Genomic DNA, 56,509 nt, shown 5'->3' on the forward strand with positions numbered 1-56,509 from the left:
GCGTGTAGATGCGCCCGGCGGAAACCGAAGGCAGCCGCCGCCAGGCGGCAACGAGGTTGAGCCCGGGGAAGTCCGGAGCGAACGCTCCGGACCGCAATCGTAGCCCCGCCATCCCCCACCGACCCCGCCACGCGCGCCTTAAGAACCTACCCCCGCGAAAAGAGCAAACCACTCACCCCCTAGCCCGCAACCACTCCTCGAGATCCCCCGCCGGCAACGGCGGCGAAAACAGGAACCCCTGCCCCGCCGCGCACCCCTGCTCGATCAGGAAGCGCCGCTGCTCTTCATTCTCGATCCCTTCGGCCACCACCGGCAGGCTGAGACTCTCGCCGATCCGGATCACCGCGCTGGTCAGCGCCCGGGCCGCGTCATCGCTCTCCAGCCCCTGGACGAAACTGCGATCCAGCTTCAGCTCGTCCACGATCAGGCGCCGCAAGTGCCCCAGGCTGGAATAGCCCGTGCCGAAATCGTCCATCGACAGCCGCACTCCCAGGCGATGCAGCTCGGCGATGGTGCGCAAGGTGCCCGCCGTCGCATCCAGCACAACGCCCTCCGTGATCTCCAGCATCAGATCGGCCGCCGCCAGCCCGAACTCGGCCAGCGTCGCCGCGATCATGCGCGGCAGATTCAGATTGTGGAAATTGGTCGCCGACAGATTCACCGACACCGAGGGCACCCTCAGGCCGTTGTGGCGCCAGATCGACAACTGCGAGCACGCCTCGCGCACCGCCCAATCGCCCAGGTCGCCGATCAACCCGCACTCCTCGGCCAGCGGCACGAAACGCGCCGGCGAGATATCCCCCAGCGTCGGGTGGCGCCAGCGGGCCAGCGCCTCCACCCCATACAGCGTGCCGCTCTTCAGGCCCACCTGCGGCTGGTAATGCAGCCGCAGCGCGCGGCCCTCCAGCGCATCGCGCAGCGCCGCCTCCAGCGCCAGGCGTTCCTGGGCCTGGCGGTTCATCTCGGCGCTGAAGAACGAAATGCGATTGCGCCCGGCGGTCTTGGCCTGGTACATCGCCATGTCGGCGTGGCGCAACAGCGTATCCATGTCACGGCCGTTTTCCGGAAACACGCTGATGCCGATGCTCACCGACGGATTGAGCGTAATGCCCCCCACCGCGAACGGATGCGACAGCGCCACCAGGATGTGCTCGGCCGCGGCCGTCAGCCGGCCATGTTCGAAATCCGGCATCAGCACCACGAACTCGTCGCCCGACAGGCGGCCGACGATATCCGTGGCGCGCGCCAACCGCCGCAGGCGTTGGGCGATATCGCGCAGCAGCGCATCGCCGATGGGGTGTCCCAATGTGTCATTGACCTGCTTGAAACGGTCCAGGTCCAGAAACAGCACCGCCACGCGCTTGCGCTCCGGCTCGGCGCGGGCGATGGCCTGCTCGGCCTGCGCCAGCAACAGGTTGCGATTGGGCAGGCCGGTCAGCTCATCGTAGAACGCCAGTTGGCGGATACGGGCGCGGGCCTCCTCGCGTTCCAGCGCCAGCGCGCACAGATACACGCACACGTCCACCAGCCGGTGGTGGAAATCGTCCGGCAGCCGGCGCTTGCGGAAATAGAAGCCGAACGTGCCGATCACGCGGCCGTCGCTCGACTTGATGGGCGAAGACCAGCAGGCCTTGATGTCCTCCGGCAGCGGCAGGTGGCGATAGTTCTCCCATAGCGGATCGGTGGCGATATCCGGCACGATCACCGGCCGTCCCAGGAAGGCGGCCGTGCCACAGGCGCCGACTTGCGGACCGATGGCCTCGCCATCCAGCGCATCGCTGTAGGCCGAGGGCATGCTAGGCGCCGCCAGGGGGCGCAGCTTGCCATCCTCGTCCACCCGCAACACTGTCGCCGCCACTTCCGGCGCCAGGCGTTCGACCTCGCGGCAGACCATGTTCATCACCTCGACCACCGAGGCCTCGTTCACCATCGCCTGCAGCACGCGGCGCTGCAGCACCTCGTGCACCTTGGTGGGCGTGATGTCGGTGAGCACATCGACGATGTTGACCAGCGAGCCGCGCTCGTCGAACACCGAATTGGCCATGACCGACACCCACAGGGGCTTGCCGCCCCGGTCATAGACCAGCACGTCCTTGTGGTATCCCTCGCGGCAGGCGATGCGGCGGTCCAGTTCCTCGCGCGTGCCGCCGTCGGGACGGCCGCCGGCCAGCAGCTCGCCCAGTTCCCGGTCGCGGGCGTCGGCACGCGAAAAGCCCAGCATGCGCTGGAACCCCTCGTTGACATAGACGATGCGGCCATCGCGGCCGGACACCGCCACGGCGTTGCCGGTCTCGTTGATGCCCAGCAACAGCAGGCGGACTTCCTCCTGGCGCTCGGCGTCGGCGATGGACTTGCGCGAAATGACCGCGATGCGACGCACCTCGCCGCTCGCATCGCGCATCGGCAGGTAGGTGGCCTCGATCCAGAGCGAGGCGCCGCTGCGCTTGCGATAGCGGCAGGTACCCGAGAAGAACTCGCCGCGGCGCAAGCGCGCCCAGATCTGTTCGGCGCTGGCAATGCCCTTGCCTTCGTCCATGCTGTCGCACAGCAGGTCGTGGCGCAAGCCGGCGATATCGGCGCGCAGATAGTCCAGCGTGGCCAGGAAGTTTTCGTTGGCGTTCAGGAGGGAGCCGGCGGTGTCGAAGTCGAACAGCAGCAGTGCCCGGTCCATCGTCGCCAGATAGTTGCTCGCCTGCCACGCGACACCCTGCGGGGCAACGCTCGAACCGCCTGGATGAGAATCAAGCATAAGGGGCTCCATACCGGAAGACAGCGGTTCCGGGTTCATTCAGCGCCGGGGAAATCCAAGTGCGACGCGATCGCGTCCATCCTGCTTGGCCAGGTACAAGGCCTGGTCCGCCCGGCTGAGCGTTTCTGAAAAAGACTCTCCGAGTTGATGGCAGGCCATGCCGATGCTGACGGTCAGGCGCAACACATCCGGGCCGACGTCGATGGCCAGGCCGCGCACCGCGCCCACCAGCCGGTCCATCACCCCCTGGGCGGTCTCGGGCGGGGTCGCGGGCAGCAGCACCAGGAATTCCTCGCCACCCCAGCGGCCGCACAGGTCGTACTCGCGCAAACTGCTGCGCATGGCGCCGGCCAGTTCCACCAGGGCGCGATCGCCGATCTCATGGCCATAGCGGTCATTGACCGACTTGAAATGGTCGACATCGAGCATGGCGACCACGAAGGCCTGGCCGCCTCGGGTGGCGCGCTGCACTTCCTGCTTGATCATCTCCATCAGGGCGCGGCGGTTCAGCAACCCGGTCAGCGGATCACGGCGCGACGTCTCTTCCAGCGTCCTGTTCAGGTCGCGCATCATGTTCTGGTAGTGATCGGAGATGCGCGCAATGCGCGCCAGACGCCGCAACTGCCGGTCGAACTGTTCGCACAGGCCCATCTCGCGCTGGTGCGCCATGGACTGGTAGGCATCCGACAGGTGGGTGACGCGCTCGATACGCGCCATCTGTTCGGCGGTGTGGCGCCACAAGTCCTGCAGGGCCTCGCGCAGCGGGTGTCCGGCGTAGGCCGGGTCGGCCAACAGCGCGGCGATACGTTCGTCCAGCTCGGCGTTGCCGTGCTTCATTGCCGGCCAACGACCGAGAACGGGAAGGTGCAGTCTTCCTTGAATTCCTCGGCCAACTCGCCGACACGTTCGTTGCGCATGTCGTAGAACCAGGTCACGCCGACCTCGCGGCCCTTGGCATGGGCGGCTTCCAGCAGATCGAAGATGTCCATGACCGACTTGATGCTGCTGGTGTTCAGGTAGAGCAGTTCCAGTTCGAGCTTGAGCGGCGCGGCCGAACCGAGCAGATAGGTTTCGACCCATTCGATGACGGGACCGAACAGTTCGAAGGAGTTCTCGGGATACGAGTCGCCGCGCATCGCCAGCACGCCGGCGGCGGCATCGGCGGTGATGGCGGGCGTGGACTGGGTCCCGGGAATATCTAGGTCTTTCATCAATGACTCCGAAAAAGGTCTAAGGCTCGGGCGCGCCGGTCAGATCACGACGCTCAGGCTGAAGAAGGCCCGGTCCTCGCCCGCCGCGGGCGTCAGGCTGGCTTCCAGCGGCGCGCCGGCTCGGCGCGCGATATCGATCAGGCCCAGGCCGGCGCCCGAGGCGGTGCCCGGCGTGCGCGGCTTGTGCAACTGCGTCTTGTATTCCGCCTTCAGGGCGGCCTTGTCCAGCGCCGCCAGTTGCTGGATGCGCGCCACCAGGTTGCGGCCGTCCTCGGCCTTGACCAGATTGCCGGCCGACACCACATAGCGGCTTTCGTCGCGGCGCCCGATCACCACCGTGGCGCTGGCATCGGCGTCGCCGTTCTGCGCGGCATATTGGCGGATGTTCTGGATCATCTCGATGTAGACCGAGAACACGTCCATCGCTTCCGCCGGACGCGCGTGCTCGGCATTCAGGTAGTTCTTCAGCGCATTGCCGATTTCCTCGATCAGGCTGCGCGAAATCGGCCCGTTGAAGCACAACAACGTGCGGTTCTGGTCGAAACGCTCGCCCAGTGCGTAGAGATCCGAGGCATTCATGGGAGTTACCACCCTGATAACGATTATTCGAAACGGAAAGACAGCATGGTAATGTCGTCGCGCTGGGGCTGGCCGCCCTGGTACCGGGCCAGGGCGTCGGTAAAGGCGGCCGCCTGCTCGGTTAACGGCTGGCGCGCGTGTCTCTTGAGCATTTCGGCGAAACGCGTGTTGCCAAAGCCGAAACCGTGCTCGCCACCGGCCTGGTCCAGAAAGCCGTCGGTCGCCAGGTAGTACGTCCAGCCCGGCTCCATGCGCAATTCGATATTCTGGTAAGCACCGGCCCGCTTGTCGCCCAGCGCGCGCTTGCCTCCGGGCACTTCGCGCAGGGTGGCGCCATCGCTGGCGTACAGGCTGATCTTGGCGCCGGCGTAACGCAGGCTGCCGGCCTGGCGGTCAATATATACCAGCCCCGCGTCGGTATTGGTGGCCAGCGCCCGCGGCAGTTGCGCGTCCGCAAGCATGGCGCGGATGGCGCCGTCGGTGCGCGCCAGGATGCCGGCAGGGTCGGACGGCCCGGCCTCGGTGATCGCCAGGTCGATGGCGGCGCGCGCCAGCATGGTCATCAGCGCGCCCGGCACGCCATGGCCGGCGCAGTCCATGATGCCCAGCAGGCAATTGGCGCCATCGGAACGGAACACGTAGAAATCGCCGCCCACCACGTCGCGCGGCTTCCACAACACGAAGTGGTGGGCGCCGAGCGATTGGGTCAACTGGCGGTCGGGCAGGATGGCGCGCTGGATCAGGCTGGCGTAGTCGATGGAATCGCCGATCTTCTTGTGCGCGGCCGCCATGGCGCGGTTGGCGTCCTCCAGCTCGGAGGTGCGCTCGCGCACCTTGCTCTCGAGTTCGGCGGTGTGCTGGCGCACCTTGTCGGCCATCACGCCGAAGGCGCGGCTCAGGTCGCCGATTTCGTCCTGGCCACCGGGCGGCAGGCGCACGTCGTAGCTGCCGTTGGCGATGGCGCGGGCCGACTGCTGCAGGCGGCGCAAGGGCCGCAGCATCAGGCGCTCGATGGCATAGCCGAAGCACAGCAGCAGGGCCGCGAACAGCAGCACCAGGCCGATCGCCGCCGGCCACAGCCAGTCGGTGTCCAGCACCCGGGCCGCGCCCAGGTCGACCAAGGTCAGCACATGCCAGTGCAATTCGGGCATGTAGGCCACCGACACCAACTGGCGCACGCCGTCGATGGTGACCCAGGCCGTCTGCACCGATTGCGGGTCGGCCTGGGCCGCGTGCAGCGCCGAACGCAGCTCGTCGCGGCCGTTGCCGGGATCGAGCAGGTTGAACACCATGCCGCGGCCGTTGGCGCCGCCGGCGCCCGAGTTGTAGGCGATCAGTTCCGGGTCCATGTGGGCCTGGATCGCGCCTTCTTCGTCGACGATGATGGGCGTGACGCCCGGCTGGCCGCTGTTGACGAAGTCACGCAGGAACCCGCCCACGTCCAGTCCGGCGCCGGTCAGGCCGATGACCTTGTCGCCATCGCGCACCTGCACATTGATCCAGACCCGCGTGGTCTTGAGCTTGAGGTCGGGATTGACGTTGATGTTGTAGCGCGCGGGCGCCTTGAGCGAATTGTAGAACCAGCCGTCGTCGGCCGCTTCGCGGCTCAGCGTGTAGCGCGGCGCTTCCGACAGCGGCTGGTCATCGTTGAAGTAGTAGTGGCCGGTGGCGGCGCTGGCGATGAAATAGGCGCGGCCCAGCAGGTCGCGGCGGTAGCCGTCGGCCTCGCGGAAGAACAGTTCGCGCGCGGCCGGATCGCTTTCGTTGCGCAGCCAGCGCCGCGTCACCTCGCTGTCGGCAAGGCGCAGCGACAGCGCCAGCTCGCGCGACACCGGCGCCAGGATGCGCTGGCGGTTCAATTGCGTGAAGTTGTCGGCGAAGGCGCGGCCGAAGTGGTCACGCACGCCATCCAGCACCTGCCAGCCGATCAGCGCGGCCGGCGCCAGCGCGACCAGGCACGCCAGCAACAACGCCATCAATGATTTTTTGCGCAAACCCCATTTCGCCATGCGAAGTCTTCCCTGACAGCTTGATAAGACGTGACGCATCCACGCGGTACGCACGGCGCGCTAAGTGTAGAGAACCACGGGATGAATGAAAACAGGCGTAAACGCGCGAATTTGCCAAAGGTCAGCCTATTCCGGGCCGATTTGGACAAACCGCGCATTTATTGCGTTTTATATCGAAAGAAATTCCGCCCGCCGCATCGGAACTGCGGCTTTCACGCTACACACCCAGGTAGCGTTCCCACAAACCGCGATCGGCATCCAGGGCCGCGGAGTCGCCGCTCCAGACCACCTTGCCACGTTCGAGGATGACATGGCGATCGGCCAGGCTCAGCAGGCGTTCGACGTACTTGTCGATCACCAGGATGGTCTGCCCGGCCTGCCGCAGACGCGCAAGACAGTGCCAGATTTCCTCGCGGATCTTGGGCGCCAGGCCCTCGGTGGCCTCGTCCAGGATCAAGAGGCGCGGGTTGGTCACCAGCGCGCGGCCGATGGCCAGCATCTGCTGCTCGCCGCCCGACAACTGGTTGCCCATGTTGCGGGCGCGTTCCCCCAGGCGCGGGAACAGTTCGAACACGCGCTCGGGCGTCCAGGGCTCGCCGATGGCGGGATTGCGCGCCGCCACGAAAGCGGTCAGGTGTTCGCGCACCGTCAGATTGGGAAAGCACTGGCGCCCTTCCGGCACGATGGCCATGCCGGCGCGGGCAATGCGGTCGGGGCTCCAGCCGCTGATGTCCTGGTCGGCGAAGCGGATCTTGCCGCCCCGCAGCGGCAACTGGCCGAACAGCGTGCGCAGCAGCGTGGTCTTGCCCATGCCGTTGCGCCCCAGCAGCGTCACCACCTGGCCGGCGCCGATTTCCAGGTCCACGCCGAACAGCACCTGGCTGGCGCCATAGCCGCTCTGGACCGATTCAATGCTGAGCATCAGGCAGTCTCCTGGCGCGCGGGCGCCGTCTCATCGTCGCCGAGGTAAGCCTGGCGCACGTCCGGGTTGGCGCGGATCTCGTCCGGCGTGCCGGTGGCGATCACGCGGCCATAGACCAGCACCGAGATGCGGTCGGCCAGCCGGAACACCGCCTGCATGTCGTGCTCGACCAGCAGCATGGCGGCGCGGCCGCGCAGGGACTCGATCAGTTCGGTCAGGCGCAGGGTCTCGTCGGGCCCCATGCCCGCCATGGGCTCGTCCAGCAGCAGCACGCGCGGCCGCGCGGCCAGCGCCAGCGCGAATTCCACCTTGCGCTGCTCGCCATGCGGCAGCGTGCCGGCGGCGCGGTCCAGCAGGCTGGCGTCGATGGCGCATTCGCGCGCCAGTTCGCGGGCCTGCTCGTACAGGGCGGACTCGGCGGCGCGCGGCGTCCAGAAGCGGAAGCTGCTGCCGGCATGGGCCTGCACCGCCAGCACCAGGTTGTCCAGCACGCTGGACTGCTTGAAGATATTGGTGATCTGGTACGAGCGCGACAGGCCCGCCGCCACGCGCTGGTGGGCGTTCATGGCGGTGACGTCGCGGCCGTCCACGGCCAGGCTGCCGGAATCGGCCGCCAGGGTGCCCGACAGCAGATGGATCAGGGTCGACTTGCCGGCGCCGTTGGGGCCGATCAGGGCATGAATCTCGCCCGGGTCCAGCGCGATCGACACATTGTCGGTGGCCACCAGCGCGCCGAAGCGGCGCACCAGGTTGCAGGCCCGCAGCGCCGGGGCCTGCGTGGAGGTATGGGTCTGGTTCATGATCCCGCCTTGCCGGTTTGCGCCGCGGCGCGGCCGCCGAACAGCGGGCCGAGCAGCCCCACCAGGCCGCGCGGCGCGCCGAACACCACGCCCAGCAGCAGCACGCCCAGGGGCAGGTGCCAATATTCGGTCCACTGGCGCAGCACTTCTTCCAGCACCAGCATCACCACCGCGCCGGCCACGCCGCCGTAGCGCAGGCCGATGCCGCCCACCAGCACCATGATCAGCAGGTTGGCAGACTGGGTCCAGTGCATCAGGCTGGGCGAGATGAACAGGTTATGGTTGGCCAGCAGCGCTCCGGCCAGCCCGGCGGCGGCGCCGCTGAGCGTAAAGGCGGTCAATTTGATGCGGTAGACCGGATACCCCATCGACTCCATGCGCGACTCGTTCTCGCGGATACCCTGCAGCGCAGTGCCGAAGCGCGACTGCGTCACGCGCCCGAACAGCCACATCATGACAACGAAGATCACCAGTACCAGATAGTAGAACGAGCGGTCGTCGGCCAGGTCGATGCCCGGCAGCGTCGAGTAGCCCGGCAGGTTCAGCCCGTCCTCGCCGCCGTACTGGCGCAGCGAGATGAAGATGTAGAACAGCATCTGCGCGAACGCCAGCGTGATCATGATGAAGTACACGCCGCGGGTGCGCAGCGACACCGCGCCCGTGAGGCAGGCCAGCAGCGCCGCCAGCAACATCGCCACCGGCCACGACACCAGCGCCGAGGTCACCCCCGACATCGCCAGGATGCCGACCGCGTAGGCGCCGGCGCCGAAGAAGGCCGCGTGGCCCAGCGCCACCATGCCGCCGTAGCCCAGGATCAGGTTCAGGCTGGTGGCGGCCAGCGCATATATCAGCACGCGGCGCACGAAGGAAATGTAGAAATCCAGGCCCAGCGCCGGCGCCACCAGCGGAAACGCCGCCAGCGCGGCCAGCAGGGCCAGGGTCCAGAGCATCGAAGAAGTCCGCATCATCAGCCTCGCGCCGGAAACAGGCCGGAAGGCCGGAACACCAGGACTGCCGCCATCAGCACGTAGATGGCGATGGCCGCCAGCGTCGGGCCGACGCTGGAGGCGACCGCAGGCGAAAACACCTGACGCAGCAGCATCGGCAGGAAGGCGCGGCCGGCCGTATCGACCATGCCCACCAGCAACGCGCCGACGAAGGCGCCGCGGATCGAGCCGATGCCGCCAATGACGATGCACACCAGCACCAGGATCAGGATTTCCTCGCCCATGCCGACCTGCACCGAAGTGATCGGGCCGAGCAGCGCGCCGGCCACGGCGGCCAGCATCGCGCCCAGCACGAACACGCCCAGGAACAGCAGCGGCACGCGCACCCCCATCAGGGTGGCCATCTGCCGGTTCGAGGCGCCGGCCCGCACCAGCACGCCGGCGCGGGTGCGCGTCACGAACCAGTACAGCCCCACGGCCGAGGCCACGCCGAACACGATGATCATCAGGCGGTAGGCGGGATAGAGCAGATCGGGCAGCAGGCGCACCGGCCCCGACAGCAGCGCCGGCATGTTCAGCATGACCGGGGCCGGGCCCCATATCATCTTGACCAGGTCATTGGCGATGAGGATGACGGCGTAGGTGCCCAGCACCTGCGCCAGGTGGTCGCGCAGCGCCAGGCGGCGGATCAGCGTCAGTTCCAGCGCCACTCCGACCAGCCCGGTGGCGACGGCGGCCACCAGGACGGCGGCGGTGAAGGACCCCGTGCGCTGCATGGTTTCGGCGGCGACATAGGCGCCTGCCATATAGAGCGAGCCGTGCGCCAGATTCATGATGTCCATGATGCCGAACACCAGGGTCAGCCCGGCCGCGATCAGAAACAACATCAACCCAAACTGCAGACCGTTCAGCAATTGCTCGATGATGAGCGTGAACGTCATGAATAAATCCCCTGGTGGGCCCACCCCCGGAGCGCTGCGCGCTTCCCCCCCGAAGGGGGGCGTCGCGACGGACCGGCGGAGCCGGAGCCGTGCGACCCCGCGGGGCCAGGCTGCATCGTGTAGCCGCGGCCGCTATACGCGTCCCGCCGCCTTTTTATAGCTTGCAGTCGCCGACGTAGACGTCCTGGTATTTGTCGAAAACCTTGCCGACCAGCTTGTTGGTGATGCGGCCGCTGGCGTCCTTGTCGACCACGCGCAGGTAGTAGGCCTGGATCGGGTAGTGGTTCTTGCCGTAGGTGAAGTTGCCGCGCACCGAGGGGTAGTCGGCCTTGGCCAGCGCCTTGATGACGGCCTCGCGATCGCTGGCCTTGCCGCCAGCCTGCTTGACGGCGGCGTCCATGGCCATGATGACGTCGTAGGCCTGGGCGGCATACACCGATGGGTAGCGGCCGTTGTATTCCTTGCGGAAGGCCTCGACGAAGGCCTTGTTCTGCGGCACGTCCAGGTCATGCGCCCACTGCGCCGTGTTGTACATGCCCAGCATGGGCTCGCCCACGGCCTGGATCACGTCCTCGTCGGCCGAGAACCCGGGGCCGATCAGCTTGACGCTTTGCGACAGGCCGGCCGACACGAACTGCTTGACGAAGTTGATGCCCATGCCGCCCGGCAGGAAGATGTAGACCGCGTCCGGCTTGGCGGCGCGGATCTGGGCGATCTCGGCGGCATAGTCGATCTGGCCCAGCTTGGTGTAGACCTCGTCGCCCGGGGCGATCTTGTAGCCGCGCTTGAAGCCGGTCAGCGCGTCCTTGCCGGCGGGGTAGTCCGGCGCCATGATGAACATCTTCTTGAAACCGCGGTCGGCCGCCACCTTGCCGGCGGCTTCATGGAAGGCGTCGTTCTGGTACGAAGTGCCGAACCAATAGTGATTGCACTGCGCGCCGGCGAACTGGCTGGGGCCGGGGTTGTTCGACAGGTACGGCACTTTGGCGGCGAACAAGGCGGGGCCGACGGCCAGGGCCACGTTCGAACCGATCGGGCCCGTGAAGAAATCGACCTTGTCGCGCTGGATGTAGCGCGTCACCAGTTGGCGGGCCTGGTCGGGGTTGCCGCCCATGTCGGTCTGCAGGAATTCGGCGGGCTGGCCCCCCAGCTTGCTGCCCAGTTGCTTGATGGCCAGGTTGAAGCCGTCGCGCGCCTCGGCGCCCAGGGCCGAGAACGGACCGGAAATGTCATTGGCGATACCGACCTTGACCGGATCGGCATGTGCCAGTGCCGGAACCAGGGCGGCAGCGGCGATAAGGGAAGTGATGAAACGCATGGTGGTGTGCTCCGTGCGCGAGCCGCGCAGAGGGTGTTGTTCTGGGATTGCGATTCGAAGGACTTCTATGGCCGGCCCGCCGGCCAGGTCAGGCTGCCGTCAGACCGGTGCCCGCAGCAGCCGATTCCGTGATGCGGCATGGGGGGAACTGGCGTGGTTCATAGTTTAGGTTTAAAGTATTCGGCAAAACAAGTCTAGGGTTTTTACCAATGATCCACGGCGCGTCCACCCGCGCGGACATTACCCGACATCGGCCCGATACTCAAGAATACAAACCCATCCACGCATTCCCGGTAATCTTCCCCACCATGACAGACGCCCCCGACCTGGAATCCCGCGCCGCTCCCGATGACCATCACGCGCTGCGCCTGTGGCTGCGCATGCTGACCTGCGCCAATCTCATCGAAGGCGAGATCCGCAGCCGGTTGCGCAACGAATTCGACACCACCCTGCCGCGCTTCGATCTGATGGCGCAATTGCAGCGCGCGCCCAAGGGCATGAAGATGGGCGAATTGTCGCGCCACATGATGGTGACCAACGGCAATATCACCGGCATCACCGACCAGCTCGAAAAGGAAGGCCTGGTGGTGCGCACCAAGGTCGAGTCCGACCGCCGCAGCTCGCTCATCAAGCTGACGCCGCAGGGCCGCAAGAGCTTCGCCAAAATGGCGCGGGCCCACGAGTCATGGGTCAAGTCGATGTTCGGCGAACTGCCGGAAGGCAGCCGCAACGCGCTGTTCCAGGCGCTGGGCGAGCTGAAGCTGCAGGTGGTGGCGACCCGCTCGGCCAACCCCAAGGACTGACGCGGTCCGGCCCTGGCGGCCATCGCCGGCGCGCCGCGCGCCCGGCCTGACCGCCGCCGCCCAAAAGCGCCAACAGTTTGGCGCATAATTGCCGGCATGATTCCGGTATCTCTTCCTGGCGGTAATTACTACGTACTGATGGCCATCTCGCTGGCCTGCCTGTCGACGCTGCTGACCTGGCTGGCCGTCCTGGCCACCAGCCAGGGGGCCCGGCAGTGGCTGGGCGGCCATCGCCGTGGCGGCACGATCCTGATGGCGCTGCTGGCCCTGGTCGGCGGCCTCTTTCCCTACCAGCAACTGAGCCTGTGGCTGGCGGCCCAGCGCGATGCCCGCCTCGGCACCGACTTCAACATGGTGCTGGCCCAGCCGGCAAGGCTGGCCGGCGTCGACATGCCGGCCGGCACGGCGCTGCGCCTGACCCGCCCAGGCGATCCCGCTTCGTTCGACCGTGCCACCTTCCCCGACGGCCACCCTGCCAGTGTCCACGGCGTGAGCGCCACCCGGCTGTTCCATTACTCGGCCAGCGCCCGCCAGGCCGAGACCCTGTCGGCAGAGATCGCCCGCGACCAGGCCCAGGACGGCTGGCTCTGCGCCCACGGCCATCGGGTTGAATTCGTCCTGCTGGGCGGCCAGCCGCGGTTCTCCAGTTGCCACCTGGCCATCGGCAATACCCTGGACCAGCAGCCGGTGCCTGCCGGCACCTGGCTCAAGGTCGACGCGGCGGCGCGCGGCAATGCGCCCGACCCCGCCAGCCCGGCGCCGCGCTGGCTGCTGCGCGCCGAAGGCAGCGAGCCCCTGACCGTGGCCGGCATGCCGCTGCTGAAGGTGGACATGACCCTGGACGCGCAGCGCCGCCTGCTGTCGTTCGAGGGCCTGCTGGGGCGCGAAAGCACGCTGGGCGGCATCACCTACCCCACCGGCACCCGTCTGCTGACCGCCGGCCCGCGCGTGCCCGGCGTGCAGCCCGGCGACCTGCTGTTCTCGCCCTCGCGCGGCCGCTCGGCGCGCCAGGCCGACGGCAAGGAAATCGCGGCCGGCATGTCGGTGCTGCAGGCGCCCGACGGCACCGTGCGCGCCATCCTCTCCAACCGCGACGCCGGCGTGCTGGACGTGGCCGCCATGCGCACCGCGCCGTGACGGCCGGCGTTCCGGCATCCGCCGCCGCCTGTCGCAAAGCAGTGGGATAATACGAAGCTTTCCCCCGCGCGCCGCCTTGCCCTGGCGGCGATTCCGTCCTGCTCATTCATGAGACGAAGTCATGGCCGTTAACCTGCAGATCCCCTCCGAGTCCGAAATTTTCCCTGTTGCCGGCGTTGAAATCGGCGTCACCGAGGCCGGCATCCGCAAAGCCAACCGACGCGACCTGACCGTATTCCGCCTGGCCGAAGGCAGCAGCGTGGCCGGCGTGTTCACCCGCAACCGCTTCTGCGCCGCGCCGGTGCAGGTGTGCCAGGCCCATCTGGCCGACGGCGGCCCGATCCGCGCGCTGGTCATCAACACCGGCAACGCCAACGCCGGCACCGGCGCCGAAGGCCTGAAGAAGGCCCAGGACACCTGCGCCGAACTCGGCCGCCTGCTCGGCGTGCCCGCCGCCCAGGTGCTGCCGTTCTCGACCGGCGTGATCCTGGAGCCGCTGCCGCTGGACCGCCTGTTCGCCGGCCTGCCGGGCGCCATCGCCAACCTGGGCGCCGACCACTGGTTCAGCGCCGCGCACGGCATCATGACCACCGACACGCTGCCCAAGATCGCGTCGCGCCGCGTCCAGATCGGCGGCAAGACCGTCACCTTCACCGGCATCAGCAAGGGCGCCGGCATGATCCGCCCCAACATGGCGACCATGCTGAGCTTCCTGGCCACCGACGCCGGCATCGCCCAGCCGCTCTTGCGCAAGCTGGCGGTCGAGATCGCCGACGCCTCGTTCAACCGCATCACGGTTGACGGCGACACCTCCACCAATGACTCGTTCATCATCGTCGCCACCGGCAAGTCGGGCGTCGAAGTCAACGCCGAGTCCGACGCCGCCTACGCCGCCGTGCGCGAGGCCCTGACCGCCGCCGCGCTGGAACTGGCGCAGAAGATCGTGCGCGACGCCGAAGGCGCCACCAAGTTCATGACCATCCGCGTCGAGGAAGCCGGCACCACCGAGGAAGCCCTCAAGGTGGCCTACGCCGTGGCCCACTCGCCGCTGGTCAAGACCGCCTTCTTCGCCTCGGACCCCAACCTGGGCCGCATCCTGGCCGCCGTCGGCTACGCCGGCATCGACGACCTGGACGTGTCGAACATCCGCCTGTGGCTCGACGACGTGCTGGTGGCCAAGGACGGCGGCCGCAACCCGGCCTACCAGGAAGCCGATGGCCAGCGCGTGATGAAGCAGGCCGAGATCGCCGTGCGCATCGCGCTGGGCCGCGGCCAGGTCAGCGACACCGTCTACACCTGCGATTTCTCGCACGAGTACGTGTCGATCAACGCCGACTACCGTTCCTGATCAAGACCCGCCATCCGCCCGGCTGACCCCGGGCGCGGTGCGCCGGCGCGGCATTGCACGCCGGGCGCCGCGGGATGGCGACAGCAATGAAATCCAGTGGCTGCGACTTACCCATCGCCGGTCACTGCCCCCGGGAATCCGTGGCATCACCGCGGTCCCCGGCAGGTGACAGCCGTTGAGCGGCGCGCGCCCCCACGACGCCTTTGCAGCGGGATACGCGCCCTCTTCTTCCGACGATGCCCGCGAACGCGACGCGGGCCCGGTGCCGGGCCCGCCCGTTCGCTCTTCCAGGATCACACCGTGACCGCAACCGAATTCACCACCCTCATCCAGCGCGCCGAGCGCGTCCTGGCCCAGCTCGAAGCCTGGCTGCCGCCCGCGCCCCCCGACATCGACTGGAACGCCCACGCGTTCCGCTGGCGCAAGCGCGGCTCGCGCGGCTGGCTCGACGCCGTGCGCCACGTGGCCCGCATCGAACTCGAAGACCTGCAGCACATCGAGCGCCAGAAAGGCATCATCGAGCGCAACACACAGCAGTTCATCGACAAGAAGCCCGCCAACAACGTGCTCATGACCGGCGCCCGCGGCACCGGCAAGAGCTCGCTGGTCAAGGCCATGCTGGCCGCCCACGGCGACCGCGGCCTGCGCCTGATCGAAGTGGACAAGTCCGACCTGGGCGACCTGGCCGACATCGTCGAGCTGGTGGCCGCGCGCCCCGAACGCTTCATCGTGTTCTGCGACGACCTGTCGTTCGAGGAAGGCGAGGCCGGCTACAAGGCGCTCAAGTCGGTGCTGGACGGCTCGGTCGCTTCCTCGGGCGACAACGTGCTGATCTACGCCACCTCCAACCGGCGCCACCTGATGCCGGAATACATGAGCGAGAACCTGCAGGCCAAACACCAGCCCGACGGCGAGATCCACCCCGGCGAAACCGTCGAGGAAAAGATCTCGCTGTCCGAGCGCTTCGGCCTGTGGCTGTCGTTCTATCCCTTCAAGCAGGACGACTACCTCGACATCGTCTACCACTGGCTGCGCGAACTGGGCTGCCCGGAAGACCAGATCGAACCCTCGCGCACCGAAGCGCTGCAATGGACCATCGAGCGCGGTTCGCGCTCTGGCCGCGTCGCCTATCAATTCGCCCGTGACTGGGCTGCCCGCCATGTCTGACAAAATCATCGATGTCGCCGCCGGCCTGATCCTGCGTCCGGACGGCCTGCTGTTGCTGGGGCAACGCCCCGAAGGCAAGCCCTGGTCGGGCTGGTGGGAGCTGCCGGGCGGCAAGCTCGAACCCGGCGAGACCGTGCTGCAGGCGCTGGCGCGCGAACTGCAGGAAGAGATCGGCATCCGCGTGACGCAGTCGCGGCCCTGGGTGACCTACGTGCACGCCTACCCCCACACCACGGTACGCCTGGCGTTCTGCCATGTCACCGGCTGGGAAGGCGAACCGCGCAGCCTGGAGAACCAGCGCCTGGAATGGGTCGACCCAGCCAACGCCGCCTCGGTGGGCGATTTGCTGCCCGCCACCCTGCCGCCGCTGCGCTGGCTGCAGCTGCCGACCGCCTATGGCATCAGTTCTATCGGCTCGCGCGCCGGCCTGTCGGCGTTCCTGGGCCGGCTGGACGCGGCGCTGGCGCGCGGCATCAGGCTGGTGCAACTGCGTGAACCGCAGTGGCCCGACGGCCCGGCCTCGACCTCGCTGCACGAGGCGCTGCAGCAGATCGTCAAGCGCTGCCACGCCGCTGGCGCGAAAGTGCTGGTCAACAGCGCCCATCCGGCCGCCTGGTGGCGCGAGGCCGACGGCGTGCACCTGCGCGGCGCCGACGCCGCGCGCCTGACCGCCCGGCCCGATCTGCCGGCCGGCGCGCTGGTCGGCGTCTCGGCGCACGACAACGCCCAGGTGGTGCACGCGCGCGAACTGGGCGCGGACTTCGCCGTGCTGGGCCCGGTGCTGGACACGCCCAGCCACCCCGGCGCGCCGACGCTGGGCTGGGACGGCTTCGTCGAAGGCAATCGCGACGCCGGCATCCCGGTCTTCGCGCTCGGCGGGCAATCCACCCAGACCGTCTCGCAGGCCCTGCGCCACGGCGCGCACGGCATCGCCGGCATCCGTGGGCTGATCTGACGTCGGCGGGTCGGGTCAGGGGCGCCGGTCCGGCGCCCGCCCCCGGACCGGCGCGCCGCGCCGGTTTTTCTTTGCCCTAGGGAAACTCCCCCCTTGCCGCGCAAGGTGGCCAGGTCCTATCTTCGCTCTTGATGTGACCATATGGTCACTTTTGACTGCCGGCGCGACGGGCACGCGGCCACGCAACGGGTTCCACACTCCTGCGCCCGCCCGCTGGCGCCATCGCGCCGCCGTCCCGCCGCACCGCTTTTGCTGCACCGTTTCTTTGTCGTCGTCTCCACAACAAGGAAGTCCAGCATGCCCCTGCCTCTCCATCCCGATGGCCGACCCGGCCCGTTCCCGGCCGACGCCCAGCGTCGCGACTTCATCCTGCGCGGCGCCGCAGGCCTGGCCGGCGCGGCCGGGCTGGCGGCCGGCGGCTGGCCCCTGCGGGCGCTGGCACAGGCGACCGCGCCGCTGACCTTCGCTTTCTGGCCCTGGGGCAGCGAGATCGTGCAACAGGGCGCGGCCCGCTTCACGCAGGAAAGCGGCGTGCCGGTGAACCTGTCGCCGATCCCCGGCGACTACGCCGCCGTGCTGGAAACGCAGCTCGCCGCCAAGGCGCCGCTGGACATGTTCTACGCCCAGCGCGGCCAGGCCTCGCGCTGGTACGCGGCCGGCTGGATCCGCCCGATCGACGACATGCCCGGCCTGGCCGACATCCAGAAGCAGATGTTCCCCGGCATCGTCGAGGACGCCAAGGCCACCGACGGCCGCTACCTCGGCCTGACCTATTACAACGGCGGCCCCTACGCGCTGTTCCGCAACGAGAAAATCCTGGGCGAAGCGGGCTACGGCGGCACCGCCAACGCCGCCGACTACCCGCGGGACTGGGCCACGGTCGAAAAGCAGGCGCGCGAGATCAAGAAGAAGGGGTTGGCGCAGCATCCAATGCTGATGCCCTGGTACAACGCCTGGACCGGCCTGCCATGGGCCCTGATCGCGCAATGCTTCGCCGAGGGCGAGCGCTTCGTCGACGGCGAGCTGCGCGCCACCTTCGGACCCGACACGCCGCTGACCAAGGTGCTGAGCGACTGGAAGCGCTGGTGGGACGACGAGCTGGTGCAGCGCGCCGTGCTGACGTGGTCGGGCACCGAGACCTCCAGCTCGTGGATGAAAGGCCAGCACGCCTTCCACCTGAACATCGATTACTACAGCTTCAACTACAACGATCCCGCCAAGAGCCAGATCGCCGAATACTCCAGCTATAACCCGGTGGTGCCCGGCGCCACCCACGACACCGTGCTGGTGGGGCACGCGCTGCTGTGCATGTCGACGCGCAAGCGCAGCGACGCCGAGCAGGCCGCGCTGTGGGAGCTGGTGAAGTACTTCGGCTACCGCGACCGCGCCGGGCAACTGACCACGCACAAGAACTGGATCGCCAAGGCCAACCTGGAAGTGCCCTTCCCCGAGCTTTACCGCGATCCCGACAGCCGCGCCGCCATCATGAAGTGGATGTACCCGGCGCATCGGGAACAGGTCTACCAATGGCTGTTCGAGGGGCGCGAGAAGGCCGTGGCCGCCAACATCCTGAAGGCGCCCTGGTACCAGGAATGGGACACCGGCATGCACGAGATGATCGCGCAGGACATGCTGATCAAGGGCAACCGCACGCCCGCGCAGGTGGCCACCGAGCTGCGCGCGCGCTGGGACGGCCTCTACAAGAAGTACGCCAAGATCCTCAAGCGGAGCTGATGACATGGCCAGCGTCTCCCTGCAAGGCATCGAGAAGTCATACACCCACTTCCAGGCGGTGCGCTCGCTCGACCTGGACATCCGCGACGGCGAATTCGTGGTGCTGCTGGGGCCGTCGGGCTGCGGCAAGACCACCACGCTGAACATGATCGCCGGCCTGGACACGCCCACCGGCGGCCAGATCCGCATCGACGACCGGCGCGTGGACCAGGTGCCGCCGCACCGGCGCAACGTGGCCATGGTGTTCCAGAGCATCGCGCTGTATCCGCACATGACGGTGCGCGAGAACATCGGCTTTCCGCTGCGGATGCAGAAGCTGCCGGCCGCCGAAGTGCGCGGCAAAGTCGAGCGCGCGGCCGCGCTGCTGCGGGTCGAATCGATGCTGGACCGCAAGCCCTACCAGTTGTCCGGCGGCCAGCGCCAGCGCGTGGCCATCGGCCGCGCGGTGGTGCGCGACCCCGACCTGTTCCTGTTCGACGAGCCGCTGTCCAGCCTGGACGCCAAGCTGCGCACCGACATGCGGGTCGAGCTCAAGCGCCTGCATCGCAGCCTGAACGCGACCTTCATCTACGTCACGCACGATCAGGTCGAGGCCATGACGCTGGCGGACCGCATCGCCGTCATGTCGGGCGGCAACCTGCTGCAATTCGCCGACCCGGACACCATCTACCGCCGTCCCGCCACCATGGAAGTGGCGGATTTCATCGGCAACCCCGGCATGAACTTCCTGCGTGGCACGCTGGAGACGCGCGACGGCGCGCCGGCGCTGCGCACCGCGGGTGGCGCCTATCCGCTGCCCGCCGCGCTGGCGGCCGCCGCGCGCGGGCTGCCGGCGGGCAGCGAGGCGGCGATCGGCATCCGCCCCGAAGCCATGGCGCCGGCGCCGCTGGCCGGCGACGGCCTGCTGCTGCAAGGCCAGGTGTGGGCGGTGGAGCCGGTCGGATCGGACCAGTTCGTCGACGTCATCACCGCCGGCGAGGACGGCCCGCGCCTGCGCGCCCGGCTGTCGCCGGAACGGCGCTACGAAGTCGGCGCGCCGATCGCGCTGGCGCTGCCAGCCGCCCGCCTGTACCTGTTCGACGCCGCCGGCCTGCGGGTCCATGGCGGCGAGGAGCCGCGCGCATGAGCGCCGCCAGCCTGCCACGCGCGTCCCTGCCGCTGCCCGCGCGCGGCGGCAAGGAGATGTCGGACCTGGGTTTCGCGATGACGGTGATCATCGCGGTATACGCGCTCAACACCCTCATCATCGGCGTGCCGCTGGGCTATTCGTTCTGGCTCAGCCTGCACGACACCAACGCGATCCTGCGGACCCAGGAATTCGTCGGCGCCGACCTGTATGGCGAAGTGCTGTCCGACAGCGCCGTCACCGATGCCATCTGGCGCAGCCTGGGCTTCGTGGCGATGTGCGTGGTCGGCTCGTTCGTGGCGGCGCTGGGCATTGCCCTGGTGCTGAACGAGGAGATGCCGCTGCGCGGCCTGGTGCGCGGGCTGGCGTTGCTGCCGTGGGCCATGTCGCAGGTGGTGACGGCGACGGTGTTCTCGTTCCTGCTCAATCCCAGCTTCGGCGCGCTCACCGGCCTGCTGACGCCGCTCGGGCTGGCCGGCCCGGGCACGGTGTGGCTGAGCAGCGACTGGGCCCTGTTCTGGGTGGCGCTGGCCTTTGTCTGGCACGTCGCGCCGCTGGGCAGCTTCTTCTACCTGGCGGCCCTGCAGACCATCCCGCGCGACCTGTACCGCGCCGCGCGGGTGGACGGCGCCGGCCCGCTGGCGCGCTTGCGGCACATCACGCTGCCGCACCTGAAGCACACCACGCTGATCGTGCTGGTGGTGATGACGGTGGAGGCCGTGCGCCAATTCGACCTGCTGTTCTCGCTGACGCGCGGCGGGCCGGGCACGTCGACGCAGATCCTGCCGCTGCTGATCTTCCGCTACAACTTCGAGTTCTCTAAGTACGGCCTGGCCTCGGCCGCCGCGTTCCTGCTGACGGTGCTGTCGCTGCTGCTGGCCACCGCCTACTTCATGCTGATCCGCAAGAAGCGCCCGCAAGGAGTCAACCATGCGCAATGACGCGGCCCGCGTGGCCGGCGAAGGCTGGCGCCCTTGGGTGGTGGGCGCGGGCGTGGCCCTGGTGGCGTTCTGGTGCCTGTTCCCGCTGTACTGGACGCTGAAGGCCTCGTTCATGGACGAGTCGGCCATCATCATGGGCGTGGCGCACCATGCCGGGAGCTACACCTTCGAGAACTACCTGCGGGTGCTGGGCCTGTCCAGTTCCGATTCCATCTTCGGCGGCCAGACCCGCGCCATCATGGCCGGCTTCGTCAACAGCGCGCTGGTGGCGCTGCCGGCCGCGGCCGCCGGCACCGCCATCGCCACGCTGGCCGGCTACGTCCTGGGGCGCTTCGAGTTCCCGTTCAAGGGACCGCTGCTGTACGTGCTGCTGGCCTCGCGCACGCTGCCGCCGATCGCGCTGCTGATCCCGTATTACGTGTTCTTCGCCGCCATCGGCCTGGCCGGCAGCCTGTTCGGCCTGTGGATCGTCTACCTGACCGCCGTGATCCCGCTGCTGTCGTGGGTGTTGATGGGCTATTTCGCTTCGCTGCCGGTCGAAATCGAGCACGCCGCGCGCATGGACGGCTGCACCCGCTGGCAGATGCTGCGCCACGTGACCCTGCCAATGGCGCTGCCCGGCATCGCCGCGGCTTTCATCATCGCCTTCCTGGTGGGCTGGAACGACCTGCTTTTCGCCATCGTGCTGACCGGCGGCACCTCGGCGCAGACGCTGTCGGCGGCGCTGCTGGGCCTGTCGCCGCTGATGCCGGGCTTTCGCGCCGACCTGGGGCTGTTCGCCGCGGCCAGCATGCTCGCCGCCCTGCCGCCGCTGGCGCTGGCCATGCTGTTCCAGCGCTTCATCACCAACCTGAATATCGTCGATCCCGTGACGAGCAACACGGACTAGGAAGAAGCACGCATGACCATCGGCATCGCGGCTTACGGACCCAACGCCGGCGCGGCGGTACGCGCCGCCGCCCTGGGCGCCGAACTGCTGGGGCACGGCGCCATCGGCGGCTTTGCCGTGTTCGCGGTGCTGGACCAACAGGGCCGCGCCCGGCACGCGAGCGTCCAGCGCGGCGGCGTGACCGCGCTGGACCTGCCGCCGGATTGGCTGCGGGCGCGCCATGCCGCCCTGATCGAAAGCGGCCCCGACCGCCCCGAGCCGCTGGCGCAGTTCCTGCCCGGCGCCGACGGCGTCGGCCTGGTGACCGGCCACCGCCTGCCCAACCGCCCCGGCGCCGATAGCGTGCCGCTGAACCAGGCGGTGCTGCGGCGCCTGGCCGCCGGCCAGGCCCCCGCCGACGCCGTGGCCGAGGTGCTGCGGGCCCATCCGGAAGTCGACGCCGGCCTGATCGCGCTGTCCGCGTCGGGCCAACTGGCCTGGGGCAACAGCGACCGCGTGGCGCGCCGGCCCGACCAGGGCCAGGCCTGGCGCGACAACGGCGCCTGCCGCCTGGCGCTGCTGCACAACTCGATCTTCCCCTGCCCGCCCCTGGCCGAGGCCATGGCCGACCTGGCCTGGCACGCGCTGACCGGCGGCGTCGGCGCCTACCGCGCCCTGAGCCTGCGCGCGCCCGTGTCGATCAACGCCGCCCCGCGCGACCGGGTGCTGGTGGACGACCGGCTGCGCGTCACCCGCATCGAACAGGCCGATCCCTCGCTGCCCACCGCCCGACGGCGCGCCAACGTCATCTACCTGGGCAGCGAAGTCTGGCAAGATGGCAGGCATATCGGCCATACCGTCAGCGAACTGGTTGCGGACATGGCCGACGGCCGGGTGTTCGGTCTGCCGGACCCCGCCCGCTCCCTCGTCATCATGAAGGAAACGGCCCATGTCCCGACGTGAGAATACAGAGCGCCAGATACTGCAGGCCCTGGAAGACCAGATCAAGGAAACCGGCATGGGCGGCGTGGGCATCAACGCCATCGCCAAGCGCGCCGGCGTCAGCAAGGAACTGATCTACCGCTACTTCGACGGCATGCCCGGCCTGATGCTGGCCTGGATGCAGGAACAGGATTTCTGGACCCGCAACCCCGGCCTGCTGGCCGCCGACGAATCCAGCCAGCGCAGCCCCGGCGAACTGGTGCTGTCGATGCTGCGCGCCCAACTCGACGCACTGGCCGGCAACGAGACACTGCGCGAGGTGCGGCGCTGGGAACTGATCGAACGCAACGAAGTTTCCGCGCCGCTGGCCGAACGGCGCGAACGCGCCGCTCGTGGCTTCATCGACCGCATCGACGGCCTGACCGATGACATGGACACGCCCGCCGTCGTCAGCGTGATGCTGGCAGGCGTGCTGTACCTGATGCTGCGCGCCAAGACTGAAAGCCACTTCCTGGGCGTGCCGCTGCGCACGCAGGAAGGCTGGGACCGCATCAACGGCGCGCTCGAACACCTCGTCAAGCACGGGTTCCCCGACTCGCTCAACCAAGAATCCCTGGCCAATCTGGAGGCGCGCCGCAAGAAGCGCCGGCCGCCCGCCGACACCGAGACCTGACCGCCCATGCCCGCGCCATCCGAGCCTCACGAATACGACCTCATCATCAGCGGCGGCCTCATCGCCGACGGCCTGGGCGCTCCGGCGTGGCGCGCCGACCTGGCGATCGACGGCGAGCGCATCGCCGCCATCGGCGACGGTTCGGCCTGGCGGGCGCGGCGCCGCATCGACGCCAGCGGCCAGGTGGTGGCGCCGGGCTTCATCGACTGCCATACCCACGACGACCGCGCCCTGCTCGGTTCGCCGCTGATGCGGCCCAAGGTCAGCCAGGGGGTCACCACCGTGGTCACCGGCAACTGCGGCATCAGCCTGGCGCCGGTGCTCGCGCCCGGCGACACCGTGCCGCCGCCCCTGAACCTGCTGGCGCAGCACACGGGCGAACTGTATGCCCGCATGCAGGACTACGCTGCCGCACTCGATGCCAGCCCGGCCGCCGTCAACAGCCTGGCGCTGGTGGGCCATTCCAGCCTGCGGGTGTCGGCCATGGACCGCCTCGACCGCCCCGCCGACAAACGCGAGATTGCCGCCATGCGGCATGCGCTGGACCAGGCCATGGCCGCCGGCGCCGCGGGCCTGTCCACCGGTCTGTACTACCCCACCGCGATGCACGCCAGCACCGAGGAGGTGATCGGCGTGGCCGAACCGCTGTCGTCCTGGCAGGGCCTGTACACCACCCACCTGCGCGACGAGGCCGACCATGTCTGCGACGCCATGGAAGAGGCCTTCCTGATCGGCCGCGCCGCCGACGTGCCGGCGATCCTGTCGCACCACAAGGTCACCGGCAAGCACAACCATGGCCGCACCGCCGAAACGCTGGCGCTGTTCGACCGCGCCCGCGCCGACCAGCCCCTGGGCATGGACGTCTATCCCTATGCAGCCTCGTCCACCATCCTGGAGCCGCGCCGGGTGCCGGCCGGCGAGAAGATCATCGTCACCTGGTCGCTGACGCGGCCCGAGATCCAGGGCGTGGACCTGCGCGAGCTGGCGGCGCGCGAGGGCAAGGACCCGCAACGCCTGGCCGAGGAACTGTCGCCCGGCGGCGCCATCTATTTCTCGATGGACGAGGACGACGTCAAGCGCGTCATCGGCCATGGCAGCGTGATGATCGGCTCCGACGGCCTGCCGCACGATCAGCGGCCGCATCCGCGCCTGTGGGGCGCGTTCTCGCGGGTGCTGGGACGCTACGTGCGCGAAATGCGCGTGCTCGGCATGGAAGAGGCGATCCGCCGCATGACGAGCCTGACGGCGGCCCAGTTCGGCCTGCGCGACCGCGGTGTGCTGCGCGCCGGCTGCTATGCCGACGTGGTGGTGTTCGACCCGGCCGTGGTGGCCGACCGGGCCACCTTCGCCGAGCCGCTGCAATCGTCCGCCGGCATCCAGGCCGTGCTGGTCAACGGCCAGTTGGTGGAGGAACGCGGCGCCGCCACCGGCGCCCGCCCCGGCCGCCTGCTGCGCGGCGCGGACCGTGCCGCGCCCGGCTTCGAGACGCCCGCCTGGGCCGCCTGAATCCCATCACCCGGCGCCGCTTTCCGGGCGGCGCCCCGTTCCCGGAGCATCATGCACACAATCGTCATCGGCGCGGGCGTGGTCGGCATGGCCACCGCCTATTACCTGCACCGCGAGGGCCATCGGGTCAGCGTGGTGGACGCCGGCCCGGGCCCTGGCCTGGCCACCAGCCGGGCCAACGGCGCCCAACTCAGCTACAGCTTCGTCGCGCCGCTGGCCGACCCCGCCGTGCTGCCCAAGCTGCCCGCCTGGCTGCTGGGCCGCGACACGCCGCTGCGCTGGCGGCCGCGGCTGGATCCGGCGCAATGGCGCTGGTGCCTGAACTTCCTGCGGGCCTGCACCCGGGGCCGCAACCGCGCCACCACCCGCGAACTGCTGGCGCTGGGGCTCTACAGCCGCCAGTGCGTGCACGAACTGGTGGGACGCGAACGGCCCGACTTCGATTTCAGTTCGCGCGGCAAGCTGCTGGTGTACCAGGACCCCGCCGCCTACAGCCGCGCGTTGGCGCAGATGGACTACCAGGCCACGCTCGGCTGCGAGCAGCGCGCCCTGGACCGCCAGGCCTGCCTCGACCTGGAGCCGGCGCTGGCCGACATCGGCGCCAGCATCGCCGGCGCCATCTACACGCCGACCGAGGACGCCGGCGACTGCCTGCGGCTGTGCACCGAATTGGAGCGCCTGCTGCGCGCCGCCCCCGACCCGGTGGACTTCCTCTTCGACACGTCGGTCACGGCCCTGCGCACCGAACACGGGCGCGTCGTGGCGCTGGCCACGCCTGAAGGCGATCTGCGGGCGGACCACTATGTGCTGGCCGGCGGCATCGGCGCGCAAGCGCTGGCGCGTCGCATAGGGTTGGATCTGCGCATCTATCCGCTCAAGGGCTACAGCCTGACCTACACCCTGACGCCCGACAGTGTGGCGCCGCGGTCGAGCATCAGCGACATCGGCCGCAAGGTCGTCTATGCGCGCCTGGGGCAGCGCCTGCGGGTCGCGGGCATGGTCGACATCGGCGTGAACGATGCGGCCATCGACGCGCGGCGCACGACCAGCCTGGAGGCGGACGTGGCGCGCTTCTTCCCGCGCCTGAATGCGGCCGGCGCGCCGCAAGCATGGGCCGGCCTGCGCCCGGCGCGTCCCGATGGCAAGCCGCTGATCGGCGCCACGCCCTGGCGCAACCTGTGGCTCAACGCCGGCCATGGCGGGCTGGGATTCACGCTGGCCGCGGGCAGCGCCCGCATCTTGGTGGACTTGATGCGCGGCAACCGCCCGGCCGTCGACGCTGCGGCCTTCGCCCTGACGGCCTGAAGACCGGGCGTGCTTGCCCCTTGCGGCAAGCACGCAGCCAGGCAGGGCTGCGCGGCCTCACTCCGCCTTGATGCCGCGGCTCTGGATCAGCTTGCCCCACTTGGCGCGCTCCTTGACTTCGAACGCAGCCAGATCGGCGCCGAACAGACTGCCGGGCGTGGCGCCGCCCTGCGCCAGCGATTGCTTCAGGGCTGGCGATTGCAGCGCCTGCTGCATTGCCGCGATCAGTTTTTCCACCACCGGCGCCGGCGTGCCGCGCGGCGCGTACAGGCCCGACCACGCCGTCACTTCGAAACCGGGCAGCCCCGCCTCCGCCATGGTGGGTAGGTCGGGCGCGGCCGGGCTGCGTTCCGCCGACGTCACCGCGATGCCGCGCAGGCGATCGCCGGCCTTGAGCGCGGCCATCGAGCTGGGCAGGTTATCCATCAGGATGTCGACCTGGCCGCCGATCACGGCGGGAATCGCGGCCGATGAGCCCTTGAACGGCACGTGCAGCATCTGCAGGCCCGCCATGGATTCGAAATAGGCGCCGGTCAGGTGCACAGACGAACCGATGCCAGGTGACGCATAGGAATACTTGCCCGGGGCCTTCTTCACCGCCCGCACCACTTCCTGCAAAGAGCGCCACGGCGACCCGGCCGCGACCGCCATCACGTTGGGCGTGGACGCGATCATGCCCAGCGGCACCAGGTCAGTGGCGGGGTCGAAGCCGATATTGCTGTAGAGGAATTGGTTGACACTCTGCGTGCCAACCGAGCCAAGCACGATGGTGTAGCCGTCCGGCCGGGCCCGCGTGGCGGCGGCCACGCCCAGGTTTCCGGCCGCGCCGGGCTTGTTCTCGACCACGATGGACTGGCCCAGCGCCGGCCGCATATGTTCGGCGATGGTGCGCGCGAAGATATCGGTAGTGCCGCCGGGCGGAAACGGCACGATCAAGGTGATGGGCCGCTCCGGCCAGCTTGCCGCGGCCGCCGGGACGGCCATGGCGCCCCCCATCGCGACCCCGCCGGCGAGCGCCATGGCGGCGCCCGTCTTGCCACGAAAAAACCTGCCCATCCTCTTTCCCCTTCGTCAGAAGTGTTCGATTGATCAAACGGAATCGGGTGCATCGGTACTTCGCGATTCAACGCGGCCGGTCCGCTCGGGCGGGGAGCGCGTCACGGGCTGGCGCCCGAAGTGACCATGTGGTCACTTTTTCGCATTAAGAACCGGCCCTCCTGGCTTGTCAATCGGGGGAAGGAGCGATCTGGCGTTATCCCTAAGGTTGGCGGGCTCGAGCTTGCGAGCCCGGTCCAGCGCTGCTGTCCCCGCCAGGCGCCGCTTGGCCGTTGGCGGCTGTGGCCTGCCCGCCCTGCTGTGGCGCCAGCCCGTCCCAGCCGCCGCCCAGGGCGACGATCAGGTTGACGCTGGCCACCAGGCGATTGCCGTACAAGCTGAGCGCGCTGCGCTCGTTGCTGAGCGCGGTGGCGTCCACCACCGCCACGCTCAGGTAATCCACCAGGCCAGCCTTGTACTGGTTCTGGATCAGCCGCAGGGATTCGCGCGCCGATTCCAGCGCGCGCCGCTGCACGGTCTGCTCGTTTTCCAGCACGCGCAACTGGATCAGGTAGTCCTCCACCTCGCGCAGCCCGGTCAGCGCCGCCTGGCGGTAGGCGGCGGCCTGCGCGTCATAGGACGCGCGCGCCTGCTCGACCTGCGCCTGGCGCGCGCCGCCGTCGAAAATCGTCAGCGCCAGCGCCGGCCCCAGCGACCAGAAGCGCGCCGGGGCGGTCAGCAGCTCGGCGAACTGGCCGTTGCGAAAGCCGCCGTCGGCCGACAGTGTCAGGCTGGGGAACCAGGCCGCCTGCGCCACGCCAATCTGGGCGTTGGCGGCGGCGGCGCGGCGCTCGGCGGCGGCCACGTCGGGACGGCGCTCCAGCAGCTCGGAGGGCAAACCCACCGGGATCCGCGGCAGTTGCAGCGAGAACGGCGTGGGCGGCAAGCTGAAATGCGAGGGCGCCTGGCCCATCAGCACCGCGATGGCGTGCTCGTACTGGCCACGCTGCCAATCCAGGTCGATCGACTGCGCGCGCGTGCTTTCGACCTGGGTGCGCGCCACGGCCACATCCGCCTGGCCGGCCACGCCGACGTTGTAGCGGTTCTGCGTAAGTTGCAGCGACTTCTCGTAGGCCGCCACGGTGGCGTCCAGCAGGCGCTTCTGCTCGTCCAGCACGCGCAGTTGCAGATAGGCCTGCACCAGCGCGGCCTGTGCGCTCAGGCGGGTCGCGGCCAGGTCCGCCAGACTGGCGGCGGCGCTGGCCTCGGAAGCCTCGACGCTGCGCCGCACCCGGCCCCACACATCCAGCTCCCAACTGATGCTGCCGGTCAGCGAGTATTGGTTGGAGACAGTGCTGCCGCCGGCGGACGAGGACGACGAAGCGCTGCCACCGCCGCTGCCGGAGCGCGTCAGCCCCGCGCCGGCGCCCACTGTGGGGAAGAAGCCGGCGCGCGCCCCGCGCACCAGGCCCAACGCCTGGCGGTAGTTGGCCTCGGCCTGGGCGATGGTCTGGTTGGAGGCATTGAGGTTGTCCACCAGCCCGTTGAGCGTGGCGTCGTCATAGACGCGCCACCATTGTCCGCGGTCGGCGTCGTCGCGCGGCTCGGCGCGCTTCCAGCCGGGCACTTCGTCCTGGCCTTCCTTGTAGGCGGCGCCGACGTCCAGCGCCGGCCGCTGGTAGTCGGGACCGACGGCGCAGGCGGACAGCGCCGCGCACAGCGCCAGCGCGATGCCGGCGCGCGGCAGGAAAGCGGAAGGGAAAGGCTTGGCGTTGCGGATCATGGTTGTTCTATCGAAGCGGCGCCGCCACGGCGGCCGCGCCCGCGCGCGGCCCAGAGACGGAAACGGTCAAGGTAGAGATAGACCACCGGAGTGGTGTACAGCGTCAGTATCTGGCTCAGCACCAGTCCGCCCACGATGGTAATGCCCAGCGGCTGGCGCATCTCGACGCCGGCGCCGGTGGCCATGACCAGCGGCAGCGCGCCGAAGATGGCGGCCATGGTCGTCATCATGATCGGCCTGAAGCGCGTCAGGCAGGCCTGGAAGATCGCTTCCCTGGGGGCCATGTGCTGGTTGCGCTCGGCGTCGAGCGCGAAATCCACCATCATGATGGCGTTCTTCTTGACGATGCCGATCAGCAGGAACACCCCGATCAGCGCGATCAGCGTGAAGTCGGTGCGCACCAGCAGCAGCGCCAGCAGCGCGCCCAGCCCGGCCGACGGCAGCGTCGACAGGATCGTCAGCGGATGCACGAAGCTCTCGTACAGGATGCCCAGCACGATATACATGGTGACCAGCGCCGCCAGGATCAGCCACGGCTGTTGCGACAGCGTCTGCTGCAGCACCGCCGCCGTACCCTGGAAACCGGCCTGGATCTGGTCCGACGGCAGCCCGATGCGCGCCACCGCGGCATCGATGGCGGCCGTGGCCTGGCCCAGTGACACGCCCGGCGCCAGGCTGAACGATACCGTGTCCGCGACGAAAAGCCCCTGGTGCTGCACGCTGAGCGGCGCGTTGGCGTTCTCGAAGCGGGCGAACGCCGCCATCGGCACGCGCGCGCCGCTCGACGTGATGACCTCGACCTGCTTGAGCGACTCGATGTCCTGGGCGAACTTCGAATCCACCCCCAGCACCACGTGGTACTGGTTCAGCGGCCCGTACATCACCGACACCTGGCGCTGGCTGAAGGAATTGTTGAGCACGGCGGAAATGGTCGACATGCTCACGCCGAGCCGCGTCGCGGCATCGCGATCGATCACCAGGTTGATCTCGCGGCCCTTGTCCTCGACATCGGTGTCGACGTCGGTGATCTCGGGTATCTTGGCCATCGCCTGCTGCACCTTGGGCATCCAGGTGCGCAATAGCTGCAGGTCGCCGGACATCAGGGTGTAGTCGTACGAGCCCTGGCTCTGGCGGCCGCCGACACGGATGTCCTGCTGCGCCACCAGGAACATGCGCGCGCCAGGCATGTTCTGCAATCGCGCCCGCAGGCGGTTGATGACGGTTTCGGCCGACACCTTGCGCTGCGCCAGCGGCTTGAGCTGGATCTGCATGAAGCTGCTGTTGCTGCCGCCACGGCCGCCGGCGTAGCCGGTCATGCTCTGCACCGCCGGATCGGCCAGCACCACCTTGCGCAAGGCCTCCAGCTTGGGCACCGTGGCCTGGAACGAGGTGCCCTGGTCGACCCGGAAGAAGCCCAGCAATTGGCCGGTGTCCTGTTGCGGGAAGAAGCCTTTTGGCACCACGGTGTACAGGTACACGTTCAGGCCCACGGCCGCCGCCAGCACCAGCATCATCAGGCGGCTGTGCGCCAGCGCCCAGGCCAGGCTGCGGCGGTAGCCGTCCTGCATCCAGTCGAAGCCGCTCTCGGCCCAGCGCGCCAGGCGGCCGGGAGCCTTCGGCTGGTGGGGTTCGGCCTTGAGCAGGCGCGCGCACATCATCGGCGTCAGCGTCAGCGACACCACCAGCGACACCATGATGGAAGCCGACAGCGTCACCGCGAACTCGCGGAACAGGCGCCCCGCCACCCCGCCCATCAGCAGGATCGGGATGAACACCGCCACCAGCGACAGGCTCATCGACAGCACAGTGAAGCCCACCTCGCGCGAGCCGCGCAGCGCCGCGCGCATCGGCGACATGCCATTCTCGACGTGGCGCATGATGTTCTCCAGCACCACGATGGCGTCGTCCACCACGAAGCCGGTGGCCACGATCAGCGCCATCAGCGAGATGGTATTGAGCGTGAAGCCGCACAGGTACATGACGCAGAAGGTGCCTATCAGCGACACCGGCACCGCGATGCTGGGAATGATGGCCGCGCGCCAGCGCCGCAGGAACAACAGCACCACCAGCACCACCAGGCCCACCGCGATGATCAGCGTCAGCTCGGCCTCGTGCAGCGAGGCGCGGATGCTGGGCGTGCGGTCCTGCGCCACGGTCAGTTGCACGTCGGCCGGCATCAGCGCCAGCAGCACCGGCAGTTGCGCGCGCACCGCGTCCACGGTCTCGATGATGTTGGCATCGGCCTGGCGCCGCACGATCATCAGGATCGCGTTGCGCTGGTTGTAGAAGCCGGTCTGGTAAAGGTCTTCGACCGAGTCCTCGACCTTGGCCACGTCCGACACCCGCACCGGCGCGCCGTCGCGCCAGGCCACGATCAGCGGCCGGTACTGTTCGGCGCGGCTGAGCTGGTCGTTGACCATGATCTGCCAATGGTACCGGTCGTTCTCGAGCACGCCCTTGGGCCGGTTGGCGTTGGCATTGGACAGCGCCGTGCGCACCTCGTCGAGCGACACGCCGCGATTGGCCAGCGCGCCGGGCAGCACCGTCACCCGCACCGCCGGCAGCGAACTGCCGCCCACGGTGACCTCGCCCACCCCGTCCACTTGCGACAGCTTCTGCGCCACGATGGTCGAGGCCAGGTCGTACATCTGCCCCTGGCTCAGGGTGTCGGACGTCATCGCCAGCGTCATGATGGGCGCGTCCGAAGGATTGAACTTATGGTAAGTGGGGTTGCTGCGCAGGCTGGTCGGCAACAACGAACGGGCCGCGTTGATGGCCGCCTGCACATCGCGCGCGGCGCCATTGATGTCGCGCGACAGATCGAATTGCAGGGTCACGCGGGTCGAACCCTGCGTACTGCTGGAAGTCATCTCGGTCACGCCGGCGATGCTGCCCAGCGAGCGCTCCAGCGGCGTGGCGACGCTGGAGGCCATGGTCTCGGGGCTGGCGCCCGGCAGGCTCGCCGACACCGAAATGGTGGGGATGTCCATCTGCGGCAGCGGCGCCACCGGCAGCAGGAAAAACGACAGCATGCCCGCCAGCACCACCGCCAGCGACAGCAGCGTGGTCGCCACCGGCCGCACGATAAAGGGCGCCGACAGGATCACGGCGCGTCTCCGGCAGGCGCTTCGCGCAGGCCGCGCCAGCGCCGCGACAGGCGGTCGAACATCAGGTAGATCACCGGCGTGGTGAACAGCGTCAGCACCTGGCTCAACAGCAGGCCGCCCACCATCACCAGGCCCAGCGGCTGGCGCAGCTCGGCGCCGGTGCCCGAGGACAGCATCAGCGGCAGCGCGCCGAACAGCGCCGCCAGCGTGGTCATCAGGATCGGCCGGAAGCGCAACAGCGCCGCCTCATGGATCGCCGCGCGCGGCGACAGGCCGCGCTTGCGCTCGGCGTCGAGCGCGAAGTCGATCATCATGATGGCGTTCTTCTTGACGATGCCGATCAGCAGGATGATGCCGATGATACCGATCATGTCCAGCTCGGTGCCGCTGATCAGCAGCGCCAGCAGCGCCCCCACGCCCGCCGACGGCAGCGTCGACAGGATGGTGATGGGGTGGATGTAGCTCTCGTACAGCACACCCAACACGATGTACATGGTGACGATGGCCGCCAGGATCAGCCACAGCGTGCTCGACAGCGAATTCTGGAACGCCAGCGCCGCGCCCTGGAAGCGCGTCTCGACGCTGGCCGGCAGGCCGATCTCGGCCTCGGCCGCGGTGATCGCCTCGACGGCGTCGGACAACGACGCGCCCCGCGCCAGGTTGAACGACACGGTGACCATCGGAAACTGGTCCAGCCGGTTCACCGCCAGCACCGTCTTGCCCTCGGTGATGCGGGCAATCGACGACAGCGGCACCTGCGCGCCGGAGGAGGTCGGCACGTGGATCTGGCCGAGCGAGGCCGGATTCATCTGGAATTGCGGCTGTACTTCCAGCACCACGCGGTACTGGTTGGATTGGGTGAAGATGGTCGAGATCAGGCGCTGGCCGAAGGCGTCGTACAGCGCCTCGTCCACCACCGACGCGGTGATCCCGAGGCGCGAGGCCGCATCGCGGTCGATCTCGACCCAGGTCTGCAGGCCGTCGTCCTGCAGGTCATCGGTCACGTCCTTCAAACCCGGCACCTGGCGCAGCCGGTCGATCAGCTTGGGCGTCCATTCGCTCAGCACCTTCAGGTCCGGATTGGACAGCGTCATCTGGTACTGCGTGCGGCTGACGCGGTCCTCGATGGTCAGGTCCTGCACCGGCTGCATGTAGACGGTCAGGCCGTCCTGCTTGCCGAAGGCCTCCTGCAGCCGCGCCATCACGGTCGGCAGGTCGCCGCTGCGCTCGGCTTGCGGCTTGAGCGCGATCTGCATGCGGCCGGCGCTGAGAGTGGCGTTGCTGCCGTCCACGCCGATGAACGACGACACCGCCTGCACGTCGGGATCTTCCAGCGCCAGCCGCGCCGCCGCCTGCTGGCGCTCGGCCATGGCGGTGAACGAAATCGACTGCGGCGCCTGCGTGATGGCCTGGATCAACCCGGTGTCCTGCTGCGGGAAAAAGCCCTTGGGAACCAGGATGTACAACAGCACCGTCAGCGCGAAAGTGGCCAGCGCCACCAGCAGCGTCAGCGGCTGGTGGCGCAGCACCTTCTGCAGCATGCGGTCATAGGCGGCGATGGTGCGGTCGATGAAAGCGCCGGTGACCTGGTGAAAGCGCCCGTGCTTCTGCTCGGACTCGGCGCGCAAGAGGCGCGCGCACATCATCGGCGTCAGCGTCAGCGACACCACCAGCGAAATCAGGATCGACACCGCCAGCGTGATGGCGAATTCGCGGAACAGCCGCCCCACCACCTCGGTCATGAACAGCAGCGGGATCAGCACCGCGATCAGCGAGAAGGTCAGCGAGATCAGCGTGAAGCCGATCTGCTGCGCGCCCTTGAGCGCGGCCTGCAGCGGCGTCTCGCCCTCTTCGATGTGGCGGGCGATGTTCTCGATCATGACGATGGCGTCGTCCACCACGAAGCCGGTGGCGATGGTCAGCGCCATCAGCGTCAGGTTGTTGATGGAGAAGCCGGCCAGGTACATGATGCCGAAGGTGCCCACCAGCGACAGCGGCACCACCACGCTGGGAATCAGCGTCGCGGTCAGGCTGCGCAGGAACACGAAGGTCACCATCACCACCAGCGCCACCGCCAGCAGCATCTCGAACTGCACGTCGGCCACCGAATCGCGGATGGTCTGGGTGCGGTCCGACACCACCGTCACGTCCAGCGTGGCCGGCAGCGCGGCGCGCAATTGCGGCAGCAGCGCCTGGATGCGGTTGACCACGTCGATGACGTTGGCGCCGGGCTGGCGCTGGATGTTCAGCAGGATGGCCGGCTTGTCGCCGGCCCAGGCGGCCTGGCGCGTGTCCTCGGCGCCCTCGACCGCGCGCGCCACGTCCGACAGGCGCAGCGGCGCATTGTTCTTGTAGGCGATGATCAGGTCGTTGTAGTCGGTGGGCGACTTGAGCTGGTCATTGGCGTTGATGGTGGTCGAGCGCAGCGGCCCGTCCAGGTTGCCCTTGGGCTGGTTGACGTTGGCGCCCACCACGGCGGTGCGCAGGTCGGTCAGCCCCAGGCCGTTGGCCGCCAGCGCCTGCGGATTGACCTGCACCCGCACGGCCGGGCGCTGCCCGCCCGCCACGCTCACCAGGCCCACGCCAGGAATCTGCGACAGCTTCTGCGCCACCCGCGTGTCGACCAGGTCGCGCACCTGCGGCAAGGGCATGGTGGGCGAGGTGATGGCCAGCGTCAGCACCGCCGCGTCGGCCGGGTTGACCTTGTTGTAGGTCGGCGGCACCGGCAAGTCGCTGGGCAGCAGGTTGGACGCCGCGTTGATGGCGGCCTGCACCTGCTGCTCGGCCACGTCCAGCGGCAGCGTCAGGTTGAACTGCATGGTGATGACCGAGGCGCCGCCCGAACTGGTCGACGACATCTGGTTCAGGCCCGGCATCTGGCCGAACTGCCGCTCCAGCGGCGAGGTCACCAGCGAGGTCATCACGTCCGGGCTGGCGCCCGGGTACAGCGTGGTCACCTGGATGGTGGGGTAGTCGACTTCGGGCAGGGCCGAGACCGGCAGCAGGCGGTAGGCGATGAAGCCGGCGATCAGGATCGCCACCATCGACAGCGTGGTGGCCACCGGCCGCAGGATGAACAGGCGCGACGGGCTCACGGCGCGGCCCCCCGGTCAGCGCGTGGCGGGCGTGGTGCCCGCCGGCGCGCCCCCGCCCAGCGACTTGTCCTTGGCGGCGGGGATCACCTCGTCGCCGCCCACGACCTCGACCTTGGCGCCGGCGCGCAGGCGGTCGGTGCCTTCGGTGACGACGCGGTCGCCCGGCTGCAGGCCTTCGTTGACGGCCACCATGCCATTGTTGATGGCGCCCAGCTTGACCTGCCTGACCTGCACGGTATTGTCCGGCTGCACCAGGAACACGAAGGCGCCGGCCGAGCCCTGCTGCACCGCCGCCGTCGGGATCGCGGTCACGCCCTTGCGCGTCAACACGTGCAGGCGCACGTTGACGAACTGGTTGGGAAACAGCGCGTCGTCCTGGTTGTCGAACCTGGCCTTGAGCTTGAGGGTGCCGGTGGTGACGTCGATCTGGTTGTCCAGCGTCTCCAGCGTGCCGGAGGCGATGCGGCGGGTGTCGGCGCGGTCATAGGCCTCCACCGCCAGGGTGCGGCCCTGGCCCAGTTCGGCGCGCACTTCCGGCAATTGCGTCTCGGGCAGCGTGAACACCACCGAGATCGGCTGGGTCTGCGTGATCACCACCAGGCCGTTGGTGTCCGAGCTGGACACCAGGTTGCCGCGGTCGACCTGGCGCAGGCCGAGGCGGCCGCTGATCGGCGCCGTGATGCGGGCGTAGTCCAGTTGCAGGCGGGCATTGTCGACATTGGCCTGATCGCTCTTGACGGTGCCTTCGTATTGGCGCACCAGCGCCGCCTGGGTATCGACCTGCTGCTTGGCGATGGAGTCCTGCTTGAACAGGGCCTGATAGCGCTGCAGGTCGCGGCGCGCGTTCTCCAGCAGCGCCAGGTTCTGCATCTGGGTGCCGCGGGCCTGGTCCAGGGCCACCTGGAAGGCGCGCGGATCGACCTGGGCCAGCAGATCGCCGGCCTTGACCCGTTGGCCTTCCTTGAACGGCACGTCGACCAGCTCGCCGCTGACGCGGCTGCGCACGGTGACGGTGTTGTAGGCCGTGACCGTGCCCAGCGACTTGAGGAAGATGTCGATGTCCTGTGTGACGGCGCTGGCGACCCGCACCGGCACGGCCAGGTTGGCCATGGCGGCGGCCATGTTGGGCCGTCCGCCGCCGGGACGTCCGCCCGGCCCTGCGCCGCCCGGCTTTGCCGCCGGGCGCAACGCCAGCCAGGCAATGCCGGCCACCACCAGCAAAAGCACCGCCAGCCCGAGGATGCGGCGGCGGGTCCAGCGGGAGGGCGACGAAACGGGACGGCTATCGGACATGGAGACGGTTCCGGCACTGACGGAGAAAGCCGTATTGTGACCTAGACGACCGCCATTTCAGCCATCGACTGTTGCCGCTGAAATGGGCCGCAACAGGAATCGGGGCGGGATCGGGGCGGGCGCCGGACGCCTGGACGCCGCAAGCCCATATGCGGGAAGCCCGGAGGCCGCCTCACGAATTGCAGAGGGTCATCTGGAACGGGATGCTGCGGGCCACCTGCTGGGGCTTGAACTCGCCGTCCTGGGTCGAGAAGCGGATCCAGATCATGTACTTGTTGGCGCTGATCTCGGGGAACACGCCCTGCGACTGGTCCACCCACACCCGCAGCAACTGGTACTGCTTGCCGCCCAGCATCTGCTGGTACGCGCCCTGCTCGGCCACGATGTCGGACTTGCGGCCGGACTCGCGCAACAGGCGCAGCGCCATGGTCAGGCCGTCGAACAGCGGACCGAAGGGCGCCAGCCAGGCCTGCAGGTCGGCGCAGCGCGCGGCCTCGGGCTTTTGCTGCCAGGCATAGTACGAGGGCATGTCCACCTGGGTGGCGCCGCCGGGCACCGCCAGCCGGCCACGCAGGCTGGTGAGCCATTCGTTCTCGCGCAGCGACTGGCCGGTCTTGCCGGGCGCGGCGAGGGACGATGAGACTTTCTCGAGCTCGCGCAACATGCCTTCGAGCGCGTCCTGCGCCACCCCGGGATGATCGCGCAGGCCCGCCAGCGCCACGCGCTGGCGTTCGAGGTCCTGCAACACCGCGCCCTTGACGTCGGTGCGCTCGCACACGTCGAGCAGATCGAACAACGAGGTGACGGCAACCTGGTGCAGGCGTGAATCCCCCTCGCGGGCAAAGAAGAACAGCCTGTCGAACAGGTATTCAAGCCGCAGGTAAGCGCGGATGCGCTCATTAAAGGGATATTCGAAAACAATCACGCTTGTAATCAGGCCCATCGGAAGCCGGCCCGCGGGCCGGGATTATTCGGGGGTGCCGGCCAAGCCCGGGGCTTGCCGGCCCGTCGTGGCCGCCAGTTCAAGCCAGCGGTCGTGCAGGATTCTCGCCTGCGCACGCAATTGCGCCGGCGAAGTCGCGCCGCCATTGTCGATGACGTCGTCCGCGACGTCGAGCCGACTGGCCCGCGCAGCCTGTGCCGCCATGATACGCCGGATGGCAGAGTCCGTCAGCCCGCTACGGGCACGCACGCGCGCCACCTGGGTTTCCGGATCGCAGTCCACCACGCAGATGCGATCGATGCGGTCGCGCCAGCGCGCAATCGATTCCACCAGCAACGGCACCACGAACACCAGGTAGGCGCCGCGCGCGGCCTCGGCCTGGCGCTCGGTCTCGCGGCCGATGGCCGGATGCAGGATGGCCTCCAGACGCAGACGCACCTGGGGATCGGCAAAAGCGCGCTCGCGCATCCAGTCGCGATCGAGCGCCCCGGCCGGCGTCAATGCGTCGGGGCCGAACTCGCGTTCGATCGCGCTCATGGCGCTGCCTCCCGCCGCCGTCAGCGCGCGCGCGATTTCGTCGGTATCGACCACCGACGCGCCCCACTCGCCCAGCATGTCGGCCACGCGCGATTTGCCCGAGCCGATGCCGCCTGTCAAACCGATCTTGAACATGTTCGTCCTTCGCCTGCGGCCCGGCTCCGGCCGATTCGCATCGCCATCCGGCGCGCGCCGCCGCGAGCCTTGCGCGCGTTCACACCAACCACCCCAGGCCCCGCTCGCCCCCCAGGAGCAGCACGGCCAGGCCGGCCAACGCCAGGTAGGGACCGAAAGGCAGCGCCTGGCCCCGCCGGGCCCGGCCGCTGAGCGTCAGGGCGCCTCCCACCAGCACGCCCGCCACCGAGGCGGCCAGCAGCAGCATGGGCAATGCGCCGACACCGAACCAGGCCCCCAGCGCCGCCAGCAGCTTGAAGTCGCCAAAACCCATGCCTTCGCGCCCGGTCAGCAGGCGGAATGCATGAAAGATAACCCACAGGAACAGATAGCCGGCGACCGCGCCCACTACAGCCATCGGCAAGGGGGTGAAGCCATCGAACAGGTTCACCAGCAAGCCGGCCCAGGCCAGCGGCAAGGTGATGGCATCGGGCAGCAGCGTCGATTCCATGTCGATCCAGGCCAACGCCACCAGCGCCGCCGAAAGCCCCATGGCGCACAGCGCGATGGGCGTGGCGCCAAAGCGCCAGGCGCAGGCGGCGAACAGCACGGCGGTCAATGCCTCGATGGCGGGATAGCGCCAGCCGATCGGCGCCTGGCAGGCGGCGCAGCGACCGCGCAGCGCCACCCACCCGACCAACGGCAGGCGGCGCCACCCGGCCACGGGCGCGGCGCAATGCGGACAATGCGCCGCCGGCGCCCACAGCCCGTAGCCGGCTGGCGGCCGCGCCTGGCCCGCAGCTTCCTGGCATTGCGCCTGCCATTCACGCTCCATAATGCGCGGCAGGCGATGGGTCACCCGGGTCAGCCAGCCGCCGACCGCCAGGCCGGCCAGTGCCGCCAGCGCCACGAACCACGCCAGGGGCAGCGGAAAGACATGCCACAGCGTCATGGCCGCTCCGGGCATGCGGCGCGGCGGTTCCGCCATCCGGCGGGGACGGCGCGACGGCGGGCGGGCCGCCCGGAGCCGTGTCGTAAATTGTGCATAAAGTGCTGGCGGCGCCTTTCACGGTGGGAGAGAACGTATCGAATCTTCGCATAAGTGCGTAAAATCGGAGACAGACTCAATTTACGGATCAGCTGCCATGACCGCGCGCGTCGACCTCCTTACCCGCCCCCGCAAACTCGGCATCCTGGGGCTGCTGCTAGCGGGCACGGCGCTGGGTGCCGCGGGCTGTGCCCAGCAACGCACCGAAGGCTATTACGATCCTCCCGCCGAAAGCACCGTGACCGACGCCCAGTACCAGGGTTCCGGCGCGGGCTATCGTTCCGTGCTGCGGGCCCCCTCGCAAGTGCAGATCGCGCTCAAGCCCGACCAGAAAAAAGCCCCGTCGCAGGCCGCCGCCAGCCAGGGCGCCACCACCGAGGACGGCCAGCCCGTGCCCGAAGGGGCCAGCGCCGATGCCGCCGCGCCGGCACCGGCGCCGGCCGCCACGCAAAGCGCTGCCGCCAACAGCCTGGTGCCGCAGCCGCAGACCTACATGGGCACGCTGCCGTGCTTCTCGCCCGCCATGCAATGCACGGCGCAGCGCGTCACCCTGACACTGGCGCCCAATGGCCGCTGGCGCGGCCGCACCGCCTACCTGGAGAACGACCCGAAACAGGCGGCGCCGGTGGTCGAACAAGGCTGCTGGGATGCCACCGACGAACGTCCGCCGCGCGTCATCCTGCTCGATGCCCGCGGCAACGTGCGGGTCGAATTCGTGGTGGCCGCCAACAACGTGCTGCGCGTGCGCTCCATCGGCGGCCAGACGCCCAACCTGAACTACAACCTGACGCGCCAGCCGGACCTGGATCCGATCGACGAACTGGCCAAGGCCCAGGCGCCCCAGTGCCCCTGAGGCGGCCCGGTCGCTGACACATCGGCCGCAAGCGCCCGCCACAGGGCCTGCCTGACAGTGCGTCGGCAGGCCCTGTGTCTTTCGTGGCACGTCCACCGGCAGCCCGATGTAAGCGCCTACTTACTCCAGAGCCCTTTTCTGACAAGCTCCGTGGCACGGTCCGCGATCGTCATGGCGACCGTGGCGGAGGGCGCCGCATAGCCCCCCGGCGCCGGCCCGGCCCACGCGCAGCCGGGCAACGCCTCAGGCGCTGATGGCGCGCCGGCCTGGCCGCGCCCGCACAGCCGGCATGCCAGCGCCATGGCGTTGCGCACCTCGAGCTTGGCGAAGATGCGGGCGCGATGGGCCTCGACGGTGCGCAGGGAGATGTCCAGGTCGATGGCGATGACCTTGTTGGGGCGCCCTGCCACGACGTAATCGACGATCTGGCGTTCGCGCGGCGTCAGCACGGAGAGGATGGCGGGCAGATCGGGACGGGGAACGTACATGGGACAACTCTGCAATGAAAGGTTGCAGAGAGTCTGCCCGGCCACGGCGGGCCGCGTAAGCTGGCAATTTTGCCAGGGGGTATGCCGCAGCCTGGCGAACGCGGCCCGCCGCAGGGACCGCGGGCGGGCGGCGGGGGGCCTGCGCCCCGGCCCGCATGCGTCTCGGACCGGTTCAGGCCGTGTAGGACAGTTCCAGGTTGTCGATCAGACGCGTCGCGCCCAGCTTGGCGGCGGCCAGCACCACCACCGGCTCGCCGGCCAGCAGGTCGGCGGCTTCCGGACGCTTGAGGTCGCGCTGGCGGCGCAGCGCGATGTAGTCGACCTTCCAGCCGCGATCGGTCAGGTGCCGGGTGGCATCGGCCTCGAGCACGGCGGCATCGCGTTCGCCCGCCGCCAGGCGCTGGCCCAACTGGCGCAACTCGGCGTACAGGGCCGGCGCCTCGGCGCGCTCGGCATCGCTCAGGTAGCGGTTGCGCGAGGACAGCGCCAGGCCGTCGTCGGCGCGCACGGTCTCGTGCGCCAGCACTTCCACCGGCAATTGGAACTGGCGGCACATGTTGCGCACCACCATCAGCTGCTGGTAGTCCTTCTTGCCGAACACCGCCACCCGCGGCTGGACACAGGAGAACAGCTTGAGCACCACGGTGCTGACGCCGGCGAAGAAACCCGGACGGAACTCGCCTTCGAGGATGTCGCCCAGGTCGTCGGGCGGCTGCACGCGGTAATTCTGCGGTTCGGGATACATCTCGCGCTCGTTGGGCGCGAACAGCACGTAGACGTCGCGTTCGCGCTCGAGCTTCTCGATGTCGGCGGCCAGGGTGCGCGGGTACTGGTCGAAATCCTCGTTCGGCCCGAACTGCAGGCGGTTCACGAAGATGCTGGCGACCACCGGGTCGCCGTGCTGGCGCGCCAGTTTCATCAGCGCCAGGTGGCCTTCGTGCAGGTTGCCCATGGTGGGCACGAACGACACGCGGTTCTGGCCGCGCAGGTGGTCGCGCAATTCCTGGATGGTGTGGACGACTTTCAAGGGGGGTCTCCGGGGTTGGGCGCACAGCCCGGGGGGAATCGGATCAGGCGGCGACCGCCGCGACGCTGGTGTAGGCCAGGCGCACGTAGATGGGCGCGTAGGGCTCGGCCTGGGTGATTTCCAGCAGCGATTCGCGCGCCAGTTCCAGCATGGCGATGAAGTGCACCACCACCACCGCGGCCGGCGCGCCTTCGCGCACCCGTTCCATGAACAGGTCGCCGAACTCCATGAAGCGCACGTCGTTCAGGCGCCGCAGGATGTGCGTCATGTGGTCGCGCACCGACAGTTGTTCGCGGGTGATGTGATGGTGCTGGTTGAGCTTGGCCCGCTTCATGATGTCGGCCCACGCCGCGCGCAGGTCGTCGACACTGACTTCGGGCAGCATGCGCTCGACGCTCAGGTCGGCGACCGCGTGGCTGGTGACGAAGTCGCGCCCCAGTTGCGGCAAGGCGTCGAGCTTCTGCGCGGCCAGCTTCATCTGTTCGTATTCGAGCAGGCGGCGCACCAGCTCGGCGCGCGGATCCTCGGGCTCTTCGCCGGTGTCGGTCTTCTTGACCGGCAGCAGCATGCGCGACTTGATCTCGATCAGCATGGCCGCCATCAACAGGTACTCGGCGGCCAGCTCCAGGTTGTGGATGCGGATCTGTTCCACATAGGACAGATACTGCCGCGTGACATCCGCCATGGGGATGTCCAGCACGTTGAAGTTCTGCTTGCGGATCAGGTACAGCAGCAGGTCCAGCGGCCCCTCGAAGGCTTCGAGGAACACCTCCAGCGCGTCCGGCGGAATGTACAGGTCCGTCGGCATCTGGAACAGCGGCTCGCCGTACAGGCGCGCGAAGGCGACGCTGTCGACGGTGTCAGGCGTGCTGTCGACGGAGGGTTCCACTAGCGCGGCCAGGGCATCGCCCGGGAGGGAGGGGTTGTGGGCCATGGCTGCCGCAACGGTATCAGTCGGCCTGATACACGTACGGCTTTTGCGGCACGCGGGCCGCGCGGAAGCCTTCCAGCAGTTCCGGGTCCTGCGGCTTGTCCCAGAGACGGGCGCGGCCCTCGCGCTGGCGCTCTTCGGTGCCAGGGTGCGACTGCTTGTAGTCTTTCAGGAACTTGGTGATCTCGGATTCGTAGTTGGTTGCCATGGCACCAATTTCAGTGGGTTTCGGATATCCGGAGTTTACTGCACGCCGGCCCGAGGCCCGGCGTTACAATCTTCCGGGTCCCACCGCCCCCCTCCGCCATGTCCGCCGAATCCGCAGCCGCAGCCAATCCCGCTCCTCCCTCCACTCCGGACGCGGTGCGCGCGGCGCGCATGATTCCCTTCATCGTCGGCTGTGCGCTGTTCATGCAGATGCTGGACGCCACGGTGGTGGCCACCGCCCTGCCGGCCATGGCGCGGGCCCTGGGATCGACGCCGGTGCGGCTGAACGTGGCCATCACTTCCTACCTGCTGTCGGTGGCGGTGTTCGTGCCGGTCAGCGGCTGGGCTGCCGACCGCTACGGCGCGCGCCGCGTCTTCATCGCCGCCATCGGCCTGTTCACCCTCAGTTCGGTGGCCTGCGCCCTGTCGCAGGACCTGCCGCAACTGGTCATCGCCCGGGTGGTGCAGGGCATGGCCGGAGCCATGATGGTGCCGGTGGGCCGCATCATCCTGCTGCGCACGGTGCCCAAGCAGGACCTGCTGAAAGCCATGTCGTTCCTGTCGATCCCGGCGCTGCTGGGGCCGGTGATCGGGCCGCCGCTGGGCGGCTTCATGGTCACGTACATGTCGTGGCACTGGATCTTCCTGATCAACATCCCCATCGGCGTGCTCGGCATTGCCCTGGTGTTGCGCTACGTGGCCGAGATCAAGGAAGAATCGGCGCCGCGCCTGGACTGGCTGGGCTTTTTGCTCAGCGCGGTGTGCCTGGCCACGCTGGTCAGCGGCTTCGAGGCCATCGGCCGCGACGTCATGCCGCTGCCGCTGCTGCTGGGCCTGATCGCGGTCGGTATCGTCTGCGGCCTGCTCTACGGCTGGCACGCGCGCCGCACCGAGCACCCTATCATCGACCTGGCGCTGATGCGCATCCCGACCTTCGCCATCTCGACGCTGGGCGGCAACCTGTGCCGCTTCGCGGTGGGCGCCACGCCCTTCCTGCTGGCCATGCTGCTGCAGGTGGGCTTCGGCCTGTCGCCGTTCTCGGCCGGCCTGATCACCTTCGCCAGCGCCGCCGGCGCGCTGCTGATGAAGTTCGTCGCCACGCCCATCGTCAGGCATTTCGGCTTTCGCCGCGTGCTGACCGTGAACGCGGTGTTGACCGGCGCCTTCATCGTGGTCTGCGCCACGTTCACGCCCACCACGCCAGTCTGGCTGATGATCGCCATCCTGCTGATCGGCGGCTTCTTCCGCTCGCTGCAATTCACGGGCGTAAATACGCTAACCTATGCCGACATTCCCCCGGCCAAGATGAGCCGCGCCAGCAGCTTCGCCGCCATGGCACAGCAACTGGGTATCAGCCTGGGCGTGGGCGTGGCCGCGGTGACCCTGAACATCAGCATGACCCTGCGCGGGGCGGAAAGCCTGGTGGTGGGCGACGTGATCGTCGGCTTCATCGTCATTGGCCTGCTGTGCGCGGCTTCGGTCTTTTCCTTTAGACGCCTCGACCCGCTGGCCGGGGCACACCTGAACGGCGCCAAGAACAGTGACGACGAATGAATTTGTCCTAGCCCTGGACCAGGGCACCACCAGCTCCCGCGCCATCGTGTTCGATCGCGATGGCGTGGTGCGCGGCATCGGCCAACGTGAATTCCGCCAGCACTATCCGCGGCCGGGCTGGGTCGAGCATGACCCCGGCGAGATCTGGCACAGCCAGCTGGACGTGGCGCGCGAGGCCCTGCGCAACGCCGCCGCCAGCGCCGCCGACGTGGCCGCCATCGGCATCACCAACCAGCGCGAAACCACCCTGATCTGGGACCGCGCCAGCGGCCGCCCGCTGGCCCGCGCCATCGTCTGGCAGGATCGGCGCACCGCGCCGATGTGCGACCAGTTGCGCCAGGACGGCCACGCCGATTTCCTGCAGTCGCGCACCGGGCTGGTGCTGGACGCCTATTTCTCGGGCACCAAGCTGGCCTGGCTGCTGGATCACGTGCCCGGCGCGCGCCAGAAGGCCGAGCGCGGCGAACTGGCCTTCGGCACCGTCGACACCTGGCTGATCTGGCAGTTGACCGGCGGCGCGGTGCACAGCACCGACCCCAGCAACGCCTCGCGCACCATGCTGTTCGACCTGCACACGCAGGACTGGAACGACGAAATCCTGGCGCTGCTGAACATCCCGCGCAGCGTGCTGCCGTCGATCGCGCCCAGCAGCGCGGTGGTGGGCGAGTCCCTGCCCGAGTGGCTGGGCGGCTCGATTCCCATCGCCGGCGTGGCCGGCGACCAGCAGGCCGCCACCTTCGGCCAGGCCTGCTTTGCGCCCGGCATGGCCAAGAACACCTATGGCACCGGCTGCTTCATGCTGATGAACGTGGGCGACAAGCCGGTGCAGTCGCGCAACCACCTGCTGTCCACCGTCGGCTGGGGCCTGCCGGTCGCGGGCCAGGACGGCTGGCGCCCGGCCTACATGCTGGAAGGCGGCGTGTTCGTGGCCGGCGCCGCGGTGCAATGGCTACGCGACGGCCTGGGCATCATCCAGCGCTCCGAGGAAATCGAATCGCTGGCCGCCAGCGTGGCCGACACCGACGACGTCTTCATGGTGCCGGCCTTCGCCGGCCTGGGCGCGCCGCACTGGGACCCCTACGCCCGCGGCACGTTGGTCGGCCTGACGCGCGGCACCACCCGCGCCCACATCGCCCGCGCCACGCTCGAATCCATCGCGCTGCAGAGCGCCGAACTGCTGACCTGCATGAACGGCGACAGCGGCATCGCGCTGACCGAGCTGCGGGTGGACGGCGGCGCCGCCCGCAACGACCTGCTGATGCAGATGCAGGCCGACCTGCTGGGCGTGCCGGTGGTGCGCCCGCGGGTGCCCGAATCGACCGCGCTGGGCGCGGCCGGCCTTGCCGGCCTGGCGGTCGGCTTCTGGTCGGGCCAGGATGAATTCGCCTCCAAGTGGCAGGCCGAGCGCACCTTCGAACCAACCTGGCCGCAGTCGGTGCGCGAAGCCCGCATGCGGCGCTGGCGCCAGGCGGTGGAACTGTCCAAGGGCTGGTCCAACACCGCGCAGTGAACGGATGCCGCCCGGCGCGCCGCCGACACGCGCCGGCCGCCTCCGCGCGGATCGCCGCGAGGCCTCCATGGCCTCGGGCCTCGCCCCCGCCGCCAATCACGCTGGCGCAACCGGCCGCTTACCGCCGCCGCGCCTGCGCCTGCATCACCCGCAGCGCCACGCGATAGCCGGCGAACACATAGAACGCATTGCTGTTCATCAGCAGCCACGCGCCGGCGCCGCCCAGCAGCGCGACCACCGGGCCGACCGCGCGCATGTCGCCCTGCGACCAGGCGATCAGGCCCAGCACGCCCGCCGCCGCCAATGTCAGCGCGGTGCGCTTGAGCAGCACCAGCCCGAGGCTGTAGCCGCCCATGAACGCCACCACGCCAATCGCCAGCGCCAGGGCCGTGACGGCGCAGGCCAGCACCAGCGCGAAGGCTGCCAGCGCCGGCCCCGCCGGCCGCAGCAGCAGGCTCAACAGGCCGATACCCACGCCAATGCCGCCGACCATGGTCAGCACCGCCAGCGCCAGCGGCGACCACAGCCCTGGCGGCGCGGCGCGCGCGTCCATCTCGGCGACGAAGCGGTGCATGGCCGCTGACGCGTCCGGCGCGTCCGCCTCGGCGCGCAGCGCCGCCTCCAGCCGGCGGCATTGCGCGATCAGCGCATTCAGCCCGGGGCCGGACGGCGCCATCACAGCCTCGTCACGCCCGGGGCGTGCTCGGCCACGGTCTTGCGCAGCGCGGCCATGGCCTCCTGCACGGCGGTCGGCCGGAAGGCGTCCTCGCGCCAATACATGGCCACCGAGCCGAAGCCGGACAGCCGCACCGGAATGATGCGCATCGCCTTCATCTGCGTGAAGCGCAGCGCGGCGCGGTGCGAAGCCACGCCGATCATGTCGCTGTTGTTGATCAGGGTGAGGTTGATGGTGACCGAATTGGATTCAACGTGATCGGCCGGCGGCGCCTGGCCGGCCGCGGCCAGCGCGGCGTCGACCGCGTTGCGGATCGGCGTGCCCTTGGGCCACAGGATCCAGCGGTACGACAGCAGCTCGGGCCAGCCCGGCTGCTCCAGCGCGAACAGCGGATGGCGCGGCCGCGCCACCAGGTGGATCGGCTCCAGGTACAGGGCCTCGAAGCGGATAGCCGGGTCATGGTGTTCGGGCGCCGAGCGGCCCACCACGATGTCCAGGTCGCCCTGCGCCAGTTGCGCCAGCAGGCGGTCGGTGGTGCCCTCCACCAGCTTCACGCGGGCCTGCGGCATGCGTTCGAGCAGCTTCATCACCGCCAGCGGCACGGTGTCCGACGCCGACGCGCCGGACGCGCCGATCACCACCCGTCCGCCGCCGCCCTCGCGCAAGGCGGCCATGTCGGCGCTGGCGCGGTCAAGTTGCGCCTCGACCCGCTGCGCGTGCGCGATCAGCACGTCGCCGTGCGGCGTCGGCCGCAGGCCGCGCGCATGGCGCTCGAACAGCGGCAGGCCGATGTCGTCTTCCAGATCCTTCAGCCATTTCGACAAGCCCGGCTGGGTGGTGTTGAGCATCGCGGCCGAGTGGCTGATGTTGCGGGTCTGGGCCAGGCTGAGCAGCATTTTCAGATTGCGCAGGCGCAACCGGTGAGTCCAGTCCATGGAGCCCCCTTTTGTCTCTTATCCATATTGTTATTGGTATGGATAATAAGATAATTTCATTTCAAAACACATAGCTCGTTACGCATAATCGTCTCCATATCAGGCCCGTCACGCCCGCCGCGACGGCCCGACAGAAGCCGGCCCCGACGCCGGCCCCAGGAGACAAGCATGCCCGACGGTCACCCCCCCGGCGCGGATCGCGCCGCCTATTACGCCCGCATCGCCCAGAAGCACATGGCCCCCCTGTGGGAGTCGCTGCACAACCTGGTGCCGCGCCAGCCCGCGCCGCGCTGCCTGCCCGCCATCTGGAAATACGACGAGGTGCGCGACGACGTGCTGGCCTCGGGCTCGCTCATCACCGCCGAGGAAGCCGTGCGGCGCGTACTGATCCTGGAGAACCCGGGCCTGCCCGGCCAGGCCAGCATCACGCAGAGCCTGTATGCCGGCCTGCAACTCATCCTGCCGGGCGAGATCGCGCCCAGCCACCGCCACACCCAGTCGGCGCTGCGCTTCATCGTCGAAGGCCGCGGCGCCTACACCGCCGTCAACGGCGAGCGCACCACCATGCATCCGGGCGACTTCATCATCACACCGTCCTGGACCTGGCACGACCACGGCAACGCCGAGACGGTCGACGGCGGCGAGCCGGTGGTCTGGCTCGACGGCCTGGACATCCCGCTGCTGCGCTTCCTGGATGCCGGCTTCGCCGAGAACTATCCGTCCGCCACCCAGCCGGTCACGCGGCCGGAAGGCGACAGCATGGCGCGCTACGGCCACAACATGGCGCCGGTGCGCCACCGCGCCGCCGGCGGCACCTCGCCGATCTTCAATTACCCCTACGAGCGCAGCCGCGAGGCGCTCGACGCGCTCTACCGCCACGGCGAGCTAGACCCCTGGGACGGCGTCAAGCTGCGCTACCTGAATCCGGCCACGGGCGGCTACCCCATGCCCACCATGGCCACCTTCATGCAACTGCTGCCGGCCGGCTTCCAGGGCAAGGCCTATCGCAGCACCGACTCCACCGTCTACAGCGTGGTGGAAGGCCGCGGCATCGCCCGCATCGGCGACGCCGAATTCCATTTCGGCCCGCGCGACGTGTTCGTGGCGCCGTCGTGGCAACCGGTGCAGTTGGCGGCGCTGGAAGACGCCACGCTGTTCAGCTATTCCGACCGCCCGGTGCAGGACGCGCTGGGCCTGTGGCGCGAAGAGCGCATCGCCTGACGCGGGCGGGCCGCCGCGCCCGCCATCCCTCTTTCCGTTCCGCCTTCAAAGGTTGATTCATGTCTTACGTGTTTGCTCCCGCCGACCCCGTCGCCGTGCCCGTCGCCGGCAGCCAGGACCGCTTCCCCGTGCGCCGCGTCTATTGCGTCGGCCGCAACTACGCCGCCCACGCCCGCGAGATGGGCTTCGATCCCGACCGCGAGCCGCCATTCTTCTTCTGCAAACCGGCCGACGCCGTGGTGCCGGTGGCGCCGGACGCCACGCTGACGCTGCCCTATCCGTCCGAGACCGCCAACTTCCACTATGAAATCGAACTGGTCGCGGCCATCGGCAAGGGCGGCGCCAACATCGCGGTCGAATCCGCGCTGGAACACGTGTGGGGCTACGCCGTCGGACTGGACATGACGCGCCGCGACCTGCAGATGAAGATGCGCGAAGCCGGCCGCCCGTGGGAACTGGGCAAGGCCTTCGACCAGAGCGCGCCGATCGGCCCGCTGGTGCCCGCCGCGCGGGCCGGCGACATCCACCGCGCCGGCATCTGGCTGCAGGTCAACGGCGCCGACAAGCAGCGCAGCGACACCGGCAAGCTGATCTGGTCGGTGGCCGAGACCATCGCCTACCTGTCGCGCTACTTCCGCCTGGAAGCCGGCGACCTGATCTACACCGGCACGCCCGAAGGCGTGGGCCCCGTGACGCGCGGCGACAAGCTGGTCGGCGGCGTCGACGGCCTGGGCACGCTGAGCGTGCAGATCGCCTGAGGAAGCCCGCTCATGCAACTGCACAGCTTTTTCAACAGTTCCACCTCGTACCGCGTGCGCATCGCGCTGGCGCTCAAGGGCCTGCCGTTCGACATCGTGCCGGTCAACCTGCGCCAGCAGGAACAACGCGCCGCCGGCTACGTGGCGCAGAACCCGTCGGCCGGCGTGCCGCTGCTGACCGACGGCGATTTCCAACTGTCGCAATCGCTCGCCATCATCGACTACCTGGACGCCACCCATCCCGAGCCGCGCCTGATCCCGGCCGCGCCGCAAGAACGCGCCCGCGTCCTGGAGCTCTCCAACGCCATCGCCTGCGACATCCATCCGGTCAACAACATGCGCATCCTGCGCTACCTGCAGGAAGAGCTGGGCGCCACCGACGCGCAGAAGAATGCCTGGTATCACCACTGGATCCGCGAAGGCCTGACCGCGGTCGAGGCACTGGTGGCGCGCCACGGCCACGGCGCCTATTGCTTCGGCGACGCGCCGACGCTGGCCGACTGCTGCCTGGTGCCGCAGGTGGCCAATGCCCGGCGCATGGGCTGCGACCTGTCGGCCTATCCGCGCCTGGTCGGCGCCTATGAACACTGCCTCGCGCAACCGGCGTTCCAGCAGGCCGCGCCCGGCAACCAACCGGACTACATCAAGTGACCACGCAAGCTTCCCCGGGCCAGGAGCCCGACACCCTCGGCACGCCGCTGCGCGAATACACCGACCCGGCCTACCGCCCGCTATGCGCCAACCTGGCCGAGGTGCGCGCCAACATCGACCGGCTCGACGACGAGATCGTGCGCCTGATGGCCGAACGCGCCATGTACGTCAAGGACGCCGCGCGCTTCAAGCGCGACGCCTTCCAGGTCAGCGCCCCGGCGCGCCAGGCCGAGGTGTTCGAGAAAGTGCGGCGCCTGGCCGAACGCCACAACCCGGGCTTCGAGAACCTGGACCAGGTGGTGGACGCGGCCTACCGCGCCATGGTGGCGGCCTTCATCGCCAATGAACAGACCTATTTCAACAACATGAAGATCGCGGGAGACAAGCATGCATGAATCCTCAACCCTGGCGCGGGCACGCGCTGCCGCGGCGCGCGCGCTGGCGCTGGGCCTGATCGCGCTGGCGCCGCTGGGCGCGGCGCGGGCCGCCGACACCTGGCCCTCGCAACCGCTCAAGGCGCTGGTGCCGTTCGGACCGGGCTCCAGCCCCGACCAGGTCGCGCGCATCGTCGGCGAGAAGGCCGGCGCCATTCTCGGCCAGACCATCGTGGTGGAAAACAAGCCGGGCGCCAGCGGCAACATCGGCACCTTCGCCATCGCCAACGCCAAGCCCGACGGCTACACCTTCGGCGTCTCGATCACCGGCCCGCTGGTGAACAACACACTGCTGTTCGACAAGCTACCGTATGCGCCAGCCACCGACCTGGCGCCGCTGACGCTGGCGGTGCACCAGCCGAACGTGCTGGTTGTGCCCGCCAGCGCCGGCATCGGCAATATCGGCCAATTGCTCGATGCGCTCAAGAAGAACCCCGACAAGTACAACTTCCCGTCCCCCGGGGCCGGCACCGTCTCGCACCTGGCGGTGGAGCTGATGCTGCAACAGATCGGCGCGCGCGCCACGCATGTGCCTTATCCCTCGTCGCCGGCGGCGCTGACCTCGCTGCTGTCGGGCGACACGCAGTTCGCCGCGCTGCCGCCGATCGCCGTCATGAGCATGGTCAAGGACGGCCGCCTCAAGGCGCTGGCGGTGACTTCGTCCAAGCGCTCGGCGCTGCTGCCCGACATTCCCACGCTGGCCGAGGTTGGCGTGCCAGGGATCGAGGGCTCGGCCTGGATCGGGTTCGTGATCTCGTCCAAGGTGCCCGCCGACATCCAGAAGAAGCTGTCGGACGCGCTGATCCAGGCGATCCGCGACCCTGAAGTGATCAAGCGCCTGCAGGCCCAGTTCATGGACCCCGTGGGCAGCACCCCGGCCGAGTTCCGCGCCTATATGGACGACGAACTCAAGCGCTGGGAGCCGCTGATCACCAAACTCGGCATCAAAGGCCAGTAAACGAACCGGCGGGCAGGCCTGAACAGGCCTGTTCCCATGGGCCGCCCGGCCCGGCATTCCGCAACACCAGACGCAGTCAAGCAGGACAAGCAAGGAGACAGGCATGACCCTCACCGAACCCGCCCGCCAGGTGCCGCTCTACGGCGAATACGACGTCGTCGTGCTGGGCGGCGGCCCCGCCGGCATCCTGGCGGCCGCCAGCGCCGCCCGCAACGGCGCCAGCGTGCTGCTGGTGGAACGCTATGGTTTTCTCGGCGGCATGGGCACGGCGGCGGGCGTCTCCAACTTCTGCGGCCTGCACGCCAACGTGCGCGGCGCCATCCGCCAGGTGGTGCACGGCATGACGGACGAGCTGCTGGACCGCATGCGCGCGCTGGACGGCCTGAACGATCCGCACCTGATCCTGGGCAAGATCCACGCCCAGGCCTATGACATCTCGGCCTTCAAGTGCGCGGCCGACGGCATGGTGCAGGACAGCGGCGCGCGCATCCTGTTCCACGCGCTGGCCACCGGCCTTGCGCGCGACGCCGCCGGCGATGTCGACGCGCTGTTCCTGGAGACCAAGTCGGGCCGCTGCGCGGTGCGCGCCAAGGTCTTCATCGACTGCTCTGGCGACGCCGACATCGCGCAATGGGGCGGCCTGCCGTTCGAGAAAGGCGACGCGCGCGGCCACATGCTCTACCCCACGCTGATGTTCAAGGTCGGCAATGTCGACGGCGCCCGCGCCCAGGAGGCCTGGAAGACCATCCCGCAACTGATGGACCAGGCCGCCGCCAGCGGCGAATTCACCTTCCCGCGGCGCGGCGCCATCGTGCGGCCGCAAAAGCACGACTACGAGTGGCGCGTCAACGTGACGCAATTGGCCAACGCCGACGGCAGCGCGGCGGACGGCACCGACGCCGCCTCGCTATCGGCCGGCGAGCTGGAAGGCCGCCGCCAGATCACCGAATACCTGAAGTTCCTGCGCGCCAGGGTGCCGGGCTTCGAGAACGCCTACGTGCTCGACATCGCGCCGCAGTTGGGCATCCGCGAGACCCGCCGCATCGTCGGCGAGGCGGTGCTGACCAAGGAGGACGTGCTGGGCTGCGCCGACTTCGAGGACAGCATCGGCGTCAATGGCTGGCCGCTGGAAATGCACACCGCCGGCGACGTGCAATGGCTGTGGCCGCCGATCCCCGAATCGCGCGGCTACAACCAGCTACCGTTCCGCATGATGGTGCCGCGCCACGGTCCCGGCGTCGCCGCCAACGTACTGGTGGCCGGCCGCTGCGCCTCGATGACGCACGAGGGCCAGTCGGCCGCGCGCGTCAGCGGCAGTTGTTTCGTGATGGGCGAGGCCGCCGGCACCGCCGCCGCGATGGCACTGCGCGGCGACATCGCGCCCGCGGCGGTGCCGGTGGCGGCATTGCAGGCGCAACTGGAGCGGCAAGGCGCCTTCCTCGGCCGCCAGGAATGAACACGCAAGGAATCCCGCAATGAACGCAACTCCCCCGAGCAATTCCGCGCCCCGCTCCGTCATCGTCGTCGGCGGCGGCATCGGCGGCCTGGCCGCGGCGCTGGCACTGACGCGCCAGGGCATCGCGGTGCAACTGCTGGAACAGGCCGCGCACATCGGCGAGATCGGCGCCGGCATCCAGCTCGGCCCCAACGCCTTCGCCGCGCTCGACGCGCTGGGCGTGGGCGCCACGGCGCGCCAGCGCGCGGTCTTCACCGACCACATCATCATGATGGACGCCGTCGACGCACGCGAGGTGGTGCGCATCGACACCGGCGACGCCTTCCGCGAACGCTTCGGCGGCCCCTACGCCGTGATCCACCGCGCCGACATCCACCTGTCCATCCTGGAGGCCGTGCGGCAGGATCCGCTGATCCGCTTCCACACCTCGACCCAGATCGCCCAGGTGGCACAGGACGGCAAGCGCGTGGTGGTGACCGACACCAACGGCAACCGTTATGACGCCGACGCCGTGGTGGGCGCCGACGGCGTCAAGTCCGTGATCCGCGAACACCTGATCGGCGATCCGCCGCGCGTGACCGGCCACGTGGTCTACCGCGCCGTGGTCGAGCGCGACAACATGCCCGAGGAACTGCGCATCAACGCGCCGGTGCTGTGGGCCGGCCCGCACTGCCACCTGGTGCACTACCCGCTGCGCGGCGGCCAGCAATACAACCTGGTGGTGACCTTCCACAGCCGCGAACAGGAGCAATGGGGCGTGCGCGAAGGCAGCAAGGAGGAAGTGCTGTCGTACTTCCAGGGCATCCACCCGCGCCCGCACCAGATGCTGGACCGCCCCACGTCGTGGAAGCGCTGGGCCACCGCCGACCGCGAGCCGGTCGAACAGTGGGGCCAGGGACGCATGACGATCCTGGGCGATGCCGCCCACCCCATGACCCAATACATGGCCCAGGGCGCCTGCATGGCGCTGGAAGACGCGGTGACGCTGGGCCAGGCCGTCAAGCGCTGCGACCACGACCTGGAGGCCGCCTTCCGCCTGTACGAATCGGTGCGCATCCCGCGCAGCGCGCGCGTGGTCTGGTCGACCCGCGAGATGGGCCGGCTCTATCACGCGCGCGGCGTCGAACGCACCGTGCGCAACATGCTGTGGACCGGCCGCGGCCAGTCCCAGTTCTACGACGCGTTGCAGTGGCTCTACGGCTGGAAGGTGGAGAACTGTCTCGCGGGACCCATCCAGCCATAAGAAAAGCAGGCACAGGAGGAGACAACCATGACGACACGCATCACCCGCAGCGGCGCCGCGCTACTGCTGGCACTGGCCGCCGGCGGCGTCCAGGCCCAGCAGAAACCCGTGGACATCGGCTTCATCGGCACGCTGTCCACGCCGGCCGGCTACATCGGCGAGGACGAGCGCGACGCCTTCATGCTGGCGGTCAAGGAAGGCGGCGGCAAGCTCGGCGGCGTGCCGGTCAACGTGCGCGTGGAGGATGACGCGCTCAAGCCGGCCAACGCCAAGCAGATCGCCGACAAGATGGTGCAGGGCGGCGTGCGCCTGTTCACCGGGGTCAACTTCTCCAACGTCATGGCGGCCGTCGGGCCGACTGTGCTCAACGCCGGCGGCTTTTACGTGAGCCTGAACGCCGGTCCCTCCAACTACGCCGGCAAGGCCTGCAACCCCAATTACTTCGCCGCCGCCTTCCAGAACGACTCGTACGCCGACACCGCCGGCATCGCCGCCAACGAGCTGGGCGCCAAGCGCGTCGTCGTCATGGCGCCGAACTACCAGGCCGGACGCGATGCCGTGGCCGGCTTCAAGCGTGCCTACAAGGGCGAGATCGCCGAGGAAATCTACACCAAGCTCGACCAGGCCGACTTCTCGGTCGAGCTGGCGCGCATCCGCGCGCTCAACCCGGACGCCATCTTCCAGTTCCACCCGGGGGGCGCCGGCATCAACCTGACCAAGCAGTTCGCCAACTCCGGCCTGTCCGACAAGATCAAGATGATCACGCCGATCTACTCGATGGACGAGCGCATGCTGGCCGCCACCGGCACCGCCGGCAAGGGCTTCTACCTGAGTTCGCTGTGGAGCGCGGACCTGGACAACCCGCAGAACAGGCATTTCGTCGAGGCCTTCACCAAGGCCTACAACCGCGCGCCCACTGCCTACGCGGCGCAGGCCTACGACACCGCCAACCTGATCGGCTCGGCCCTCAAGGCCGTGGACGGCGACGTCACCGGCCGGGCCGACGCATTCCGCGAGGCGCTGCGCCGCGCCGACTTCCCCAGCGTGCGCGGCAAGTTCAGGTTCGGCCCCAACCAGCACCCAGTCCAGGATTGGTACCTGCTGCACATCGAGGCCGGGCCCGATGGCAAGCTGGTCTACAAGAACCTCAAGGTCATCGCCCGCGACCACACCGACGTGCACGCCGCCGATTGCAAGATGTAGGAATCCCCCAGGCGGGCGTGGGATCGGTTAAAACCCTTTCCATGCCCGACGCCCACGCCGCATCCTGGAAACACCTGCCCGCGCCGAAGAAGCGCGCCAGGCTGCCGTTCGACGCCGTCTACACGGCCGAGCAATACGCGCGACTGCGCCAAGGGCGCATCCCCGCAGAGATGGAAGACAAGTGGTTCATCTATCTCGATGACGGCGTGCTGCGCTTTCATCGTAGCTGGACCGGCATCTGGATCTATGCGCTGCGGCTGGACGCGATGGACGGCCAATGGCGCGCGCATGACGCCTGGGTCAATCGCGAGGCGGACCAGTACGGCTGCACCGACCTGGACACCGACCGCAAGCTGCTGGCAATGCTGGTGGACGGCCTGCTGGCCGCCCCGCGCGGATGACCGAAGGACAGGAATGAAGCACGAGGGCCGCGAGCGCGGTCCCCGGCGGATGCATCACCCACTCGCGGCGGGCGGCATGCGGACCGGCGCGTTCCAGACGGAACGCGCCAGGCACGCGGCCCTCAGTTCAGGCTGGCGCCCGAGATCTTGACGATCTCCTGGTACTTGGCCTTTTCGCTCTTGACGAATGCGGCAAAGGCTTCGGGCGTCATCGGCGCCGCTTCCGAACCCATCAGCAGCAGGCGCTGCTTGACGTCGGGCTGCTGCATGGCCTCGGCATAGGCCTTGTTCAGCTTGGCCACCACCGGCGCGGGCGTGCCGCCGGTCGTGAACACGCCGAACCAGGTGCCCAGGTCGAAGCCCTTGATGCCCGACTCTTCCACCGTCGGCACGTCGGCCAACAGCGACGAGCGCTTGGCGGTGGTCACGGCCAGCGCCTTGACCTTGCCGTCCTTGATCAGCGGCGCCGAGGCCGCCAGGTTGTCGAACATGAAGTCCGACTGGCCCGACAGCAGCGCCAACTGCGCCGGCGCCGCGCCCTGGTAGGGGATGTGTTCGACGTTGATGCCGGCGCGCGCCTTGAGCAGTTCGCCCGACAGGTGGCCGGCGCTGCCATTGCCGCCCGAGCCGTAGTTCAGCTTGCCCGGGTTCTTCTTGGCGTAGTCGATCAGGTCGGCCAGCGTCTCGATCTTGTTTTTCTTGGCGAAATCGAGGTTCATGACCAGCACGTTCGGCACCGCGGCCACGATGGTGACCGGCGCGAAGTCCTTGACCGGGTCATACGGCAGGTTGGCGAACAGCCAGGGGTTGATGGCATGGGTCGCCACGGCGCCCATCACCAGCGTGTAACCGTCGGCCGGCGCCTTGGCCACCAGGTCGGCGCCGATGTTGCCGCCGGCGCCAGAGCGGTTTTCCACCACTACCGGCTGGCCGAGCGAGCCGCGCACCTTCTCGGCCAGCATGCGGGCCATGGTGTCGAGCGGGCCGCCGGGCGGGTAAGGCACCACGAAGCGCAGCGGCTTGGTGGGGAAATCAGTGTTCTGGGCCAGCGCGGGCGCGCCCAGGGT

At 68.9% G+C, this 56,509-nt stretch carries 50 protein-coding genes (1 of these 50 cut by a window edge); 25 read left to right on the top strand and 25 right to left on the bottom strand.

Features of this window, described 5'->3' with window-relative positions; translation table 11 throughout:
• Positions 1-172: 172 nt before the first annotated feature.
• From AC6LKG_RS14310 to AC6LKG_RS14355, 10 genes are all read right to left on the bottom strand, one after another.
• A complete protein-coding gene (locus AC6LKG_RS14310; protein WP_498165291.1) occupies positions 173-2,749 on the bottom strand; it encodes a sensor domain-containing protein in 2,577 nt (858 codons plus the stop codon).
• Positions 2,750-2,788: 39 nt separating this feature from the next.
• Complete coding sequence (gene siaD, locus AC6LKG_RS14315) at positions 2,789-3,586, bottom strand: biofilm regulation diguanylate cyclase SiaD (RefSeq protein ID WP_498165292.1); 798 nt, start codon at positions 3,584-3,586, stop codon at positions 2,789-2,791.
• Positions 3,583-3,960, bottom strand: a complete 378-nt coding sequence (gene siaC, locus AC6LKG_RS14320; protein ID WP_498165293.1) for a biofilm regulation phosphoprotein SiaC — start codon at positions 3,958-3,960, stop codon at positions 3,583-3,585. The genes siaD and siaC overlap by 4 nt, the downstream gene beginning before the upstream one ends.
• A 39-nt stretch (positions 3,961-3,999) precedes the next feature.
• The gene (gene siaB / locus AC6LKG_RS14325; RefSeq protein ID WP_498165294.1) at positions 4,000-4,539 is read right to left on the bottom strand and encodes a biofilm regulation protein kinase SiaB; all 540 of its coding nucleotides are present in this window, start codon (positions 4,537-4,539) and stop codon (positions 4,000-4,002) included.
• A 23-nt stretch (positions 4,540-4,562) separates the two neighbouring features.
• Complete coding sequence (siaA, locus tag AC6LKG_RS14330) at positions 4,563-6,548, bottom strand: biofilm regulation protein phosphatase SiaA (protein ID WP_498165295.1); 1,986 nt, start codon at positions 6,546-6,548, stop codon at positions 4,563-4,565.
• Between the two features lie 217 nt (positions 6,549-6,765).
• A complete protein-coding gene (locus tag AC6LKG_RS14335; protein WP_498165296.1) occupies positions 6,766-7,470 on the bottom strand; it encodes an ABC transporter ATP-binding protein in 705 nt (234 codons plus the stop codon).
• A complete protein-coding gene (locus AC6LKG_RS14340; protein ID WP_498165297.1) occupies positions 7,470-8,270 on the bottom strand; it encodes an ABC transporter ATP-binding protein in 801 nt (266 codons plus the stop codon). Before AC6LKG_RS14340 ends, AC6LKG_RS14335 begins: the two co-directional genes overlap by 1 nt.
• Positions 8,267-9,238, bottom strand: a complete 972-nt coding sequence (locus AC6LKG_RS14345) for a branched-chain amino acid ABC transporter permease (RefSeq protein ID WP_498165298.1) — start codon at positions 9,236-9,238, stop codon at positions 8,267-8,269. The genes AC6LKG_RS14340 and AC6LKG_RS14345 overlap by 4 nt, the downstream gene beginning before the upstream one ends.
• On the bottom strand, positions 9,238-10,158 hold the full coding sequence (locus tag AC6LKG_RS14350; RefSeq protein ID WP_006392702.1) for a branched-chain amino acid ABC transporter permease: 921 nt from the start codon (positions 10,156-10,158) through the stop codon (positions 9,238-9,240). Before AC6LKG_RS14350 ends, AC6LKG_RS14345 begins: the two co-directional genes overlap by 1 nt.
• Positions 10,159-10,312: 154 nt before the next feature.
• Positions 10,313-11,476, bottom strand: coding sequence for an ABC transporter substrate-binding protein (locus tag AC6LKG_RS14355; RefSeq protein ID WP_498165300.1), 1,164 nt, complete (start codon positions 11,474-11,476; stop codon positions 10,313-10,315).
• 308 nt (positions 11,477-11,784) lie between these two features.
• Here AC6LKG_RS14355 and AC6LKG_RS14360 point away from each other — a divergent pair, with 308 nt between their 5' ends.
• The 13 genes from AC6LKG_RS14360 to AC6LKG_RS14420 all read left to right on the top strand — a co-directional run bounded on the left by AC6LKG_RS14360 (position 11,785) and on the right by AC6LKG_RS14420 (position 25,981).
• Entirely contained in the window at positions 11,785-12,279 is a 495-nt protein-coding gene (locus AC6LKG_RS14360; protein ID WP_498165302.1) for a MarR family winged helix-turn-helix transcriptional regulator, read from the top strand.
• A 96-nt stretch (positions 12,280-12,375) separates the two neighbouring features.
• Complete coding sequence (locus tag AC6LKG_RS14365) at positions 12,376-13,416, top strand: hypothetical protein (RefSeq protein WP_498165303.1); 1,041 nt, start codon at positions 12,376-12,378, stop codon at positions 13,414-13,416.
• 121 nt (positions 13,417-13,537) lie between these two features.
• Positions 13,538-14,764: a bifunctional glutamate N-acetyltransferase/amino-acid acetyltransferase ArgJ gene (argJ, locus tag AC6LKG_RS14370; protein WP_498165305.1), complete on the top strand. Its 1,227-nt coding sequence runs from the start codon at positions 13,538-13,540 to the stop codon at positions 14,762-14,764.
• Positions 14,765-15,064: 300 nt separating this feature from the next.
• Positions 15,065-15,931, top strand: coding sequence for an ATP-binding protein (locus tag AC6LKG_RS14375; protein ID WP_498165306.1), 867 nt, complete (start codon positions 15,065-15,067; stop codon positions 15,929-15,931).
• Complete coding sequence (locus AC6LKG_RS14380) at positions 15,924-16,886, top strand: Nudix family hydrolase (RefSeq protein ID WP_498165307.1); 963 nt, start codon at positions 15,924-15,926, stop codon at positions 16,884-16,886. The genes AC6LKG_RS14375 and AC6LKG_RS14380 overlap by 8 nt, the downstream gene beginning before the upstream one ends.
• Before the next feature lie 297 nt (positions 16,887-17,183).
• Positions 17,184-18,620, top strand: coding sequence for an ABC transporter substrate-binding protein (locus AC6LKG_RS14385; protein ID WP_498165308.1), 1,437 nt, complete (start codon positions 17,184-17,186; stop codon positions 18,618-18,620).
• A 4-nt stretch (positions 18,621-18,624) separates the two neighbouring features.
• Positions 18,625-19,746, top strand: coding sequence for an ABC transporter ATP-binding protein (locus tag AC6LKG_RS14390; RefSeq protein WP_498165309.1), 1,122 nt, complete (start codon positions 18,625-18,627; stop codon positions 19,744-19,746).
• Positions 19,743-20,687, top strand: a complete 945-nt coding sequence (locus AC6LKG_RS14395) for a carbohydrate ABC transporter permease (RefSeq protein ID WP_498165311.1) — start codon at positions 19,743-19,745, stop codon at positions 20,685-20,687. The genes AC6LKG_RS14390 and AC6LKG_RS14395 overlap by 4 nt, the downstream gene beginning before the upstream one ends.
• Positions 20,677-21,576, top strand: coding sequence for a carbohydrate ABC transporter permease (locus AC6LKG_RS14400; protein WP_498165313.1), 900 nt, complete (start codon positions 20,677-20,679; stop codon positions 21,574-21,576). Before AC6LKG_RS14395 ends, AC6LKG_RS14400 begins: the two co-directional genes overlap by 11 nt.
• Before the next feature lie 12 nt (positions 21,577-21,588).
• Complete coding sequence (locus AC6LKG_RS14405) at positions 21,589-22,518, top strand: DUF6963 family protein (RefSeq protein ID WP_498165315.1); 930 nt, start codon at positions 21,589-21,591, stop codon at positions 22,516-22,518.
• Entirely contained in the window at positions 22,505-23,170 is a 666-nt protein-coding gene (locus tag AC6LKG_RS14410; protein WP_498165317.1) for a TetR/AcrR family transcriptional regulator, read from the top strand. Before AC6LKG_RS14405 ends, AC6LKG_RS14410 begins: the two co-directional genes overlap by 14 nt.
• Positions 23,171-23,176: 6 nt before the next feature.
• Complete coding sequence (locus AC6LKG_RS14415; RefSeq protein WP_498165319.1) at positions 23,177-24,676, top strand: N-acyl-D-amino-acid deacylase family protein; 1,500 nt, start codon at positions 23,177-23,179, stop codon at positions 24,674-24,676.
• A gap of 51 nt (positions 24,677-24,727) precedes the next feature.
• Positions 24,728-25,981, top strand: coding sequence for a D-amino acid dehydrogenase (locus tag AC6LKG_RS14420; RefSeq protein WP_498165321.1), 1,254 nt, complete (start codon positions 24,728-24,730; stop codon positions 25,979-25,981).
• Between the two features lie 57 nt (positions 25,982-26,038).
• Here the strand turns inward: AC6LKG_RS14420 and AC6LKG_RS14425 are convergent, their stop codons facing one another.
• The 8 genes from AC6LKG_RS14425 to AC6LKG_RS14460 form a co-directional block, all read right to left on the bottom strand.
• The gene (locus tag AC6LKG_RS14425) at positions 26,039-27,001 is read right to left on the bottom strand and encodes a Bug family tripartite tricarboxylate transporter substrate binding protein (protein WP_498165375.1); all 963 of its coding nucleotides are present in this window, start codon (positions 26,999-27,001) and stop codon (positions 26,039-26,041) included.
• A 238-nt stretch (positions 27,002-27,239) separates the two neighbouring features.
• Complete coding sequence (locus tag AC6LKG_RS14430; protein WP_498165322.1) at positions 27,240-28,799, bottom strand: efflux transporter outer membrane subunit; 1,560 nt, start codon at positions 28,797-28,799, stop codon at positions 27,240-27,242.
• Positions 28,796-31,906, bottom strand: coding sequence for a multidrug efflux RND transporter permease subunit (locus AC6LKG_RS14435; RefSeq protein ID WP_498165324.1), 3,111 nt, complete (start codon positions 31,904-31,906; stop codon positions 28,796-28,798). Before AC6LKG_RS14435 ends, AC6LKG_RS14430 begins: the two co-directional genes overlap by 4 nt.
• Complete coding sequence (locus tag AC6LKG_RS14440; RefSeq protein WP_498165326.1) at positions 31,903-35,001, bottom strand: MdtB/MuxB family multidrug efflux RND transporter permease subunit; 3,099 nt, start codon at positions 34,999-35,001, stop codon at positions 31,903-31,905. Before AC6LKG_RS14440 ends, AC6LKG_RS14435 begins: the two co-directional genes overlap by 4 nt.
• 15 nt (positions 35,002-35,016) lie before the next feature.
• Positions 35,017-36,294 carry an MdtA/MuxA family multidrug efflux RND transporter periplasmic adaptor subunit gene (locus AC6LKG_RS14445; RefSeq protein WP_498165328.1) on the bottom strand — a complete coding sequence of 426 codons (1,278 nt, stop codon included), beginning with the start codon at positions 36,292-36,294 and terminating at the stop codon, positions 35,017-35,019.
• A 172-nt stretch (positions 36,295-36,466) separates the two neighbouring features.
• Entirely contained in the window at positions 36,467-37,219 is a 753-nt protein-coding gene (gene zapD / locus AC6LKG_RS14450) for a cell division protein ZapD (RefSeq protein ID WP_498165330.1), read from the bottom strand.
• Between the two features lie 42 nt (positions 37,220-37,261).
• Positions 37,262-37,909, bottom strand: coding sequence for a dephospho-CoA kinase (gene coaE / locus AC6LKG_RS14455; protein ID WP_498165332.1), 648 nt, complete (start codon positions 37,907-37,909; stop codon positions 37,262-37,264).
• Positions 37,910-37,988: 79 nt separating this feature from the next.
• On the bottom strand, positions 37,989-38,834 hold the full coding sequence (locus AC6LKG_RS14460; RefSeq protein WP_498165376.1) for a prepilin peptidase: 846 nt from the start codon (positions 38,832-38,834) through the stop codon (positions 37,989-37,991).
• Between the two features lie 199 nt (positions 38,835-39,033).
• Between AC6LKG_RS14460 and AC6LKG_RS14465 the strand changes: the two genes are divergently transcribed.
• Entirely contained in the window at positions 39,034-39,789 is a 756-nt protein-coding gene (locus AC6LKG_RS14465) for a copper resistance protein NlpE N-terminal domain-containing protein (RefSeq protein ID WP_498165334.1), read from the top strand.
• A 116-nt stretch (positions 39,790-39,905) separates the two neighbouring features.
• On the opposite strand, the gene AC6LKG_RS14470 is transcribed toward AC6LKG_RS14465, so the two are convergent.
• The 4 genes from AC6LKG_RS14470 to AC6LKG_RS14485 form a co-directional block, all read right to left on the bottom strand.
• A complete protein-coding gene (locus tag AC6LKG_RS14470) occupies positions 39,906-40,277 on the bottom strand; it encodes a response regulator transcription factor (RefSeq protein WP_498165336.1) in 372 nt (123 codons plus the stop codon).
• 172 nt (positions 40,278-40,449) lie between these two features.
• The gene (gene panC, locus AC6LKG_RS14475) at positions 40,450-41,304 is read right to left on the bottom strand and encodes a pantoate--beta-alanine ligase (protein ID WP_498165338.1); all 855 of its coding nucleotides are present in this window, start codon (positions 41,302-41,304) and stop codon (positions 40,450-40,452) included.
• 43 nt (positions 41,305-41,347) lie between these two features.
• On the bottom strand, positions 41,348-42,238 hold the full coding sequence (locus AC6LKG_RS14480; protein WP_498165340.1) for a segregation and condensation protein A: 891 nt from the start codon (positions 42,236-42,238) through the stop codon (positions 41,348-41,350).
• A 16-nt stretch (positions 42,239-42,254) separates the two neighbouring features.
• Positions 42,255-42,443, bottom strand: a complete 189-nt coding sequence (locus AC6LKG_RS14485; protein WP_498165342.1) for a DUF3460 family protein — start codon at positions 42,441-42,443, stop codon at positions 42,255-42,257.
• Positions 42,444-42,541: 98 nt separating this feature from the next.
• Here AC6LKG_RS14485 and AC6LKG_RS14490 point away from each other — a divergent pair, with 98 nt between their 5' ends.
• Positions 42,542-43,996 (top strand): DHA2 family efflux MFS transporter permease subunit, encoded by a 1,455-nt coding sequence (locus tag AC6LKG_RS14490; RefSeq protein WP_498165344.1) that lies wholly within the window; start codon positions 42,542-42,544, stop codon positions 43,994-43,996.
• Positions 43,983-45,506: a glycerol kinase GlpK gene (glpK, locus tag AC6LKG_RS14495; protein WP_498165346.1), complete on the top strand. Its 1,524-nt coding sequence runs from the start codon at positions 43,983-43,985 to the stop codon at positions 45,504-45,506. Before AC6LKG_RS14490 ends, glpK begins: the two co-directional genes overlap by 14 nt.
• A gap of 118 nt (positions 45,507-45,624) precedes the next feature.
• Here glpK and AC6LKG_RS14500 read toward each other — a convergent pair whose 3' ends face one another.
• Complete coding sequence (locus AC6LKG_RS14500) at positions 45,625-46,182, bottom strand: hypothetical protein (RefSeq protein WP_498165348.1); 558 nt, start codon at positions 46,180-46,182, stop codon at positions 45,625-45,627.
• Positions 46,182-47,117 carry a LysR family transcriptional regulator gene (locus AC6LKG_RS14505; RefSeq protein WP_076408540.1) on the bottom strand — a complete coding sequence of 312 codons (936 nt, stop codon included), beginning with the start codon at positions 47,115-47,117 and terminating at the stop codon, positions 46,182-46,184. The genes AC6LKG_RS14500 and AC6LKG_RS14505 overlap by 1 nt, the downstream gene beginning before the upstream one ends.
• A gap of 168 nt (positions 47,118-47,285) precedes the next feature.
• Between AC6LKG_RS14505 and gtdA the strand changes: the two genes are divergently transcribed.
• The 9 genes from gtdA to AC6LKG_RS14550 all read left to right on the top strand — a co-directional run bounded on the left by gtdA (position 47,286) and on the right by AC6LKG_RS14550 (position 55,442).
• Positions 47,286-48,338 (top strand): gentisate 1,2-dioxygenase, encoded by a 1,053-nt coding sequence (gtdA, locus tag AC6LKG_RS14510; RefSeq protein ID WP_498165350.1) that lies wholly within the window; start codon positions 47,286-47,288, stop codon positions 48,336-48,338.
• Between the two features lie 59 nt (positions 48,339-48,397).
• Complete coding sequence (locus AC6LKG_RS14515; protein WP_498165352.1) at positions 48,398-49,096, top strand: fumarylacetoacetate hydrolase family protein; 699 nt, start codon at positions 48,398-48,400, stop codon at positions 49,094-49,096.
• 12 nt (positions 49,097-49,108) lie between these two features.
• Positions 49,109-49,747, top strand: a complete 639-nt coding sequence (maiA, locus tag AC6LKG_RS14520) for a maleylacetoacetate isomerase (protein WP_498165354.1) — start codon at positions 49,109-49,111, stop codon at positions 49,745-49,747.
• Positions 49,744-50,142, top strand: a complete 399-nt coding sequence (locus AC6LKG_RS14525; RefSeq protein WP_498165355.1) for a chorismate mutase — start codon at positions 49,744-49,746, stop codon at positions 50,140-50,142. The genes maiA and AC6LKG_RS14525 overlap by 4 nt, the downstream gene beginning before the upstream one ends.
• Positions 50,135-51,139: a Bug family tripartite tricarboxylate transporter substrate binding protein gene (locus tag AC6LKG_RS14530; protein WP_498165356.1), complete on the top strand. Its 1,005-nt coding sequence runs from the start codon at positions 50,135-50,137 to the stop codon at positions 51,137-51,139. Before AC6LKG_RS14525 ends, AC6LKG_RS14530 begins: the two co-directional genes overlap by 8 nt.
• 103 nt (positions 51,140-51,242) lie before the next feature.
• A complete protein-coding gene (locus AC6LKG_RS14535) occupies positions 51,243-52,595 on the top strand; it encodes an FAD-dependent oxidoreductase (RefSeq protein ID WP_498165357.1) in 1,353 nt (450 codons plus the stop codon).
• Positions 52,596-52,614: 19 nt separating this feature from the next.
• Positions 52,615-53,838, top strand: coding sequence for a 3-hydroxybenzoate 6-monooxygenase (locus AC6LKG_RS14540; RefSeq protein WP_498165358.1), 1,224 nt, complete (start codon positions 52,615-52,617; stop codon positions 53,836-53,838).
• Positions 53,839-53,865: 27 nt separating this feature from the next.
• Entirely contained in the window at positions 53,866-55,041 is a 1,176-nt protein-coding gene (locus AC6LKG_RS14545) for an ABC transporter substrate-binding protein (protein WP_498165360.1), read from the top strand.
• A gap of 41 nt (positions 55,042-55,082) precedes the next feature.
• Positions 55,083-55,442 carry a hypothetical protein gene (locus tag AC6LKG_RS14550; protein WP_498165361.1) on the top strand — a complete coding sequence of 120 codons (360 nt, stop codon included), beginning with the start codon at positions 55,083-55,085 and terminating at the stop codon, positions 55,440-55,442.
• A 122-nt stretch (positions 55,443-55,564) separates the two neighbouring features.
• On the opposite strand, the gene AC6LKG_RS14555 is transcribed toward AC6LKG_RS14550, so the two are convergent.
• Positions 55,565-56,509: the 3' portion of a Bug family tripartite tricarboxylate transporter substrate binding protein gene (locus AC6LKG_RS14555; RefSeq protein ID WP_498165362.1), read on the bottom strand. It continues 72 nt past the right edge of the window; only the last 945 of its 1,017 coding nucleotides appear in the window; its start codon lies beyond the right edge, outside the window; its stop codon occupies positions 55,565-55,567.

The organism is Achromobacter sp. 46006 (assembly GCF_059761975.1).

Excerpts from the sequence above, each read along its gene's own strand:
- AC6LKG_RS14360 (WP_498165302.1), top strand. The coding sequence starts at position 11,785 with ATGACAGACGCCCCCGACCTGGAATCCCGCGCCGCTCCCGATGACCAT.
- AC6LKG_RS14350 (WP_006392702.1), bottom strand. The coding sequence starts at position 10,158 with ATGACGTTCACGCTCATCATCGAGCAATTGCTGAACGGTCTGCAGTTT.
- AC6LKG_RS14335 (WP_498165296.1), bottom strand. The coding sequence starts at position 7,470 with ATGCTCAGCATTGAATCGGTCCAGAGCGGCTATGGCGCCAGCCAGGTG.
- siaC (WP_498165293.1), bottom strand. The coding sequence starts at position 3,960 with ATGAAAGACCTAGATATTCCCGGGACCCAGTCCACGCCCGCCATCACC.
- AC6LKG_RS14415 (WP_498165319.1), top strand. The coding sequence starts at position 23,177 with ATGCCCGCGCCATCCGAGCCTCACGAATACGACCTCATCATCAGCGGC.
- AC6LKG_RS14550 (WP_498165361.1), top strand. The coding sequence starts at position 55,083 with ATGCCCGACGCCCACGCCGCATCCTGGAAACACCTGCCCGCGCCGAAG.
- AC6LKG_RS14345 (WP_498165298.1), bottom strand. The coding sequence starts at position 9,238 with ATGATGCGGACTTCTTCGATGCTCTGGACCCTGGCCCTGCTGGCCGCG.
- AC6LKG_RS14365 (WP_498165303.1), top strand. The coding sequence starts at position 12,376 with ATGATTCCGGTATCTCTTCCTGGCGGTAATTACTACGTACTGATGGCC.
- AC6LKG_RS14400 (WP_498165313.1), top strand. The coding sequence starts at position 20,677 with ATGCGCAATGACGCGGCCCGCGTGGCCGGCGAAGGCTGGCGCCCTTGG.
- AC6LKG_RS14530 (WP_498165356.1), top strand. The coding sequence starts at position 50,135 with ATGCATGAATCCTCAACCCTGGCGCGGGCACGCGCTGCCGCGGCGCGC.
- AC6LKG_RS14465 (WP_498165334.1), top strand. The coding sequence starts at position 39,034 with ATGACCGCGCGCGTCGACCTCCTTACCCGCCCCCGCAAACTCGGCATC.
- AC6LKG_RS14505 (WP_076408540.1), bottom strand. The coding sequence starts at position 47,117 with ATGGACTGGACTCACCGGTTGCGCCTGCGCAATCTGAAAATGCTGCTC.
- AC6LKG_RS14390 (WP_498165309.1), top strand. The coding sequence starts at position 18,625 with ATGGCCAGCGTCTCCCTGCAAGGCATCGAGAAGTCATACACCCACTTC.
- AC6LKG_RS14380 (WP_498165307.1), top strand. The coding sequence starts at position 15,924 with ATGTCTGACAAAATCATCGATGTCGCCGCCGGCCTGATCCTGCGTCCG.
- siaB (WP_498165294.1), bottom strand. The coding sequence starts at position 4,539 with ATGAATGCCTCGGATCTCTACGCACTGGGCGAGCGTTTCGACCAGAAC.
- AC6LKG_RS14355 (WP_498165300.1), bottom strand. The coding sequence starts at position 11,476 with ATGCGTTTCATCACTTCCCTTATCGCCGCTGCCGCCCTGGTTCCGGCA.
- AC6LKG_RS14430 (WP_498165322.1), bottom strand. The coding sequence starts at position 28,799 with ATGATCCGCAACGCCAAGCCTTTCCCTTCCGCTTTCCTGCCGCGCGCC.
- AC6LKG_RS14470 (WP_498165336.1), bottom strand. The coding sequence starts at position 40,277 with ATGTACGTTCCCCGTCCCGATCTGCCCGCCATCCTCTCCGTGCTGACG.
- AC6LKG_RS14535 (WP_498165357.1), top strand. The coding sequence starts at position 51,243 with ATGACCCTCACCGAACCCGCCCGCCAGGTGCCGCTCTACGGCGAATAC.
- AC6LKG_RS14425 (WP_498165375.1), bottom strand. The coding sequence starts at position 27,001 with ATGGCGCTCGCCGGCGGGGTCGCGATGGGGGGCGCCATGGCCGTCCCG.
- AC6LKG_RS14385 (WP_498165308.1), top strand. The coding sequence starts at position 17,184 with ATGCCCCTGCCTCTCCATCCCGATGGCCGACCCGGCCCGTTCCCGGCC.
- coaE (WP_498165332.1), bottom strand. The coding sequence starts at position 37,909 with ATGTTCAAGATCGGTTTGACAGGCGGCATCGGCTCGGGCAAATCGCGC.
- AC6LKG_RS14545 (WP_498165360.1), top strand. The coding sequence starts at position 53,866 with ATGACGACACGCATCACCCGCAGCGGCGCCGCGCTACTGCTGGCACTG.
- AC6LKG_RS14515 (WP_498165352.1), top strand. The coding sequence starts at position 48,398 with ATGTCTTACGTGTTTGCTCCCGCCGACCCCGTCGCCGTGCCCGTCGCC.
- AC6LKG_RS14310 (WP_498165291.1), bottom strand. The coding sequence starts at position 2,749 with ATGCTTGATTCTCATCCAGGCGGTTCGAGCGTTGCCCCGCAGGGTGTC.
- AC6LKG_RS14420 (WP_498165321.1), top strand. The coding sequence starts at position 24,728 with ATGCACACAATCGTCATCGGCGCGGGCGTGGTCGGCATGGCCACCGCC.
- AC6LKG_RS14485 (WP_498165342.1), bottom strand. The coding sequence starts at position 42,443 with ATGGCAACCAACTACGAATCCGAGATCACCAAGTTCCTGAAAGACTAC.
- AC6LKG_RS14490 (WP_498165344.1), top strand. The coding sequence starts at position 42,542 with ATGTCCGCCGAATCCGCAGCCGCAGCCAATCCCGCTCCTCCCTCCACT.
- AC6LKG_RS14445 (WP_498165328.1), bottom strand. The coding sequence starts at position 36,294 with ATGTCCGATAGCCGTCCCGTTTCGTCGCCCTCCCGCTGGACCCGCCGC.
- gtdA (WP_498165350.1), top strand. The coding sequence starts at position 47,286 with ATGCCCGACGGTCACCCCCCCGGCGCGGATCGCGCCGCCTATTACGCC.
- AC6LKG_RS14395 (WP_498165311.1), top strand. The coding sequence starts at position 19,743 with ATGAGCGCCGCCAGCCTGCCACGCGCGTCCCTGCCGCTGCCCGCGCGC.
- AC6LKG_RS14340 (WP_498165297.1), bottom strand. The coding sequence starts at position 8,270 with ATGAACCAGACCCATACCTCCACGCAGGCCCCGGCGCTGCGGGCCTGC.
- AC6LKG_RS14405 (WP_498165315.1), top strand. The coding sequence starts at position 21,589 with ATGACCATCGGCATCGCGGCTTACGGACCCAACGCCGGCGCGGCGGTA.
- siaD (WP_498165292.1), bottom strand. The coding sequence starts at position 3,586 with ATGAAGCACGGCAACGCCGAGCTGGACGAACGTATCGCCGCGCTGTTG.
- AC6LKG_RS14480 (WP_498165340.1), bottom strand. The coding sequence starts at position 42,238 with ATGGCCCACAACCCCTCCCTCCCGGGCGATGCCCTGGCCGCGCTAGTG.
- AC6LKG_RS14500 (WP_498165348.1), bottom strand. The coding sequence starts at position 46,182 with ATGGCGCCGTCCGGCCCCGGGCTGAATGCGCTGATCGCGCAATGCCGC.
- AC6LKG_RS14540 (WP_498165358.1), top strand. The coding sequence starts at position 52,615 with ATGAACGCAACTCCCCCGAGCAATTCCGCGCCCCGCTCCGTCATCGTC.
- argJ (WP_498165305.1), top strand. The coding sequence starts at position 13,538 with ATGGCCGTTAACCTGCAGATCCCCTCCGAGTCCGAAATTTTCCCTGTT.
- AC6LKG_RS14410 (WP_498165317.1), top strand. The coding sequence starts at position 22,505 with ATGTCCCGACGTGAGAATACAGAGCGCCAGATACTGCAGGCCCTGGAA.
- maiA (WP_498165354.1), top strand. The coding sequence starts at position 49,109 with ATGCAACTGCACAGCTTTTTCAACAGTTCCACCTCGTACCGCGTGCGC.
- siaA (WP_498165295.1), bottom strand. The coding sequence starts at position 6,548 with ATGGCGAAATGGGGTTTGCGCAAAAAATCATTGATGGCGTTGTTGCTG.